The organism is Pyruvatibacter sp., assembly GCF_040219635.1.
GTDB lineage: Bacteria > Pseudomonadota > Alphaproteobacteria > CGMCC-115125 > CGMCC-115125 > Pyruvatibacter.
On sequence record NZ_JAVJSC010000003.1, the window covers coordinates 1 to 56,679 of the forward strand.

At 66.4% G+C, this 56,679-nt stretch carries 52 protein-coding genes, 1 other RNA gene and 1 pseudogene (1 of these 54 only partly in view); 19 read left to right on the forward strand and 35 right to left on the reverse strand.

Features of this window, described 5'->3' with window-relative positions:
- Window positions 1-404: 404 nt before the first annotated feature.
- The gene (locus tag RIB87_RS03420) at window positions 405-887 is read right to left on the reverse strand and encodes an NHL repeat-containing protein (RefSeq protein WP_350143543.1); all 483 of its coding nucleotides are present in this window, start codon (window positions 885-887) and stop codon (window positions 405-407) included.
- A 124-nt stretch (window positions 888-1,011) separates the two neighbouring features.
- Here RIB87_RS03420 and dprA point away from each other — a divergent pair, with 124 nt between their 5' ends.
- Together dprA and lexA are read left to right on the forward strand one after the other, a co-directional pair.
- Window positions 1,012-2,190 (forward strand): DNA-processing protein DprA, encoded by a 1,179-nt coding sequence (gene dprA, locus RIB87_RS03425; RefSeq protein ID WP_350143545.1) that lies wholly within the window; start codon window positions 1,012-1,014, stop codon window positions 2,188-2,190.
- A gap of 922 nt (window positions 2,191-3,112) precedes the next feature.
- Window positions 3,113-3,730: a transcriptional repressor LexA gene (gene lexA, locus RIB87_RS03430; RefSeq protein ID WP_350143547.1), complete on the forward strand. Its 618-nt coding sequence runs from the start codon at window positions 3,113-3,115 to the stop codon at window positions 3,728-3,730.
- Window positions 3,731-4,765: 1,035 nt separating this feature from the next.
- On the opposite strand, the gene RIB87_RS03435 is transcribed toward lexA, so the two are convergent.
- Window positions 4,766-7,570 (reverse strand): C39 family peptidase, encoded by a 2,805-nt coding sequence (locus tag RIB87_RS03435; protein ID WP_350143549.1) that lies wholly within the window; start codon window positions 7,568-7,570, stop codon window positions 4,766-4,768.
- A 166-nt stretch (window positions 7,571-7,736) separates the two neighbouring features.
- Between RIB87_RS03435 and RIB87_RS03440 the strand changes: the two genes are divergently transcribed.
- Together RIB87_RS03440 and RIB87_RS03445 are read left to right on the forward strand one after the other, a co-directional pair.
- Window positions 7,737-8,228: an ECF-type sigma factor gene (locus RIB87_RS03440; RefSeq protein WP_350143551.1), complete on the forward strand. Its 492-nt coding sequence runs from the start codon at window positions 7,737-7,739 to the stop codon at window positions 8,226-8,228.
- On the forward strand, window positions 8,228-10,459 hold the full coding sequence (locus tag RIB87_RS03445) for a serine/threonine-protein kinase (RefSeq protein ID WP_350143553.1): 2,232 nt from the start codon (window positions 8,228-8,230) through the stop codon (window positions 10,457-10,459). The genes RIB87_RS03440 and RIB87_RS03445 overlap by 1 nt, the downstream gene beginning before the upstream one ends.
- A 41-nt stretch (window positions 10,460-10,500) precedes the next feature.
- On the opposite strand, the gene RIB87_RS03450 is transcribed toward RIB87_RS03445, so the two are convergent.
- Window positions 10,501-10,857 carry a nuclear transport factor 2 family protein gene (locus tag RIB87_RS03450; protein ID WP_350143555.1) on the reverse strand — a complete coding sequence of 119 codons (357 nt, stop codon included), beginning with the start codon at window positions 10,855-10,857 and terminating at the stop codon, window positions 10,501-10,503.
- Entirely contained in the window at window positions 10,854-11,489 is a 636-nt protein-coding gene (locus tag RIB87_RS03455) for an SAM-dependent methyltransferase (protein ID WP_350143557.1), read from the reverse strand. The genes RIB87_RS03450 and RIB87_RS03455 overlap by 4 nt, the downstream gene beginning before the upstream one ends.
- 361 nt (window positions 11,490-11,850) lie before the next feature.
- On the opposite strand from RIB87_RS03455, the gene RIB87_RS03460 reads away from it, so the two are divergent.
- From RIB87_RS03460 to rnpB, 5 genes and pseudogenes are all read left to right on the forward strand, one after another.
- On the forward strand, window positions 11,851-13,284 hold the full coding sequence (locus tag RIB87_RS03460; protein ID WP_350143559.1) for an efflux RND transporter periplasmic adaptor subunit: 1,434 nt from the start codon (window positions 11,851-11,853) through the stop codon (window positions 13,282-13,284).
- Entirely contained in the window at window positions 13,281-14,060 is a 780-nt protein-coding gene (locus tag RIB87_RS03465) for an ABC transporter ATP-binding protein (RefSeq protein WP_350143561.1), read from the forward strand. Before RIB87_RS03460 ends, RIB87_RS03465 begins: the two co-directional genes overlap by 4 nt.
- Window positions 14,057-15,295, forward strand: a complete 1,239-nt coding sequence (locus RIB87_RS03470) for an ABC transporter permease (protein WP_350143563.1) — start codon at window positions 14,057-14,059, stop codon at window positions 15,293-15,295. Before RIB87_RS03465 ends, RIB87_RS03470 begins: the two co-directional genes overlap by 4 nt.
- Before the next feature lie 169 nt (window positions 15,296-15,464).
- Window positions 15,465-16,868, forward strand: a pseudogene (locus tag RIB87_RS03475) (TolC family protein); the annotation flags it as partial.
- 193 nt (window positions 16,869-17,061) lie between these two features.
- Window positions 17,062-17,454, forward strand: an RNA gene (gene rnpB / locus RIB87_RS03480) — RNase P RNA component class A.
- A gap of 17 nt (window positions 17,455-17,471) precedes the next feature.
- On the opposite strand, the gene RIB87_RS03485 is transcribed toward rnpB, so the two are convergent.
- The 6 genes from RIB87_RS03485 to RIB87_RS03510 all read right to left on the reverse strand — a co-directional run bounded on the left by RIB87_RS03485 (window position 17,472) and on the right by RIB87_RS03510 (window position 24,131).
- On the reverse strand, window positions 17,472-19,094 hold the full coding sequence (locus RIB87_RS03485) for an MASE1 domain-containing protein (protein WP_350143565.1): 1,623 nt from the start codon (window positions 19,092-19,094) through the stop codon (window positions 17,472-17,474).
- Window positions 19,095-19,344: 250 nt separating this feature from the next.
- Window positions 19,345-20,073 (reverse strand): HNH endonuclease, encoded by a 729-nt coding sequence (locus tag RIB87_RS03490; RefSeq protein ID WP_350143567.1) that lies wholly within the window; start codon window positions 20,071-20,073, stop codon window positions 19,345-19,347.
- A 137-nt stretch (window positions 20,074-20,210) separates the two neighbouring features.
- A complete protein-coding gene (gene lpxA, locus RIB87_RS03495) occupies window positions 20,211-21,077 on the reverse strand; it encodes an acyl-ACP--UDP-N-acetylglucosamine O-acyltransferase (RefSeq protein WP_350143569.1) in 867 nt (288 codons plus the stop codon).
- 87 nt (window positions 21,078-21,164) lie between these two features.
- Complete coding sequence (locus RIB87_RS03500) at window positions 21,165-22,541, reverse strand: PP2C family protein-serine/threonine phosphatase (RefSeq protein WP_350143571.1); 1,377 nt, start codon at window positions 22,539-22,541, stop codon at window positions 21,165-21,167.
- Window positions 22,542-22,623: 82 nt separating this feature from the next.
- Window positions 22,624-23,184, reverse strand: coding sequence for a DUF192 domain-containing protein (locus RIB87_RS03505; RefSeq protein WP_350143573.1), 561 nt, complete (start codon window positions 23,182-23,184; stop codon window positions 22,624-22,626).
- Window positions 23,181-24,131 carry a glutamate--tRNA ligase family protein gene (locus RIB87_RS03510; RefSeq protein ID WP_350143575.1) on the reverse strand — a complete coding sequence of 317 codons (951 nt, stop codon included), beginning with the start codon at window positions 24,129-24,131 and terminating at the stop codon, window positions 23,181-23,183. The genes RIB87_RS03505 and RIB87_RS03510 overlap by 4 nt, the downstream gene beginning before the upstream one ends.
- Before the next feature lie 115 nt (window positions 24,132-24,246).
- On the opposite strand from RIB87_RS03510, the gene RIB87_RS03515 reads away from it, so the two are divergent.
- Window positions 24,247-24,525, forward strand: coding sequence for a 4a-hydroxytetrahydrobiopterin dehydratase (locus RIB87_RS03515; protein WP_350143577.1), 279 nt, complete (start codon window positions 24,247-24,249; stop codon window positions 24,523-24,525).
- A gap of 9 nt (window positions 24,526-24,534) precedes the next feature.
- Here RIB87_RS03515 and purH read toward each other — a convergent pair whose 3' ends face one another.
- Window positions 24,535-26,115: a bifunctional phosphoribosylaminoimidazolecarboxamide formyltransferase/IMP cyclohydrolase gene (gene purH, locus RIB87_RS03520; protein WP_350143579.1), complete on the reverse strand. Its 1,581-nt coding sequence runs from the start codon at window positions 26,113-26,115 to the stop codon at window positions 24,535-24,537.
- On the reverse strand, window positions 26,112-27,248 hold the full coding sequence (locus tag RIB87_RS03525; RefSeq protein WP_350143581.1) for an outer membrane protein assembly factor BamB family protein: 1,137 nt from the start codon (window positions 27,246-27,248) through the stop codon (window positions 26,112-26,114). The genes purH and RIB87_RS03525 overlap by 4 nt, the downstream gene beginning before the upstream one ends.
- Before the next feature lie 176 nt (window positions 27,249-27,424).
- Here RIB87_RS03525 and RIB87_RS03530 point away from each other — a divergent pair, with 176 nt between their 5' ends.
- Window positions 27,425-28,030: a riboflavin synthase gene (locus tag RIB87_RS03530; protein ID WP_350143583.1), complete on the forward strand. Its 606-nt coding sequence runs from the start codon at window positions 27,425-27,427 to the stop codon at window positions 28,028-28,030.
- On the opposite strand, the gene RIB87_RS03535 is transcribed toward RIB87_RS03530, so the two are convergent.
- Genes RIB87_RS03535 through RIB87_RS03545 form a run of 3 tightly spaced genes read right to left on the reverse strand, consistent with a single transcriptional unit; the run spans window position 27,993 to window position 31,261 of the window.
- Window positions 27,993-28,922, reverse strand: a complete 930-nt coding sequence (locus RIB87_RS03535) for a hypothetical protein (RefSeq protein WP_350143585.1) — start codon at window positions 28,920-28,922, stop codon at window positions 27,993-27,995. The two genes, RIB87_RS03530 and RIB87_RS03535, sit on opposite strands and share 38 nt — an antisense overlap.
- The gene (locus RIB87_RS03540; RefSeq protein WP_350143587.1) at window positions 28,906-29,604 is read right to left on the reverse strand and encodes a hypothetical protein; all 699 of its coding nucleotides are present in this window, start codon (window positions 29,602-29,604) and stop codon (window positions 28,906-28,908) included. Before RIB87_RS03540 ends, RIB87_RS03535 begins: the two co-directional genes overlap by 17 nt.
- Window positions 29,605-29,635: 31 nt before the next feature.
- Entirely contained in the window at window positions 29,636-31,261 is a 1,626-nt protein-coding gene (locus RIB87_RS03545) for an NADH-quinone oxidoreductase subunit G (protein WP_350143589.1), read from the reverse strand.
- 212 nt (window positions 31,262-31,473) lie between these two features.
- On the opposite strand from RIB87_RS03545, the gene RIB87_RS03550 reads away from it, so the two are divergent.
- The 5 genes from RIB87_RS03550 (at window position 31,474) to RIB87_RS03570 (ending at window position 35,535) form a co-directional block, all read left to right on the forward strand.
- Window positions 31,474-33,222 (forward strand): right-handed parallel beta-helix repeat-containing protein, encoded by a 1,749-nt coding sequence (locus RIB87_RS03550; RefSeq protein ID WP_350143591.1) that lies wholly within the window; start codon window positions 31,474-31,476, stop codon window positions 33,220-33,222.
- Window positions 33,219-33,404 (forward strand): hypothetical protein, encoded by a 186-nt coding sequence (locus RIB87_RS03555; RefSeq protein WP_350143593.1) that lies wholly within the window; start codon window positions 33,219-33,221, stop codon window positions 33,402-33,404. The genes RIB87_RS03550 and RIB87_RS03555 overlap by 4 nt, the downstream gene beginning before the upstream one ends.
- Window positions 33,401-33,766: a hypothetical protein gene (locus RIB87_RS03560; RefSeq protein WP_350143595.1), complete on the forward strand. Its 366-nt coding sequence runs from the start codon at window positions 33,401-33,403 to the stop codon at window positions 33,764-33,766. Before RIB87_RS03555 ends, RIB87_RS03560 begins: the two co-directional genes overlap by 4 nt.
- A 158-nt stretch (window positions 33,767-33,924) precedes the next feature.
- The gene (locus tag RIB87_RS03565) at window positions 33,925-34,782 is read left to right on the forward strand and encodes a PP2C family protein-serine/threonine phosphatase (RefSeq protein WP_350143597.1); all 858 of its coding nucleotides are present in this window, start codon (window positions 33,925-33,927) and stop codon (window positions 34,780-34,782) included.
- A 30-nt stretch (window positions 34,783-34,812) separates the two neighbouring features.
- A complete protein-coding gene (locus RIB87_RS03570; protein WP_350143598.1) occupies window positions 34,813-35,535 on the forward strand; it encodes a protein kinase domain-containing protein in 723 nt (240 codons plus the stop codon).
- Between the two features lie 4 nt (window positions 35,536-35,539).
- On the opposite strand, the gene RIB87_RS03575 is transcribed toward RIB87_RS03570, so the two are convergent.
- The 3 genes from RIB87_RS03575 to RIB87_RS03590 are packed head-to-tail and all read right to left on the reverse strand — an operon-like array spanning window position 35,540 to window position 38,291.
- On the reverse strand, window positions 35,540-36,637 hold the full coding sequence (locus RIB87_RS03575) for a succinylglutamate desuccinylase/aspartoacylase family protein (RefSeq protein WP_350143599.1): 1,098 nt from the start codon (window positions 36,635-36,637) through the stop codon (window positions 35,540-35,542).
- A complete protein-coding gene (locus RIB87_RS03585) occupies window positions 36,634-37,839 on the reverse strand; it encodes a RimK family alpha-L-glutamate ligase (protein ID WP_502943203.1) in 1,206 nt (401 codons plus the stop codon). Before RIB87_RS03585 ends, RIB87_RS03575 begins: the two co-directional genes overlap by 4 nt.
- Window positions 37,836-38,291, reverse strand: coding sequence for an ATP-dependent zinc protease family protein (locus RIB87_RS03590; RefSeq protein WP_350143601.1), 456 nt, complete (start codon window positions 38,289-38,291; stop codon window positions 37,836-37,838). The genes RIB87_RS03585 and RIB87_RS03590 overlap by 4 nt, the downstream gene beginning before the upstream one ends.
- A 533-nt stretch (window positions 38,292-38,824) precedes the next feature.
- Here RIB87_RS03590 and fusA point away from each other — a divergent pair.
- On the forward strand, window positions 38,825-40,930 hold the full coding sequence (fusA, locus tag RIB87_RS03595) for an elongation factor G (protein ID WP_350143603.1): 2,106 nt from the start codon (window positions 38,825-38,827) through the stop codon (window positions 40,928-40,930).
- A 97-nt stretch (window positions 40,931-41,027) separates the two neighbouring features.
- Here fusA and RIB87_RS03600 read toward each other — a convergent pair whose 3' ends face one another.
- From RIB87_RS03600 to RIB87_RS03660, 13 genes are all read right to left on the reverse strand, one after another.
- Window positions 41,028-42,407, reverse strand: coding sequence for a tRNA modification GTPase (locus RIB87_RS03600; protein WP_350143605.1), 1,380 nt, complete (start codon window positions 42,405-42,407; stop codon window positions 41,028-41,030).
- 10 nt (window positions 42,408-42,417) lie between these two features.
- Window positions 42,418-43,188 carry an SDR family oxidoreductase gene (locus RIB87_RS03605; protein ID WP_350143607.1) on the reverse strand — a complete coding sequence of 257 codons (771 nt, stop codon included), beginning with the start codon at window positions 43,186-43,188 and terminating at the stop codon, window positions 42,418-42,420.
- A 31-nt stretch (window positions 43,189-43,219) separates the two neighbouring features.
- Entirely contained in the window at window positions 43,220-44,305 is a 1,086-nt protein-coding gene (locus RIB87_RS03610) for an oxidoreductase (protein ID WP_350143609.1), read from the reverse strand.
- 126 nt (window positions 44,306-44,431) lie between these two features.
- Window positions 44,432-45,190, reverse strand: coding sequence for a YqjF family protein (locus tag RIB87_RS03615; protein WP_350143611.1), 759 nt, complete (start codon window positions 45,188-45,190; stop codon window positions 44,432-44,434).
- A complete protein-coding gene (locus tag RIB87_RS03620) occupies window positions 45,183-45,344 on the reverse strand; it encodes an entericidin A/B family lipoprotein (protein ID WP_350143613.1) in 162 nt (53 codons plus the stop codon). Before RIB87_RS03620 ends, RIB87_RS03615 begins: the two co-directional genes overlap by 8 nt.
- Window positions 45,345-45,405: 61 nt before the next feature.
- Window positions 45,406-46,329 (reverse strand): hypothetical protein, encoded by a 924-nt coding sequence (locus RIB87_RS03625; RefSeq protein ID WP_350143615.1) that lies wholly within the window; start codon window positions 46,327-46,329, stop codon window positions 45,406-45,408.
- A gap of 37 nt (window positions 46,330-46,366) precedes the next feature.
- Window positions 46,367-46,711 carry a MazG nucleotide pyrophosphohydrolase domain-containing protein gene (locus RIB87_RS03630; RefSeq protein WP_350143617.1) on the reverse strand — a complete coding sequence of 115 codons (345 nt, stop codon included), beginning with the start codon at window positions 46,709-46,711 and terminating at the stop codon, window positions 46,367-46,369.
- Between the two features lie 14 nt (window positions 46,712-46,725).
- Window positions 46,726-47,271, reverse strand: coding sequence for a hypothetical protein (locus RIB87_RS03635; RefSeq protein ID WP_350143619.1), 546 nt, complete (start codon window positions 47,269-47,271; stop codon window positions 46,726-46,728).
- 71 nt (window positions 47,272-47,342) lie between these two features.
- The gene (locus RIB87_RS03640) at window positions 47,343-48,278 is read right to left on the reverse strand and encodes an aldo/keto reductase (RefSeq protein WP_350143621.1); all 936 of its coding nucleotides are present in this window, start codon (window positions 48,276-48,278) and stop codon (window positions 47,343-47,345) included.
- 17 nt (window positions 48,279-48,295) lie between these two features.
- The gene (locus RIB87_RS03645; RefSeq protein WP_350143623.1) at window positions 48,296-49,174 is read right to left on the reverse strand and encodes a LysR family transcriptional regulator; all 879 of its coding nucleotides are present in this window, start codon (window positions 49,172-49,174) and stop codon (window positions 48,296-48,298) included.
- Between the two features lie 145 nt (window positions 49,175-49,319).
- On the reverse strand, window positions 49,320-50,684 hold the full coding sequence (locus tag RIB87_RS03650; RefSeq protein ID WP_350143625.1) for a PDZ domain-containing protein: 1,365 nt from the start codon (window positions 50,682-50,684) through the stop codon (window positions 49,320-49,322).
- A 61-nt stretch (window positions 50,685-50,745) separates the two neighbouring features.
- Entirely contained in the window at window positions 50,746-51,459 is a 714-nt protein-coding gene (locus tag RIB87_RS03655; protein ID WP_350143627.1) for a hypothetical protein, read from the reverse strand.
- Window positions 51,456-52,034, reverse strand: a complete 579-nt coding sequence (locus RIB87_RS03660; protein ID WP_350143629.1) for an RNA polymerase sigma factor — start codon at window positions 52,032-52,034, stop codon at window positions 51,456-51,458. The genes RIB87_RS03655 and RIB87_RS03660 overlap by 4 nt, the downstream gene beginning before the upstream one ends.
- Window positions 52,035-52,234: 200 nt before the next feature.
- On the opposite strand from RIB87_RS03660, the gene tatC reads away from it, so the two are divergent.
- Both tatC and tadA read left to right on the forward strand, forming a co-directional pair.
- On the forward strand, window positions 52,235-53,161 hold the full coding sequence (tatC, locus tag RIB87_RS03665; RefSeq protein ID WP_350143631.1) for a twin-arginine translocase subunit TatC: 927 nt from the start codon (window positions 52,235-52,237) through the stop codon (window positions 53,159-53,161).
- Window positions 53,158-53,676 (forward strand): tRNA adenosine(34) deaminase TadA, encoded by a 519-nt coding sequence (gene tadA, locus RIB87_RS03670; RefSeq protein WP_350143633.1) that lies wholly within the window; start codon window positions 53,158-53,160, stop codon window positions 53,674-53,676. The genes tatC and tadA overlap by 4 nt, the downstream gene beginning before the upstream one ends.
- Here tadA and RIB87_RS03675 read toward each other — a convergent pair whose 3' ends face one another.
- From RIB87_RS03675 to RIB87_RS03690, 4 genes are all read right to left on the reverse strand, one after another.
- Entirely contained in the window at window positions 53,677-54,183 is a 507-nt protein-coding gene (locus RIB87_RS03675) for a GAF domain-containing protein (protein WP_350143636.1), read from the reverse strand. It lies immediately after the preceding gene.
- Between the two features lie 13 nt (window positions 54,184-54,196).
- Entirely contained in the window at window positions 54,197-54,436 is a 240-nt protein-coding gene (gene rpsR / locus RIB87_RS03680) for a 30S ribosomal protein S18 (RefSeq protein ID WP_350143638.1), read from the reverse strand.
- A gap of 134 nt (window positions 54,437-54,570) precedes the next feature.
- Window positions 54,571-55,563, reverse strand: a complete 993-nt coding sequence (locus RIB87_RS03685) for a polyprenyl synthetase family protein (RefSeq protein ID WP_350143640.1) — start codon at window positions 55,561-55,563, stop codon at window positions 54,571-54,573.
- 270 nt (window positions 55,564-55,833) lie between these two features.
- Window positions 55,834-56,679, reverse strand: partial view of a class I SAM-dependent methyltransferase gene (locus RIB87_RS03690; RefSeq protein ID WP_350143642.1) — the 3' portion only. It continues 6 nt past the right edge of the window; 846 of the gene's 852 nt are visible here — the last part of the coding sequence; the start codon falls outside the window, past its right edge — the gene reads right to left on this strand; the stop codon is at window positions 55,834-55,836.

Sequence of the window (56,679 nt, forward strand, 5' to 3'; positions counted from 1 at the left end):
AGCGCTGCATCGGATGGCTCAAATGGTGCCGACGTGTCGCGACCCGATACGAGAAACTCGCCGAGAGCTACCTCGCCATGCTCAAGCTCGCAATGATCCAACGCTGCAACCGCTTGCTTGAGCCGTCAGACAGAACCTAGAGCGGCGCTAGGTCAACTGGAGCGGCGCCGTCGCGCACGCCCGCCGGATTCACTCCGGCGCGGCCGTGCGCAAGCGAGTGTGCGGCCGGAAGGCCGCTACGGAGCGACTGAAACTGCTCTAGAGCGGCATCGCGTCCACGGAAACGCTCCGATCGCGCACGCACGACGGATGTACGCCCGCGCGGCCGTGCGCATGTGAGTGTGCGACTGAAAGCACGCGACTGAGCAATTGAGACCACTCACGAGCACGGACGACGCGGGAACTCAATGATCGATAAACCCGTCCCGCGGCACGCGCCCCACGATCGCCCCGTTGCGGTCGAACGCCGTCACCTGACCCGCCCACGGCTGACGCGTGTTGCCATCCTCCTTGTAGGACGCCAGTCGCGCCCGCAATTGACCCTCCGGCGAATACACCTGCACTTCACCGGACGCATTGATCTCCGCGCGGATCTCACCGCCACGGTCAAGCATCTGCGTCAGACCGCCGCCGGACCCGAGACCGAACGCGATCATCGGCCGCCCCCGCGCGTCGAAGATCGTCGCCGCCCCGCCGTGGTCCGTCTGCGTGAAGACCGCCATCACGCGATCGTGGTCATCGACGACCCGGAACTCCTTGGCCGCGACCGTTTCGAACTTCGTCACGTCCGTCGGCTTCGACGACTGAGCCGCCCCGCCGATCAGAAGCCCCGCCGCGAAGACGCCGCCCCCCACCGCCACGCCACGCCAGAAATCGCTCCTCTTCATGCCATCGCTCCTTTCAAGCGCAACACAGCCCGGCGCGGACGACCCGCGACCACGCCGTCAGACGCGCGGACGCCCGCGCAGGTTCCACCTCCCCTTCGCGCCCTGATCACGCTATGCTGACCGCATGAAGACTTCCGGGGAAACGACGGTCAATCTGCGCCTGCTCCAACTCACGCGCGCTCGCGGCGTCGGTCCCATCCTGGGCCGCCGACTCCTCGAGACGTTCGGGTCCGCCGATGCCGCGGTCGAGGCCTCCGAGGCGGCGCTTCGCGCCATTCGGGGCGTCGGACGTCGAAAAGCCGCGGACCTCAGACGCGCCCTCCACGACGCCGAAGCGGTCGCCCGAGCCGAGATCGACGCCGCGAGCGAGCGCGGCGTGCGATTCCTGACCGGCGACGACGAGGCGTACCCCGATCTCCTCGCCGAACTGCCCGACGCCCCGCTGATCCTCAGCGTACGAGGCCGATTGCGGCCGCACGACCAACCCGCGTGGCCCGTCGCGATCGTCGGATCGCGTCGGTGTACGCCCTACGGCGTCGAACAGGCCGAGCGATTCGCTGCGACGCTCGCGACCGCCGGACTCACGGTCGTCTCAGGCGGCGCGCGGGGCGTGGATACGGCGGCCCACCGGGCGTGCCTGCGGGCGGAGGGACACACCATCGCCGTCCTCGGCTGCGGCCTCGGACGCTGCTATCCGCCGGAGAATCGCGATCTCTTCGACGCCATCGTCGCCAACGGCGGCGCGATCGTCAGCGAATTGCCGCTGGAGACGACGCCCGCGCCGGAGAACTTTCCCGCGCGAAACCGAATCATCTCGGGGCTGAGCCTCGGGGTCCTCGTCGTCGAAGCGCCCAAGCGATCCGGCGCCCTGATCACGGCCCGGATCGCGCTGGAGGAGCACGGCCGGGACGTCGCGGCGATCCCCGGGCGGGTCTCCGATGTCGCCGCGGCCGGCGCGAACGGGCTCATCAAGTCCGGCGAGGCCGCCCTCGTCGAAACGGCCCGCGACGTCATCGACCTGCTGGAGACGCCCGCCCGTCATCGAATGATGGGCCGACACGACACACGCTACGCCCCGGCGCCCCTGCCTGCCGACCAACCGACCCCGCCCCGCCCCAGGGTGGATCCGTCAACCCTCTCGCCGGTGCAGCGGCAGATTCTCGATCTCCTGGAGTCGCCGCGTTCGCTGGATGAACTGGTCCGGCGCACGGACGCCCCCCCGTCGGAGTTGCTGCCGGCCCTCACAATGCTGGAAATGCGGCAGTTGGTTCGTCGGGCCGGCGGCGCCTTCGAGCGTCTGTGACCCCTGATCCGGGCATGGACGCCGATGCCGCACCCCACTGTGAGACCACAGGAAGGGGTCTCCCCAACCGCCCCCGAAAAACTTTTGCCAAACCCCTTGCCGTGCGGCCACTGATTGGGTATCGTACGCCAAACACTGCTTTGTCTGGATTTTGGCAACGCAACAGTCAGCAAACACCGAGGCCTGCGGACGGCCTCGGAGCGCGTCCGGAGGGACGTGCAGACCACGGAAGGCGGCGAACGATGGCTTCGGGATCACGACACCAACGCGGCGAGATGCGGGCGAAGGCTCTGCGGCGCGGCGTTCGGGCGTGGGCTGATCCGTCGATCGTTCATCCGACCGTGGCGACCAAGCAACACCTCGACGGGTCCACTGCGCGGCGGAGTCCGGCAGCACGAACTTCTCCGTCGGCGCGATGCGTCGGCGTGGCGGTCGTTGCTCGTCCTCTCGACTGCGAGGTTGGTCATGGGTGATCTGTCTCCGATTCTTCGACTCGGTCCCGGCGGCGACTTCCGTCGGGTCTGGGCGTCCGACGACGCCGGGCGTCTTCACGCCTGTGATGAGGCGTCCGATCGCGACGCGTCTTCCGGCGGCCGCTGGTTTGGTCGGCGGCGCTCGCGAGATCGCGTCGCCGCCGTCGCGACCGGCTCGGACGCGGTGGAGTTGTCGGCCCCGGCCATCGCGGCCGGCGCCTGGCTCGCCGCGTCCCGTGTGTTGGATATGCAAAGCGCCGCCAACGCGGCGACCGGGCGCCTTGTGCGTCAGTTGATGGAGCGAGCGAGCGTGCGTGGAGCGTCCGCGTCGTCGTCTCGCCTGTGTTTCGCGGGATCGACCGTCGCCTGCGAAGCGTCCTCCCGACCGGGCGCACGCTCGAGTTCGCGTCCTCTGAACACCTTCCCCCTCGACGGAATGGAGTGCTCCAATGAACCTCACGCCGAAGCAACTCAAGATTCTTCAGCTCATCCGCGACAGTCGGGTGCGTTGTGGCTATTCCCCGACCATGCAGGAACTCGCCGATCAGCTCGGCGTCAGCAAGGTCACGGTCTTCGAGCACGTCGAGGCGCTCATCAAGAAGGGCGCGCTCACGCGCGAGCCGAACAAGGCACGCTCTTTGTCCATTGCTGAAGGAGTCGCACTTCCCGACGAGGAGCAGCCGCTGCGCTTCCCGCTCGTCGGGAAGATAGCCGCGGGCTACCCCATCGAGAAGTTCGAGAACCGCGATCAGCTTGACCTCACCGACCTCTTCGGCCCGGCCATGGGACACGTCAACGCGACGTTCGCCCTGCGCGTGGACGGCGACTCGATGCGCGACGAAGGCATCTTCGACGGCGACTACGTGATCGTCGAGCGCAAGGAGTCCGCCCACAATGGCCAGCGCGTCGTCGCCCTGCTCCCCAACGGCGAGACGACCCTCAAGACCTACTACAAGGAAGACGACCACATCCGCCTCCAGCCCGCAAACCCTGATTTCGAGCCGATCCGCGTCAAGGACTGCAAGATCCAGGGCATCGTCGTGGGCGTGCTGCGCCGGTACGAATGAGACGGTCCGCTCCCGCCGCACTCCGAACGCGGCGGCGACCGGCCGAATCAGTGAATGCGACCGCCCCGAAGGGTGCGCCCGCGCGATGGCGTGGTTCATCGAGTGTAGTTCATCGGATGTGATTCTTCGGGCGTGGTTCGTCGAGTGTGGTTCTTCGGGCGTGGTTCGTCGAGTGTGGTTCGTCGGCGACAACATCCAACACAAGTCGCGCGGCGCAGGCCGCGGGCGGCGTGGGTGATGCGACTCGCCCGGGGCGCGGGACGCGCGGGAGTCGGGCGTGATGCGACTTGCCCGGGGACGCGTGCGTGTTTGCGATTCGCGCGGGGCGCGGGGCGCGGGGCGCGTGGGGTGATTGACGCAGGGTGCGGGCGCATGCTGTTTTGCGATTCGCGCGGTGCGGGGCGCGTGGGGCAATTGACGCAGGGTGCGGGCGCGTGCTGTTTTGCGATTCGCGCGGGGTGCGATTGACACGGGGTGCGGGCGCGTGCTGTTTTGCGATTCGCGCGGGGTGCGGGGCGCGTGGGGTGATTGACGCAGGGTGCGGGCGCATGCTGTTTTGCGATTCGCGCGGGGTGCGGGCGCAATAGGGCTCGCCCGGCGCGGGGTGCGACTGACGCGGGGTGCGGGCGCGTGCGTGTCTGCGATTCGCGCGGGGTGCGGGGCCAGAGATGCGATTGACGCGGGGTGCAGGTGATGGGGTTCGCGGGCGACGCGCGCACGATTGGCTCGGACGGCTCTTGAGCGCCGAAATGGCCCGGGTCGCCCCCCGGGGGGGGCGGGCGCGGGGGGGGCGGGGGGTGCGAGGGGAGCGGCGCATGGCGATGGTCGGCACGGTGACGCACGGAAGGCCGGGCCGCTCTCAAAGCGGAAGACGCCGTGTGCCGCGCAGGGCGCAGACCGCATCGCGAATGACCTGCCTCCCAAGGGCAGTCGCGCGCAAGCACGCCGGGCTTGCCGTCTGATGCAGGCCCCACCGCCCATGTGCGATGGGGCCTGACGGACCACGGGGCCGTCCGTCTCAAGCGCCCGGTCAGTTCACTCTGTGCCCGTGCACACGTTCCCCCAGTTGGCGAGCACGAGATTCAGGTCGTCGAAGTCCACGAAGCCGTCGCCGGTGACATCGCCGAATTGACCGGGCGGCACAAAGTTCGTCCAATGCGCCAGCACCAGATTCAGATCGTCGAAGTCAACAACGCCATTCCCGTCCGCGTCCCCCGGGCACGCCGGCGGCGCCTGCACAAAAATCTTCGCCCCCGTGCCGAAGGGCGTGTCCGGGATGAACGCCTGAATGAACTCGATGCCGGGCGCCAGCGGAACGAACTGGGCGATGGCCTGACCATTGATGTTCGTGATCAACGTCGTGTCCCCACCGCCCGGCGACACCTGACCATTCAGAAACTGGATGTTGCCGGACGGCGCGGTGAAGACAATCGGCACCTCCGGTTGCGGCAATCCGTTCGCACCTGTCTCAACAACCATCGTCACCACGTCACCCACATCCGGATCAAACGGCGTCACGGAAATCAGGTCGAGCCACTCCGGGGGATAGATGCAGAACCAGCACGTCTGCGGATCAATGCAGTCCGGGATCGACACCAGGTTGTCGTCGAGCACATCCACCGTCAGGTGGAAGATGCCCGCCTCCGGGCAGTTGTGCACGACCTGATCATTGGCGCCGCCGACGATGTCGGTGGTGAACGCGCCGGTGTGACCCAGCCCGTCGCCATCGGACCGGTTCGGACAGTCCGGACCCACCTCGTAGTTGTACGTCGAGACAAAGTGATACGTCCGTGTTGGCGGATCGATCAGCGTGACGTCGTCGCCCACGAAATACACCAGCCGGTCCACGCCGACGCTGATCTCCGAGTCCGTCGCATCGAACATGCACGTCTCGAACGGATCCGGGTTGTGGCCGTCGCCGTCCGTGTCCTCGCCGCCGTCGAAGTCCCCGTCGCCGCCGGTCATCATGTGCGTGTCGGAATCGCAGTCGCCTTCGGCCCGCAGCATGTCGCCGTCAATGTCGGGGAACATGAGCGCGTCGTTGTTGTGTCCCGCGTGGTAAGTGTCGTGAAAGACGTAGTTGCGGATGTCACTCTTGTCGGCGACCTGGTCGTCGTCCGAGTCTGTGTCATTGTGCACGCAGTCGAAGTTTCGCGGCATTTGCTCGTCGAAGTCCACGATCCCGTCGCCGTCGCCGTCGTTGGTGACGGCCGCTTCCTGGTTGCGCCCCATGATCGCGCCCGCCGGGAGCGTGAAGTACCCGCCGGCGCCCCACCCCGCGCCGTCCGGCTGCCACGTTCCGTGAGCGAACCATGATCGCGTCCCCGGCCACGGGTTGGCGATTTCGACGAGTTGCGCAACGACCGAGCCATCGGCGATGTTCGTCACCTCGGCGTAGCCGTGCAGCACGGTCGCGTGATTCCGTCCGTCGATGTACACCGGGCGGCCCGCGTCCACTTCCGTCTTGATCGTCGCGAACGTCGGCTTCCCGGCGGTGCGGGTGATGGCGCCCGCGCCGAGTTGCAGCGCCCACGCGTATGCCGCGGACCGCTGGTTGAGGAACGTGCCGCTGTTGTGCCCGAGGTCCCCCTCCGGCTCCGCGGTGCTGGCGTTGAACATGCGATAGGAAACGCGATCCTGCGACATGTCGCCGCCGTAGCGGTTGTTGACCATCGCGATGGAGGCCCGTGAGCAGTACCACGAGCAGTGCTCGCAATTCGGCACGTGCGCGACCGTCTGTGCGTGCGTGCCGTCCCACGGTCCGTTGGCGCCGACCGTCTCGGAGCAGCCCGGTCGGGCGTCGGTGTCGCCATTGCGCAGCGTGTTGTTCCAGACGCAGAGGATCTGCGTGTCCTTGTGCTGAATGAGGGGCGTGAATGAGGGCACGGATCCGGTGCTGATCATGAAGCCTCGGTCCTGGCCGTCGCCGCGGGTGATGGGCGCGTCCCACAGGCGGAGGAACGTCCATGCGGGTCCGCCGTCGCGCGGCTGTCCGGCGATGGTCGGCGTCACGCGCCAGTGCCAGACGCCGTCGGCGAGTCCGGCGACCGCCGCGCTGGTTGTGCCGGGCGTGTTCACGGATGCGTCCACGGAACCGAACGCGGGATCGTCATCGATCTCCAGCAGGTAGTTCGTGGCGCCGGGCACGGCGTTCCACTCGAGCGTGTCCTCACCGTCGAGCATCGCGGCGCCCTGCGGCGGCTCGAACTGGATCGGGTTCGACATGGACTGCAGGCTGCCGGTGGTCTGATACGCGCCCCAGTCGAGGCCGCGCCAATCGGTGGCGTCGTCGTTGTCGAGTCCGTCGATGTGGCGCGCGAGGAAGTTGAGCGCGGATCCGGCGAGCGTCACCGCGTCGTTGAGCGGCCAGATGCCGGCGATGTCCGCCTCGACGTGCGCGGCGCCGACGGGCGCGAGGCCGTCCGGCGACCACGCGACGTAGTCCGCGATGGCGGCGACCCCGGGATCGCCGGGGTAGTACGCGCAGCCGTCGCTGAGATCGAGGTCCGAGGGCGGCCCGGCGTGCCAGGTGCCCTCGCCATCGGTGAAGTCGAGGTCATCGACGCCGTTGTCGAAGACGACGAGCAGGTGGGAGTCGGGCGGCATGGTGACGACCCCGAAGCGTGCGATCTCGTTCTTGTCGGCGTCGGTGAGGGCGTGATCGAAGAGATCGGCCGGCCCCGCGGTCCCGTTGAAGAGTTCGACGGCGACGGGCAGTTCGCCCCCCTGCGGACTGACGCCGCCGGAGAGTTGAACTTCGTTGATGACGACCTGCGCAGAGGCGCCGGACGCGGCCGCGACGATCGCGACGACCACGGAAAGGTTCTCGGACATCCGCATGGCTGAACTCCCAGTTGTTGACGGCCCATCGAAGAGCCCTCATTGTGGGGGATCGGCGCGGCGGATCCAAGAACAAAGTTCTGAGCGCAGGTTGTGGGCCGTTCCGGAAGGGGTGGACGGTATAAATGCACCTATGGCGTCAGAGGGCCCGATTCCGGCATCGCTTGTGACCGACATCCGTCGGCAGCTGCACCACATTGCGGAGCAGCATTTTCGCGGCGAGCGGTCCGGTCACACGCTTCAACCGACGGCGATCGCCAACGAGGTCTGGATTCGGCTGCTGGCGCAGGATGAGCTTCATTTCGAGCATCCCGCGGCGTTCAAGGCGTGGGCGTCGATGGCGGTGCGGCACATTCTCGTGGATCACGCCCGGCGCAAGATGGCCAAGAAGCGTGGCGGCGATCGAACGCGCGTCGCCCTGACGGATCAGGCGGCGGCCGACGACATCGATGTGCTGGCGTTGAATGACGCGCTGGAGGCGTTGCAGGACGCACATGAGCGTTCCGCGCGTGTCGTGGAAATGCGCTTCTTCGGTGGCATGACTGATGCGGAGATTGCCGCGGAACTCGGCGTGTCGGATCGGACGGTCCGAAACGACTGGCGATTCGCCCGCGGCTGGCTCCGTGACGCGCTTGCGGAGGATCAGAAGGCGCCCTGATGAATCGTGTGCAGCAGATCCGCGCATTGTTCGGCACGGTGGTGGACCTGCCTACGGAGGCGCAGTCCGAGGCGCTTGACGTGCGCGCCAACGACGATCCCGAGTTGGTCGCTGAGGTTCGGCGGCTTCTGCGGGCGTCCGAGCAGGCGTCGGAGGAGGGATTCCTCGCCGAACCGCTGCTCGGCTCGGGGATCATCCCGGGCGACCGACCGGTGGCGGAAGCACGTCCGGACGTTCCCGGCTATGAACTGATCGATCGCCTGGGGTCGGGGAGTACGGGCGCCGTGTACCGGGGGCGGTCCATCTCGCCGCTTCAACGCGAACTTGCCGTGAAGGTGCTTCGACCGGGATTGAGCGAGCAGGCCCGCATCCGATTTGAACGTGAGCAGCAGATGCTCACGCAGATCAATCATCCCGGGGTCGCCCAGGTGTACGACGCCGGGATGACGGATGACGGTCGCCCGTTCGTGGCGGTCGAGTTGATTGATGGACAGCCGATCACCTCGCACGCATCGGCGCACGGTCTGACGGTGGAGGAGCGCCTTGCGGTCATGCAGGCCGTGTGTGAGGCGGTGCACCACATTCACTCGAAGGGCATTCTCCATCGGGATCTGAAACCCGAGAACATTCTTGTCGCGACGTCCGACGGCGAGCATGCGCCGAAGGTGATTGACTTCGGCGCCTCCATCGTGATCGACGACGACGCGGCGGCGCAGACGCTGGGGACGCGGATCGTCGGCACGGTCGCGTACATGGCGCCGGAGCAGCTCGAGTCGCACGGACGCGGCGACCTCAGGATGGACATCTTCTCGCTCGGCGTGATTCTCTTTGAGTTGGTCGCCGGGTCTCATCCGTTCGGCGGGCGCACTGAACCGCTCGGCGCGGTGGTTCGCGGCATTCAGGAGGCGCCGCTTCCCCGGCTCGACCGTCGCGTTCCACATGGCCGCGATTTGAACGCCGTGCTCGCCGCGGCGTGCGATAAGGATCCGAACCGGAGGTATCCCTCCGCGCAGCACCTTGCGGACGAGTTGCGCCGGATCCTTGCGGGTCGTCCGGTGGAGGCTTCGTCGCCGGGCGTGTTCAGTCATGTCTGCGCCGCTGGTCGTCGTCATCCCGGGCTGGCTGCCGCGAGCGTGCTGGTGCTTGTTCTGGTGGCGACATTGAGCGTCGGTCTCGTGTTGGCGAACCGGGAGAGCAATCGGCAGCGTGAAGCGATGCGTGAGACGGTCACGGTGCTTGTTGATCGCGTTCTCGAGGAGATCAATGAACTGTCCGGCGCGCATGATGCGCGTGAGCGTCTTGCGCGGCTGCTTCTCTCGCGACTTGACGCCATGTCGCCGGGAGCGGATCGAGACGAGTATTACCTTCAGCGTTCGCGCGTGCTCACCACGCTCAGTGCGATTCAGCTTGACCGGCGCGAGATCGACGCGGCGATCGAGAACCGACTGATCGCGCTGTCTGAATTCGAGAGTCATTTCGGCGCGGATCCGACCTCGCGCGTTGCGCGGGAGGAACGCATCCGCCTGACGATCCTGCTCGGTGATGCGTACAACGCCGACAAGCGCCGGGCGGAGGCGTTTGATGCGTACGAGGCGGCGCATGCGTCGATCATGGATGCGTTGGCCGCGTCGCCGGATGATGCGTCATGGCTCGATGGTCTGTGCTGGAGTTACGAGCGGCTCACGCCGTTCCTGGTGGATTCGGATCTTGATGCGGCGTTGCGCAATTGCCGCGAGCGTCTGCGCGTGGCCCGGTCGCTGCATGATGCGGCCCCGGAGAACAGGCTGCGTCTCTTCAGCGTCGGATGCGCGGAGACGTGGTTGGGGCGGGTTCACTTTCTTCGCGGCGATCACGACGCCGCCCTCGACATGAGCCGGCGAGCCGTGGAGACTCTGGGCGCGGCGGTGGACGCCGAGTACGACCGATTCGCGTTCCGGTCGCGCTGGATCATCGCGAAGACGCATCTGGCATTCACACTGCTCGCGATGCGCTCGCCGGACGCGTTCGCGGCTCTGGAGGATGCGCGCTGGTCGGCGGTCCGGCTGATGGACGAGAACCCGGATTCCTACATCGCGACGAGTCACCTCAGAGCAATTCTGAACGTCGGCGCCGTCGCGCCTCCCGACGTCGTTCCCGCGCATGCGGCCGAGGCGTATCGCGACGCATTGATTGCGATCGGATTCGATCCGCCGCCGCCATCCAAGGCGCCCGCGTGGCTGGTTGAGCCGTAGTCGCGGCGACTTCGCCGATCAATGCGACATAGCCGTCTCCGTCAGGACTCGTCCCGCACGGGCGTGCCCTGATTGAACGTCAGTCGCCATGCCCCGCCGCGGCGGGTCCAGATGGACGAGCGCAGGGAGCGGCTGGGGCCGTCGCTCACGGTGTAGGTGGCGAGTGCGATGTCGGGGCTCAGCAGGCGGGCGGCGAAGTCGCCGTGCATGGTGAAGCGGCGGCCGTCGTCCTTGGCCGCGGCGAGCCAGTCGATGACGTCGGCCTTGGTGTGGACGCGACCGGAGGCGCCGAATTCGACGAAGGCGTCGTCGAGCAGGGCGTTGAGCGCGTCGGCGTCGGCGCGGATCTCGGGGGAGAGGAGGCGTTCTTCGAGGGCGCGGATCTCGTCGGGGTTCATGCGTCGGCGTCCCTCGGTTTCGGCGTGTCGTCGTCGCGTCGATCGGGGTGGCGGTAGTAGTGGGCGATGACGTACATCTCGCGAGAGACGTCGCGGCTGGCCTTGGGCTTGAAGCCCTTGACTTTGCCGAAGTGTCGCTGGCAGCGTTTGAGGAGGCCGGGGTACTCGGCGCCTTCGAAGACCTTCATCACGAGGACGCCGTTGTGGCGGAGGAGGGTGGGGAGCGTTTCGAGGATGCGGTCGCAGAGCCGGACGGAGAGTTCGTGCTCGTTGAAGCCGGTGGTTTTGGGGGCCATGTCGGAGAGGACGGTCCCGAAGCCGCGGCCGGCGGCCTCGACGAGGTCTTCGGGTGGGTATTCGAAGACGTCTCCGACGAAGGTGCGCACGTTGTCGGGCATGGGGTGCCTGACGTCCTGGAGGTCGAGGCCGATGACGCGGCCGCGTGGGCCGACCAAGGGGGACGAGACCTGCAGCCACGCGCCGGGGGCGCATCCGAGGTCGAGGACGCGATCGCCCTTGCGGATGACGCTCTTGGCCTGTTGGATCTGGAGAAGTTTGTAGGCCGAGCGGGCGACGTACCCCTCCTGCTTGGCCTTTCGGAAGTATTCGTCGTGGAGAATTCTCTTTGCCATAAGGACGGTCAATCGTACCACTTGCGTCGGATTCGGAGTGCGGCGGCGAAATGGCGGGTGTGATTCCCCCAATATGACGGTCGGGGTGGCTGTCGGTCGCGTGTTTTGTCGCATGGAGGGCGTCCGGGGGTGTTCGGCGGCGAGGCGGCGTGTGAGAATGCGCTGATCGATGGGCTCTGCGGCACCGCCGGGAACGTCGTCGGCATCGGGGCCAAGGGGGACGGGGGGAGACGGGGGGGGGGGACGGGGCGACCGCGTCTGTTTTTGCGCGGATCGTGGTTCATGGATCGCGCCGATCCGGTCCGGTCGGCGCGCTCAGCGGTCGGTACCTCTGCGTCGGGAGATGCGTGTGCGTCGATTCATGCAGGTGATGAAGTGGATCCTCGGGATCGGAGTCGTCGTTCTGCTTGTCTGCGGCGGCGGTCTCGTCTTCCTCTTCCCGAAGATTCAGGATGCGATCGAAGCGCAGCGACTTGCGGGTATGAGTCCGCTGGTCGAGGTGCAGGAGGCGGAGAAGGGCGAGTTGATCCGGACGATCAGCGCGCCGGGCTCCGTGCGGCCGCGACGGGAGGTGAACATTTCGGCGCGTGTCTCGGCCAAGATTGACGAACTGCCATTTGAGGCGGGCGATCTTGTGCAGGCGGGGGATCTGGTCGTCCGGTTGGACGCGCGTGACCTCCAGGCGATTCTGGACGGAGCGAACGCGCGCAAGTTGGCTGACGAGGCGTCGCTGCTCGCGGCGGAGGCGTCGTTGATCGCGGAGCAGGCGTCGCTGAAGGGTCAGCGGTCCGGCCTCATCAATGCGGAGCAGGACTGGGAGCGCAACAAGCAACTCTTTGAGTCGGGCGACATCAGCGAATCGATCCTCGACGACTCGCGCACGGCGTGGGAGCAGGCTCAGGCGGCGTATGACGCACGGAAGGAGAGCCTGGAGGGGCTGCGGGCGAATGTCGCCGCGGCGGGCGCGCGGGTGAAGGTGGCCGAGGCGGAGGTCGAGCAGGCGAATGAGAATCTGAAGTATGCGACGATCTCGTCTCCGATCACGGGCTACATCACGGCATTGAACGCCGAGGTGGGCGAACTGGTCGTGACGGGCACGATGAACAACGCGGGGACGGTGATTCTGACGATCGCGGACCTGTCGGAGATGCTGGTCGAGGCGCGCCTGTCCGAGGTGGACGTGACGCGCGTAAAGCCGGGTCAGTCGGTGAAGGTGCAGGTCAACGGGTACGACGATGAATTCGACGGGACGTTGCGTCGGGTGGGCCTTCAGAGCCGGCCTTCGAATGACGGCACGACGTTCTTCGATGCGGAGGTCGTGCTTCACCTCGCAGACACGCAGCGGATGTTTGCGGGTCTGACGGCGAACATCGACATTGAGATTGAGCGATTGAACGAGATCCGGGTGCCGAGCCAGGCGGTGATGGACAAGCGTGTGGAGGAATTGCCGCAGGAGATCCGGGAGAATGAGTCACTGATCGATCCTGACGAGACGTTCGTGCAGGTGGTGTACGTCTATGACGGGGGCAAGGCGCAGGTTCGGCCTGTGGAGGTGGGCGGCGCGACGGTGACGGACACTGCGATCGTCGGCGGTCTGGAGTTGGGCGAGCAGGTGATCACGGGTCCGTTCAGCGTGCTTCAGACGTTGAGCCACGGCGATTCGGTTCGGACGGAGGACGCGGACGAGGGGGCGGACGACGCGGCGACGATCGCCGCGGATGATGAAACGCCTGATGAGCCTGCGGAGTCGGAATCCGACGTCGCGGCTGATTCGGGGGAGGAGGCGGCGACGTGACCATCGCCGTCCACGGGCTGACGAAGGTGTACAAGATGGGGACGGAGCGCGTTCACGCGCTGGCCGGGGTTGATTTCGAGGTCGGTGGGAACGAGTTTGTCGCGATCATGGGCGCGTCCGGATCGGGCAAGTCCACGTTGATGAACATTCTCGGCTGCCTCGACCGCGCCACCGCGGGTTCGTACGATCTCAACGGTCATCCGACGCACCGGATGTCGGCGGGTCAGTTGTCGCGGATCCGCAACGAGGAGATTGGTTTCGTCTTTCAGTCGTTCGAGTTATTGCCGCGGGCGACGGCGTTGAAGAACGTGCAGTTGCCGCTCCAGTATTCGCGTCGTTACTTCACGAGTTCGCGCAGTCGGGCGAAGATGGCGTTGGACCGCGTGGGTCTGGGCGATCGGATGGGTCACAAGCCGAACCAGATGTCGGGCGGTCAGCGTCAGCGTGTGGCGGTGGCTCGTGCGTTGGTGAATCGTCCGAGCATTCTGCTGGCGGACGAGCCGACGGGCAATCTTGACACGACGACGAGCGGTGAGATTCTCAATCTGTTTCACGAGTTGCACGACGAGGGTCAGACGATCGTGATGGTGACGCACGAGGAGGACATCGCGGGTCACGCGGACCGGATCGTTCGTCTTCGCGACGGGCGTGTGATGTCTGATTTGCCGCGGGGCGAGGATCCGATTCACCTGGCGTACATCCAGCGTGCGGCCGCGACGATGACGGATCGCGCCGAGCACGCCGGTCGCGTCGAGCACGGAGGCGCCGCGACATGATCGTGATCCGCATCATCTGGCAGACGCTCTTCTTCGCCCTGGCGCAGTTGCACGCGAACAAGATTCGTTCGTTGCTGACGATGCTGGGGATCATCATCGGCGTGTCGTCGATCACGCTGGTGATCGCGGCGGTGAATGGCCTGAATGACTGGGTGCTGAGTGAATTCGAGAGTTTCGGGGCGCGGAAGGTTGAGATCTGGGGCAGTCTGCCGGCGTCGCAGCGTGGCGTCATGAGTTGGGACACGGTGAAGCTCAAGCCGAGCGAAGCGGATCAGATGCGTGAGCACTGCGAGTTGATCGAGACGCTCGCGCTGTATGCGAACGTCCGTGCAAAGGTGCGGAGCGATCGCGAGCAGCTTGATTCCGTGACGGTCATCGGCGTGGAGCCTGAGTGGCTGGTGGTCAACGATCGGGAGGTGCTTCACGGTCGGCCGCTGAAGAAGCTGGACGATCTCGAGCAGTTGCAGGTGTGCATGATCAACGACACGGCGATCGATGAGTTGATGCTCGACGGCGTCGGCGTGGGCGAGTACATCTTCATTGACGAGCGTCGTTTTCTGATCGTCGGGGTTCTGGACACGGTTGAGTTCGGCGCGATGTTCGGCGCGGACACGGCGCGGTCGGAGGTGTACATTCCCTTCCGGACGACGTACAAGCTGCGCAACTGGCTGTGGCCCCAGATCACGGCGCGGATGAAGTCTTCGGACAACGTTGAGAACGCGAAGGCTGAGATCCGTTACGTGCTTCGTCGGATTCGCCAGCTCGGTCCGGAGGACGAGGACACGTTCGACATGTTCGTCTTCGAGCAGGTGCTTCAGCGGCTTCGGGGGATGGCGGCGGGATTGACGATGGTGGCGTCGGTGCTGGTGTCGATTTCGCTGCTGGTCGGCGGCGTAGGCATCATGAACATCATGCTGGTGTCGGTGAGTGAGCGGACGCGTGAGATTGGTCTACGCAAGGCGGTCGGCGCGCGTCCGGCGATCATTCTGATGCAGTTTCTGGTCGAGGCGATCGTGCTGTGCGTGGTCGGCGGGATCATCGGTCTCGTGCTGAGTCAGTCGATGCTGCTTGCCGCGTCCCAGATTCCCGACATGCCGATCACGAAGCTTGAGATTCCGACGTGGGCGATCGGCCTGTCGTTCTGTTTCTGCGCCGTGGTCGGCGTGGTCTTCGGCATGTGGCCGGCGATCAAGGCCGCGAGTCTGGACCCCATCGAGGCCCTTCGACATGAGTGAACCGATCCCATCCGGCGTACGTTCGATTTTCGTACGCACCGCGTTGCTTCTGACCGCTTCGGCGTCGCTCGGCGTTTTTGCGGGGTGTTCGAACCCGCTCTTCCCGTCGCGCGCGGATTACCCGGAGCCGACGCCGCGGGAGCGGTTGCGCGTGGTGCGCACGATGGACATGGAGCGCTACCAACGCGTCGAGCAGCCGGATCCGCAGGCGACGCTTGACCAGCAGATTGACGCGTATCGCGAGGCGGCGACGCCGCTGGCGGATCGCGATCGGGTGCCCTTGTCGCTGGAGCAGTGCCGCGCATGGACGCTGGAGAACAACCTTGATCTGGAGGTCGCGCTCGTCAATCCGACGATCGCCAACCAGTCGCTTTCGGAGGAGGAGGCGCGATTCGAGGCGTTGCTGTTCGTCAATGCGCGTCACAGCGAGGTGGACCAGGCGACGGACTCGCAGTTGAGCGGCAATCAGTTCCGCAGTTCGAGCATCACGCCGGGCATTCGCATTCCGCTGCGCACGGGCGGGACGGTTTCGTTCGAGGTTCCCGCTTCGCGCTCGGAAACGGACAACGTCTTCGCGACGCTGAATCCCTCTTACGTGGCGGATCTGCAGTTTTCGATCAGTCAGCCGCTGCTTCGCGGCGGCGGGCGTCGGGCCAACACGCACGCCATCCGCGTCGCCGCGTTGAACGTGGAAATCTCCGAAGCGGCGACAAAACTCGAGGTCATCCGTCAACTCGCCAACGCGGATCGCGCGTACTGGGCGCTGTACGCCATCCGGAAGGCGCTGGACGTCCGGCTTCAGCAGTACGACCTGGCGCGTGAGCAGTTGGATCGCGCGGAGCGTCGATTCCGACTGAAGGAGGCCGCGCGCATCGAAGTGACGCGGGCGCAGGCGGGCATCGCCGAGCGACTCGAAGCGATCATTCAGGCGGAGAACGCGTTGCTGCAGGCGCAGCGGAATCTCAAGCGTCTGATGAATGCGCCGGGGCTGGACGTCCGCAGCAACGCGCTGCTGGAACTGACGACGGAGCCTGCGCCGGTGCAGTACGAACTCGACGCCGGTGAGCTGGCGGACGCGGCGCTGGCCGAGCGCATGGAGATGCTGCAGCTTGAGTTGCAGCTTGCGCAGGACATGTCCACGATTGATCTGCTGAAGAATCAGGCGCTGCCGCTGTTCACGCTGGATTACTCGTACGCTTACAACGGTCTCGGGCAGTCCGTGTCGGGCGCCCTCGACCTTGCGACGGATCGACGATTCCACGACTGGTCGATCGGCGCCAGGTTTGAGACGCCCATCGGCAACGACGCGGCGGAGTCGCGGGTGCACCGGGCGATCCTCCAGCGTCTTCAACGTCTTTCGACGAAGGCCGCGCAGGCGCAGGCGATCACGCAGGAGGTCTTTGACACGGTGGACGCCATCGACACGGCGTGGCAGCGCATTCTGGCGGCGCGGATCAATGCGTTGCTTGCGGAGCGGACGTACGAGGCGGAGGTGAACCAGTTCAATCTCGGCCTGCGGACGAGCACGGACGTTCTCGACGCCGCGGCCCGGTTGGCGGAGGCGCAGTCCTCGGAGATCCGGGCGTTGGCGGACTACGAGATCAGCCAGGTGGACCTGGCGTTCGCGTCGGGTGCGATGCTGGGCGCGACGCGGACGCTCTGGACGCCGCGGGATCCGCGGGCGCCGTCTGATTTCGTCGGCGAGCGGCCGGAGAACAGCGTGCGTTCGATCTGGCCGTGGGATGACGAAGAGGCGTATGATGATGCGGCGTTGACAGGCGACCGCCTTCGCACTCCGGAAGGAGGCGCGACGGAGGAAAGTCCGAACACGACAGGAGACGATGGTGGGTAACGCCCACCCGTCCGCGCGGCCGCGGGCGAGGGCCAGTGCCACAGAAAACAGACCGCCCGCTTCGGCGGGTAAGGGTGAAAAGGTGCGGTAAGAGCGCACCGCCCGGGCGGCGACGTCCGGGGCACGGTAAACCCCATCGCGTGCAAGATCATGCAGTCCCCTTCGCGTCCTTCGGGTCGCGGACGGCTTCTCCGGCCGGGTGGGACGGGTGGATCGCTGCAGGATCCGGGCGGCAACGTCCGGGCGAGAGAAATGGTCGCCACCGCCTTCGGGCGGTACAGAATTCGGCTTACGTCGGCGTCGGCCGCATGAACGGGCCCCGGGTCAATCGATCCGGGGTCCGGCCTTTTTCGCGGCCGCGTTTGTCAACATGGGTCCGTTGGCCCGGAGTGGGAATCGGATGTCGCATTTCAGGCCGTCGTCCGTGGTTTGAATGTTGGCCTGGCCGCGCATTTCGAATTCGATGAAGCCGCGGATGAGGCGGCATCCCTGTCCTTCGACGAGTCCGACGGGCGGATCCGCCATCGTCTCGGACCAGTGCAGCGCCACGTTTCCGTCCTGCATGCCCCAACTGATTTCGAGATGACCGCCGGGATCCTTCATGGCCCCGTGACGCAGTGCGTTGGAGGCGAGTTCGTGCAGGGCCATGGCGAGGGACTGGCACTGTTCCGGCGGCAGCCGCACGGGTTCGCCGCTCATGACGACGCGGTCACTGCTCTCGACGACGAGCGGGAGGACGACGGCCGAGATCACGCCGCCGATGTCCGTCGGGCGCCATTGGGAGACTGAGAGTTGATCGTGCACGCGACTCATGGCGCGCAGGCGTCCGAGGAGCGTGGCGGGGTCGGAGTCCGCGGCCTCGACCATGCTGATGATGACGCCGAGGTTGTTCCGCACACGGTGATTGACTTCCTGCACGAGTCGTTCGACGTGCGCCTGCTGTTCGCGCCGGACCACAAGTTCCTGGTCGAGGCGTTCGCGCATGCGCATCCTTTCGCTGACGCCCGCGGCGAGCATCTGCATCGGCAGGAATGTCATGGCCATGAATCCCTGCATGATGAGGATTCGCTCCGTGGGGTTGTCTCCCATGGCCGTGAACGGCCCGCGATCCATGTCAACACCGAGTGCGATCAGGATGGATGCGCCGAAGATGAGCGAGCATGTCGCGGCCAGTCCCAGTCGGAATGCGGCCCACAGCAGCGGGATGGCGATCGCGAAGGGAAGCCGCCACAGGGCGTCGATCTCGTCCATCTCCGGGATGAAGATGAACGTCGCCACGGAGAATGTCACGACCGTGACGATGACGCCTTCGACGACCGTTGACGTGACAGGATGTCGGCCGACGCGCCGTCGCGCCGCCCACGCCAGCACGGCGGGCGTCACAACCATGACGCCCATGCCGTCGCCGAACCACCACGTCCGCCACGTCTCGGCGACCTGGTCGCTGACGCCGGTGATCCAGAGTCCCCATGCGCCGAGCGCGGCGTTGATCGCGGGACTGATCACCATCGCGATGCCGACGAAGCCGACGAGCCATTGAGGGGAGCAGCGCGGGACGCGCCGGGGCAGCAGTGTCCGGATGAGCGTCGCACTGAGGAGCGCCTCGAGGAGATTGCCCACGTTGGCGATCGGGTACCAGACGCGGCCGTCGGCGTACATGGTTTCGAACCCGCCGCCGGTGGCGAAGGCCGCGGTCAGTTCGGTGAAGAATCCGACGCCCGCAACCCACCACCAGCAGCGGGTCGGCGCGAGCAGCAGTGCGGCGAGAAAGACGCCGCTGGGCAGCCAGAGCGTCGAGACGGTGGAGGGGCCGTCGTAATGGAGACGGATGCCGACCAGGAATGCGATGACGTGCGCGACGACGAATGCTCCGGCGAAGAGCATGCGGGACCGCTTCGTATCGAGCGGGAACGCAATATCAGGTTGGACGTCATGGGCGTCATCCATGCGGTCCGCCCTTTATGTGTGCACCGGCGACGCATCAAAGGCTACGTCAGTGCGCGTCCTCGCCGCAAGCGCGGCGTCACTTTCGTGGCGGACATTCCGCCAAGGGGTCGGGGGCGATGAGGTCCACCCGGCGGTCGCAGTCCTCGGGTCTGAGGTGAAGGTGGTCATCGACGAAGCGGACGCGATCGGGACGGGTTTCGGGCGCTGCCGGTGAAGAGGACGGCGCCCTGGAGCGGCGGGTTCGTTCGCCTCAGCGCAGTTCGACGGACCAGTACGCGTTGTCGAGGAAGGTCTTCCACGACTGGTACTTTTCGTTTCCGAGCCTGAGGGAGATGAGCGGATTGCGTTTGGGGCAGACGGGTTTCTTGCGCAGTTTCATGCGGGCCTGGTCCGGCGTGCGTCCGCCCTTGCGTGCGTTGCAGCGGACGCATGAGCAGACGAGGTTCTCCCAGGTGTCGCGTCCGCCCTGCGATCTCGGGATGACGTGATCGATGGAGAGTTCGCTCGTCGGGAAGTGGTTGCCGCAGTACTGGCAGCGGTTTCGGTCGCGCGCGAACAGATTGCGTCGATTGAGTTTGACGCGTTGCGCGGGGAGTCGGTCGTAGGAGACGAGTCGGATGACCTTGGGGACGGCGAGGTCGAGTCGCACGGTGCGTACCCAGTCGTGTCGTTCGGGTTCGAACGTGCGTTGCAGTTCGCTGATCTCGGTCCACGAGTTGAAGTCGTAGCTGAGATACTGTCCCTGATCGACGTGAATGACTTCCGCCTGATCGCGGATCAGCATGCAGAAGGCTCGTCGTGCGGAGACGATGCGAACGGCCATGTAGAGTTTGTTGAGGACGAGGACTTTGGCGTCGAGGCCGGACATGACGGCCGCGGCCGCCTCGACGCCGCTCGCTGGCTCGGCGATGTCGGCGATATCCCCCGGCAGTTCACCCGCCGCTGAAACACGCTTTCTTCTGTCTTGCCGCGAGGCCATGGTCATCTCCGCCGCGCCGACGGCGCGTTTCGAGGACTTCGCGAACACCATACGCACAAAGCGGGCCCAAGGCAATGATTTGCACTCTGTTGAGCGCGTTTCTAACCGCGGGTCTCGGCTTTATCGGATGACCGAGATCAGTCCCGATGTCGATGGCGTCGCACCCCGCCGCAGATGCCCCGATCACGCGGCGCCTCCGCGTCGATCTCCCGTTCGATGAAGGAGACGAACGCCTCGGCCCCCGGCGCCAGATTCTTTTCTCGAACGATGCGGAGTGCGGCGCCGATGGGTTGGCCGCTGGGTCGGCGGTAGATCGCGCGGAAGGCGTCCTTGATTCCGGCGCGGTCCTCGTCGGTCAGCGTGGGGTGTCGGCGCAGGCCGACCTTGTTGAGGGCGACGATCGTGTTCTCGCTCGCGACCATGACGAATGGAGGCACGTGCATGCTCACGCCGGAGTGGCCCTGGAACATGACGGCGTCGCCGACGGTCGTGAATTGATGCACGGTGACGTACGCCGACAGCACGCAGCGATCGCCGACATGGGCGTGTCCGGCGAGGGAAGCGCCGTTGGCCATGATGACGCCGTCGCCGAGGCGTGCATTGTGCCCGACGTGCGCGTTGGTCATGAGGAAGCAGCGTGAGCCGACTCGGGTGGCGGGGCCGTTGTGGGTGGATCGATTGAGCGTGACATGCTCGCGGAAGACGTTGCCATCGCCGATCTCGAGGCTGCCGCGCATGTCCTGGCGGAAGGCGAGGTCCTGCGGATCGCCGCCGATGACGGCGTAGGGGTGGACGTCGTTGTTGCGTCCCATTGTCGTATGCTCGACGACAATGCTGCGGTCTCGGAGTCGCGTGCCTGGTCCGATGACGCATTCGGGTCCGACGATCACGTCCATACCGATGATCGCGTTTTCGCCGATGCTCGACGACGGATCGATGCGTGCGGTCGGATGAATCCGCGCCGTGGGATGGATGCCTGGCGTCGCGGTCGTGGAGGTGGACATGGCTCGCTCCGTCGATGCGAATCGTCCGGACCCACTCGGTCCGAAACAGCACAACGAAGCGAAGTATACCGGCGACGCGCCTTGCGCTCACGCGGTTCGGACTTTGCCGGGCGCGGGAAGGGTGCGCTCCGGCGCCGCGGGACGCGTGCGGCCCTCGAAGAGTGCGTCCACCGCCCTTTCCGCCGACGGCGCCACGACGAGCGCGGTGAGATCGTCGATCTGATGCAGCGAGCCCGCCTGAGCGTTCAATGACTGCATGAACTGTTTCATGGCGGCGCGAAGTCCGGACGCGGCGCCGCCACGCGGATTGCCGCGTTCATCCCTCTCGACGGACTCCCGCCACGTCGATCCCAGTTCGCTGAAGTGCGTCTCGTAGTGCCGGGTCGGCAGGCGACGGTCGTACTTGTCCACGTCGGCGCCGGGGAACGCGGTCTCGAATCCGTCCGAGTACAGCACGAGCATTTCGTCGCCGGCGAGCGTGAACGTCTCCTCATCGAACTCATCCGTCGGAAAGACGCCGAGCAGCGGGCCGACGGAGGCGATCTGTCGCACGCCGGAGGGACTGAGGACGAATGCGGGAGGGTGCCCCGCGCCGGCGATGGAGACCTCGCGCGTGCGGCAGTCGATGACGCCGCACATGGCGGTGGCGAAGCGCGAGGAGTGACTCTGATGTTCGAGCATCGCATCGTTGAGGTTGCGCAGGACCTCGGCGGGGCGGATCAGGTCGTACCGTCCGCCGGCGACCTGTTTCATCACGATGCTGCGGCTGATGATCATCGTCATGAGCGCGGCGGGCACGCCGTGGCCGACGGCGTCGGCGATGAAGAAGCCGACATGATGCTCGTCGAGGCGCTGGACATCGTAGATGTCGCCGCTGACGTAGCCGCAGGGGCGGAAGAGCACCTGGAAATCCACATTCGGCATTGACGGCATGGATTCGGGAAGGAGTTCCGTCTGCACGGCCGCGGCGAGGCGCAGTTCCTCGTTGAGCCGATCCATCTCCCCGCACATGCCGCCCTGGAAGCGTCGGACGTAGCGGAGTTCGGTGGTCAGCGTGTCGATCTGATGCTGCCGGAAGGCGAGCGCGCCGAGCGTCGAAGCGAGACCGGCGGGATCGAAGTCCTCTTCGAGCACGATGACGCCCTCCATGCGACGACCCGGCGTGCGCCCCCCGCGGGGGTGCAGAATGATCACGGGCCGGTTCATCTCGACCAGATCGTTGAGCAGGCAGGTGAGCCGAGTGGTTTCGGCGGGGTTGTTGAGGACGATGAGCACGACGTCGCCGCAGGACGCGGCCGCGTCGAACGCGGCGTCGATGGGCCGCGCATCGAGCATCGGACGCGGCGCGAAGTCGGGCCAGCGATCGACAACCGGTCGCCAGACCCGCGCCTGTTCGTATTCCGGCTGACCAGAGGTCAGCATCGTGATGATCAGTCTGTCGCCCCGACCGCGATGTGAGAACACACTCGACCCCTCTCCGTTATCGGCGGCGCGTTGCGCATTCGTCCTGACGCGCACGACGCCGCCTCACCGGGAGGGCATCGACTCACTTCGCCATCGCCTTGAGCCGCTCCAGATCGACATCGACCTTGTCCCCCTCGCGCAACCCGGACTCTCGGAGTTCCCGGAGTTGTCCGGGCGCCAGTTCGATGGCGATACGGACCGGAAACCCGCTGGTGTACCGTTTGAGTCGGTTCTCGTAGGCGCGTTCTGACTCATCCTCTCCCCGGGGGGGTTCGGCCTTCATTTCGTGCCACTTCACGATGCGGCCGCTGTCGTCGATGAAAAGGATGTCCATGTCGGTCAGGCAGCCCTTCATCCAGAAGTACTGCACCTGTTTCTCATTCTCGGGATGGGTGAAGAGCATGCCGCCCTTTTCGTCGATGGACGTGCGCCCGGCGAGTCCGACCTCCCGCTTCTCCAGGGTGTCGGCGACCTCCAACTCGTAGGTGCGATCGTGGATGCCGACCTCGATCACCAGGTAATCGAACTGCCGCTCGCCTCCGGCGGGCACGACCGTCTCGCCGCCGGCGCCGCTGTCGCAAGCGCCGACCAATGCGACGACCGCGAAGAGACAGGCGCCGATCAGGCGATGGGTGTTGGTCATTCTCGAAGCCATGCGTCCGCCTCCGCGTCGAAGACAATGGGATCCCGCGGCATCTTATCGTCGTTGAACCCCTCCACGAATTCCGCGAGCGAGATTTCATCGGGCGACGCCATCATGCCGCACCAGCACGCCAGCAGCCCGAGCACCCGCTCTGCGCGGACGCCCGCCTCGCGATACGTCGCCAGACGCGTGTCGCCGTGCCGCTTGGCCAGCCGACGCCCGTCCTCCCCCACGACGAGCGGAAGATGCCGCCATGTCGGCCCCGAACCGAGTTCCAGGGCCTCGTACAGCAGCATCTGGCGTGCGGCCGAGTCGAGCAGATCGTCGCCGCGGACGACCTGCGTCACGCCCTGCCGATGGTCGTCGATCACGACGGCGAGTTGGTAGGCCGGCTGGCCGTGGCGCGTCCAGACGACGAAATCGCCTGTCGTCCGACCGGGATTCCACGATTGCGGGCCTGCGAAGGCGTCTTCGAACGCGACATCGCGATCGGGGGTCACATAGCGCCAGTTGGCGTCGCCGGCGTCGTCGAAATCCCGTGCGTGCAGCGGCGGGCGCAGCGCGGGGTCGTACCAGTTCTCGCGTGAGGCCTCACCCGGATGGGGCGCCGAACGGGCTTCCTCGATCTCGCGGCGCGTCAATTCGCACGGATACGCGGCCCCTGTCGCGGCGAGCCGGTGCATGGCCTCGCGATACGGCTGCATGTCCGCCGATTGCGTGAGCGGTCCTTCATCCCAGTCGAGGCCGAGCCATGTGAGGATGTCGTAGCAGGCATTGACGGCCCAGGTCTTCACGCGGGGTCCGTCGAGGTCCTCCATGCGCATGACGATGCGCCACCCCCGCTGCCGCGCCATGATCCAGTTCACGACGAACGTGCGGGCGTTTCCGAGGTGCAGCGCGCCGGTGGGCGAGGGGGCGAGGCGGGTTGTCGGGATACGATCGGGCATCGCTGTGGATTCGGGCAATTTGGATCGCGCTTCGACGCCGTTGGCGTCGCGACGTCGAATGCCCGGTAGGATACGGCCTTGCATTGACGACACGACCGCATGCCGCGGAGGACTCATGGAAAAGCTCACGGAAGATCAGGTCGCCGAGCGACTCAAGGCCCACGCCCAGTGGTCCGAGATGAACGGCGCGATCCAGCGCACATTCCAGCACAAGGACTTCGTCGCGGCCATGGCGTTCGTCAACAAGATCGCGGAGATGGCCGAAGAGAAGCAGCATCACCCGGACATCCTGATCCGCTACAACAAGGTGACGCTGACCCTGTCCACGCACGACGCCGGCGGCATCACGGACAAGGATTTCGACTTCGCCGACGCCGCCGACGGCGTCCGCTGATCTCACTATTCAATGCCGGAAGTGCCGCACGCCCGTCGTGAGGCAGGTCACGCCCCGCCTTTGGCAGAGGGCGAAGGTGTCCTCGTCGCGCTTCGATCCGCCGGGATGGACGAGGCACATGACGCCCGCATCGATGAGCAGCTCGGGCCCGTCGGCGAAGGGGAAGAATGCGTCCCCCGCCGCGATCGCGCCCTGGGCGAGGTCGCCCGCCTTGTCGATCGCCAGTCGGCATGACGCGACGCGGTCCATCTGACCCGCGCCGGCGCCGAAGAGGCGCACGCCGTCGGGCGAGGCGGGATCGACGCCGCCGATGGCGACGGCGTTGCTTGTGAGGCTGCGGGCGCACGTCCACACCACCGAGGCCGCGGCGATCATGTCCGGCGTGGGCGCCGGGCCTGCCGCGTGCGTCCACGATGTCGGATCCGTCGCGATGACGTCCGCCTCCTGGACCAGCGCGCCGCCGGGGATCGTGCGGACGACCGGGGCGTCGTCCGCCTCATCGAAGACGTCCGCTTCGAGCAGGCGCACGTTCTTCCAGCGGTCCTGCAGCATGGCGAGGGCGTCCGGCTCGTATTCGGGCGCGACGATCACTTCGAAGAAACGGTCGGGCGCGGCGACGGCGCGGGCGTCGTCGAGGGTGAGCGTGCGGTTGATCGCGAGGATGCCGCCGTACGCGGCGAGCGGATCGCCTGCGATCGCCTGTGACGCGGCGTTCTCACCGATTGCGGCGCCGCATGGGTTGGTGTGCTTGATCACGCAGGCGCCGGCGCGATCGGGTGCGATGCGGCGCAGGTCCGCAGCGAGTCGCACGGCCGCGGCCGCGTCGTTGAGATTGTTGTAGCTCAGCGCCTTGCCGTGCAGTTGCCTGGCGCCGACGAGGCCGGGCGGACGCGCCGCATCGCGATAGACGGCGGCGCGCTGGTGGGGATTCTCGCCGTAGCGCAGCGTCGCAACGCGTGAGAGGGAGGACGTGCGCTGGGCGGGGAATGCGCAGTCGTCGGCGAGGTGTGTGGCGATTGCGGCGTCGTAGGCGGCAGTCCGCGCGAACGCCGCGGCCGCGAGTTCGGCGCGGGTCTCGAAGGTCGTCGCCCCGTTGTTGGCGTCCATGTCCTCGATGACGCGTTCATACTGTGCGGCGTCGGTGACGATGGTGACGAAGTCATGATTCTTCGCCGCGGCCCGGACGAGGCAGGGGCCGCCGATGTCGATCTGCTCCACCGCCTCATCGTGCGTCACGCCTTCGCGCGCCACGGTCTTCTCGAAGGGGTAGAGATTGACGCAGACGAGATCAATGGGCTCGATGCCGTGCATCCTGAGTGCGGCGAGGTGATCGTCGCTGTCGCGTCGCGCGAGGATGCCGCCATGGACGGACGGGTGAAGCGTCTTGACGCGACCGTCCATCATTTCGGGGAAGCCGGTGACGTCTTTGACGGAGAGGACGCGGAGTCCTGCATCGCGAAGCATGCGTGCGGTGCCGCCGGTGGAGACGATCGTGACGCCGCGCGCGGCGAGTTGTTCGGCGAATCGCGCGACGCCGGTCTTGTCGCTCACCGAGATGAGCGCGCGTCGGATGGGCGGCGCGTCGTTCACCGAGGCACGTATCGGGCGATGGCGCCGTCCGGCTGAACCGCGTAAAGGGCGCCATCGACGAGTTTGTCGGTCGTCAGGAAGGCGAGGTGGCCGAGTTCGATCCGATCGACGACCGAGCCGCGACGGCCGTCGAGAATCGTTGCGACCTTACCGTTCCACACGACGAGGTTGTCGTCGTGCACGGCGAGCAGATCGCCGTCAACGTCGGGGGCGACCCAGTCGCGCAGTCCGGAGCGGGTATCGACGGCGGTGAATCCCTCGCCGGGGATGGCGACGAAGAGGCGGCCGTCGTGGAGCACGGGCTGGCCGGTGATGGGCGCCTGCGTGCGGATGCGCCACTGGAGGGCGTCGCGTCCGTAGGAATCGAAGCACCAGATCGACTGGTCGCGCGACGCGATGTAGAGATAGCGACCGTCGGTGACGGGGTTGTTGTCCACGCCGCCGTAGATCTTCGCCCCGCCCCGAGCGGAGCCGGAACGGACATCGATGAAGATCACGTCGCCCTTGTCGCTGACGACGCCGACGAGATCATCCTGGATGAGCACGGGGCTGGCGGTGACCGCGCCGCTGACGCCGTACGCCCACATGCCGTAACCGGCGAGCACATTGTGCGCGGCGACGCGACCGGTGGGCGTGCCGAAGATTGCGATGCCGTTGGAGTTGACGACCGGACGCGTGTTCACGATCGAGGAATACTTCTGGCGGTCGCGCAGGTCGCCGGTCTTGGGGTCCAGCAGGAAGAGTTCGCTCTGACTCGCAGAGACCACGCGCTCGCGATAGCGGCCGAGGCCGACGAATCGCGTCAGGTCGCCCGCGAGGTCGGTGGACCAGCGGACGGCGCCTGTGTCGGTCGCGAGGAACGAGAGGACGTTGCCGCTGTCCTGGGCGAGCAGCGCGTCGTCGAAGGCGCGGAAGTGCGTCACCGTGTTGCCGCGACCGACGACGATGTAGCTCTTCCAGTCGAGGCGGTAACCGAGGTCGCGATAGCGGTCGTACGACGACTGATCGCCGCTCGCTGTCGCGACGTCGCCGCCTGTCGCGGCGTCGTCCGACGCCGAAGTGGACGTCGCGTTCTTCGAGGCGCAGCCGCCGAACAGCGCGAGGCATGCCGCGAGAGCGAGAACGCCGTACATAACCGGGCGTCCGCCGGCACGATCTGAGCGAGCACATTCCATGATCGTCTGTGTCTCCACCTGTGGACTGGAAAGGATCCGGAGTATGAATGGCCCGGCGCGGCCGGTCAAGCATGCGCGCCCCGCGGGCGCCCCCGCACACCTCCCGTCCGTGCGGTTGCGGCTATGCTTCCCCCATGTTCACGGGCATCATTCAGAGCACCGGACGCGTCGCATCCACCGACTCCACCGAGGGCGGTCGCCGCCTCGTCATCGAAGCCCCGGACTGGGCGCACGCGCCGAAGCCGGGCGACTCCATCGCCGTCAGCGGCTGCTGCCTCACCTCCATCGACGGCCGCCTTGCCTTCGACGTCATCAGCGAGACCCTCAACAAGACCACGCTGGGCGACCTCGCCCCGGGCGATCGCGTCAACCTCGAACACGCCTGCCGCCCCGACTCCTTCCTCGACGGGCACATCGTCCAGGGCCACGTGGACGGCGTCGGCGAAGTCGCCGCCGTGCAGGACGACCCCGCCGACTGGCGCGTCCGCATCCGCCCCCCCGCCGGTCTGATGGAATTCGTCTCGCCCAAGGGGTCCGTCACCGTGGACGGCGTCTCGCTGACCGTCGCCGACCTCGATCCCGAGACCTTCGAGATCGCGCTCATTCCGACCACCCTCGACCTGACCACGCTGCGCGACCTGACGCCCGGCGCGCGTGTGAATCTGGAGATGGACGTCATCAGCAAGACGGTCGTCCACTGGCTCAGGACGTGGGGCCCCGGGAATGCGCCGTCCCGATGATCCAGCCTTCGACGCCCCGGATCGTCTCATCCGGCGGCGGCTCGACGTCGGCGGACTGAATCGCATCGACGAGCAGCAAGGCGCCGAGCAGCGCGTCGAAGTCGTGGTCGGCGGCGAAGCCCCCGTCGATCACGGCCGCGGCCGCGGCGTCGGGCGTCACGCGCAGTCGGGCCATCGCATCGCGGATGTCGGCGCACACCGCGCGGCGATCCTCGCGCCGTCGCTTGCTCATGCCGCGGGTCATGCCGACGCCGAGTCGCGCATACGCCGCGGCCGGATAGATCTCCGCGATCGTCACGCCCGGCGCCGACGCGAGGTCGCGCAACGGGCCGTCAAACGGCCACAGGCGGACACGATCGAGACGCGGCAGGAGAACCGTCCGCCATGCGTGTCCGGCCGCCCGACCGACCTGCGCCCCGCCGCAGGTGAAGAAGAGGCACTCCGCCTTCCGCCGTCCTCCACCGCCGCGATCGCAGGCGCGCAGGAGGTCGTCCGTGTGTGAGACCCCCAAAGCCGCGGCAAGGGTCGCGCGCGAGTGACGGCCGCGTTCGCGGGAGTGCGGCGGGTAGAAGGGCTGATCGAGCGACGGCGCTTCGGTGACGTCGAAGAAATTCGGACGGGCGCCCGCGTCGAGCTCGTCGAGGAACGCGCGGAAGGATGCGATCCCGGCCGCGGCCGCGTAGCGACGAGGGAGGCCGATGGGCAGGTCCAACCCGAGAAGCGTCGAGCGCGCGCCGGCCGCGACGCGTTCGACGAGCGTCTCCGGGTCGCCGACGGGTTCCGGCGCATGGAGGTGGAAACGGTCGCCGTCGCGTTCGACGCGGCACATCCAGCGGCCGCGTGCGTTGACCGACCAATCCGCGGCGAAGATGCGGTCAGGCCCGCTGGACATCGGTCAACCAGTCGAGGAATGCATCGAAATTCACGGCGAGCACTTCCTCCTGCGCCAACTCGACGTCGAATTCGCTGCGGCAGTCGTCCGTCTCCATCGTCCGGATCGGCGCCAGCGCCTCCCCGAGGCAGAAGACGCCGATGGGCAGGTCGCCCTCGAGCGTGCTGACGATCTCGAACTCAGCGTTGGGCCAGCACTCGTCGCACTCGTCCAGTTCATATTCCTGGCCGCGGAGGACGAGGACGCGTCCGTCGGCGAGATCGAAGATGCAGCAGGCGCCTTCGTCGTCAATTGGTTCGACGACGGCGACGCGATGGGCGAGGACGCGCCGCGCCCGGACCATGCCGAGATCGCGCGTGCGTTTCCAGATGTCGCGCGTCACCGTCTCGACCTCACGCCGCATGCCCCGATCTTCGCGATAGATGTTCACAGCCGCGAGAATGCCATAGGCGCTGGTGAGGACGACCGGCCCGAAGACGATGGACATGAGAATGGAGACGACGATGTTGAACTGCGTCCCGAATCCGAGGCCCAGGATGCCGATGGTGAGGCCGGCGCTCCAAAGAGCGACCCACATCGCCGTCGATTTGAATGTGGCGTAGCCATGCAGCGGCGCGTCGATGATCCGCTGGATCGCGACGCGTTCGCGCTCGTTCATCGGGCGGACCTGTTCGTCGTACACCGGGGTCGCCCCCCAATCATCGTCGATGCGGTCAGAGTTCGACCATCTCGACGTCCGGCTCCTGCTTCGCATCGACGGACGGGTAATGCACGTCCGTCTCGAAGATGTGCAGAGCGTCGAACTCGTTGGCCATTTCGCGTCGGACGTTCGCGGCGTTCATTGCCTCGGGGCGTTCGATGCCCTCGGCGCGTGCGGCGAGGTCGAGGGCGACCTGTCCTTCCTGACGCGCGCCGTAGACGACGGGGATCGCCTGTTCGAAGGCCTGAAGTCGGTTGTCCACGTTCTCGAAGACGCCCGCCTTCTCCGTCCAGGTGGCGCCGGGGATGAGCACGTCGGCGCGTTCGCTCAACTTCGTCGGCAGCGTGTCGATGAGCACGACGAACTTGCCTTCGCAGGCGCCGAGCATTTCGTCGGTCACCCATTCGCTGGGGTAGTTGCCGGTGATGAGCAGGCCGCCGAACTCGCCGGCGCGTCCGAGGAACTCCTCGTAGGACATCACGCCGCCGCCCATCGCCTCGAGCACGCGACGCACGCCGCGGGCGTTGGGCGCCTTCTCGGCGCGGATCGTGTAGCCGCCGGGGAATTCCTTGTCGTCGCCCTGACGCGGGACGGGGCCGACGACGAACGAGGCGTTCTGATCGACCTGACGCACCGCCTTGGCGAACAGATAGGCCTCCTCGCACGTCAGCATGGGGCTGACGATGAGGGCGACGCGCTTGTCGCGCAGGCCGTCCACCGCGTCCTCGTATGCCGCGGCGTACTCGCACTCGACGCGCCGGTCGTACCGCATGGTCTTTGGCTTGACGATGCGATCCTCTCGATGAGCGAACTTCCACGAATAGCGGATCTCGTCGGAGATCCACCACTTGTTGACGTCCATGTTGTCGCGCGGACGGAAGCGATAGATGCGGCCTTCGTTGTGCTCGATCCAGACGTTGTCGCCCGCCGCCGTGGTTCCGTCGATCGACGGCGTCGTCTTGAGGAACCAGACGCGCTGGGTGAAGAGGAAGTCCTTGTCCAGCAGGGCGCCGACGGGGCAGAGGTCGATGACGTTGGCCGAGAGTTCGTTGTCGAGGGCGACGCCGGGGAAGACGTCGATCTGCTCCTGATTGCCGCGACCCTCGACCATGAGCTCGGCCGTGCCCGACACCTCGCGCGTGAAGCGCACGCAGCGGGAGCACATGATGCAGCGATCGGAGTAGAGGTAGACGTGCGGGCCGAGATCCTTCTTGGGCTGCTTGACCTTGATCTCTTCAAACCGGCTCACGCCGCGGCCGTATTCGTAGGAGTAGTCCTGCAACTCGCACTCGCCCGCCTGGTCGCACACCGGGCAGTCGAGCGGATGGTTGATGAGCAGGTACTCCATGACGGCCTTCTGGTTGGCGATGGCCTTGGGGGAGTCGGTGTAGACGACCTGCCCCTCCGCGGCCGTGGTCTGGCACGTCGGCAGGAGCTTCGGGATCGGCTCCAGCTTGTTGTCGTTGCGGGGATTGGGCGCCCAGACCTCGGCGAGGCAGATGCGACAACTGGCCACGATGGAGAGCCCGTCGTGGTAGCAATACTGGGGGATCTTCACGCCGTTGGCGTTGGCGATCTGGAGGATCGTCTGTCCCGGCTCGAAATCGCATTCGCGACCGTCGATGTTGATCGTCGGCATGGATGACACGTCCTTCTCAGGGGGTGAGGAGGGCATGATAGCGGCCCCGACCGACGCGCGGCCAATCGACGCCTCATCAGCCCGCCGACGACCGGAAATCTCTGCCCAATCGCCCGAATTCGGGAACCGCAAGTCCCGTATCCGGTCATAGTTAAATGTGCGTGACCTTCACCGTGAGGGTCTGACTCCGGGACCTGACGAGGGGACGCCAGTTGCGAACTCGAACGACCGTCGCGCGTGTCGCTGCATTGATCGTGATAAACGGGATTTGTTCTGCCGCGACAACCACCATCGGACCGGCCGACTCACTGCAGGACGCCATCGACGCGGCGTCGGACGGTGACACGATCCTGCTCGAACCAGGGGCCTACATGGGAGACCTGCACTTCGACGGGATCGACCTGACCGTCCGCTCAGAGAATCCCCAGATGCCGGCGATGCTCAGTGGGTCCGGACTGCGCATCGAGGGCGGGCACGTCGCGATGGAAACGCTGACGCTCGAATTCCAGTCCGCCGAGGTGCTCGACATGAGCGTCGCGGCACTCGACGGCTGCGAGGCGACCAGCCAGTGGTTCATCGACGACGCCGACGTGATCCTGAACGCGACGGCCTTCTCCGGTCTGACCCTCGGATCGAACGGCGCGGCGATCGATGCGACCGACTGCCAACTCTCCGATGCCCAAATCGACGCCGACGCCATCGTGCTCGACGGCGTCACAGCGATGAATGTCGAGATGTCCGCGCGACTGCTGACGATGACGGACGTCACCTGGTCGGCCAGTTTCATCGCGGTGACCTCGATCTTCGCGAGCGAGTCGCTCACGATGGCCGACTGTGCATTCATCAATTCCGCCAATCCGGGCCAGTCGGCGCTGATCGGGACCGGCTTCAACGCCATCGTGTCGATGACGAACTGCCATTTCGAGAACAACGACCTCGCCGACGGCGTGCTCATCAATATCACCAACCTCGCGGCCGCGGACGCGACGATTGCGTCATGCGACTTCCTCGCGAACGACTGCGGCGCCTGCGTGGCCGGTCAGGGGGCGACGATCGAGGACTGCCGCTTCGAGGACAACACCGGCGCCGCGATCAGCCTCGCTGAAGGCCTGATTGACCGGGCGCAGGTCCGCGGCAACGGCGCCGCGGTCCGGATCGGGGTCGGCGACGTCCGCCGCTCGCGGATCACGGGCAACGCGAATGCGGGCGTCGAGGCAAGCATCGGCGCGCAGGGCCCCATCACAATCGCCAACTGCCTCATCGCCGACAACACGACCGGTTGGGTCGGCGGTGGCGTTCGCCTCTTCCCGGTGAGCACCGGCGCCGTGATGACGATCGTCAACTCCACGATCGTCGGCAACACCGCGCAGTCGGCGACAACCGCGGGCGCCGGCGGCGTCTTCGCTCAGTTCGGCACGCTTCACGTGCGCAATTGCATCCTCACCGGCAATCAGGGTGGCGGCGCCGATGCGACCGACCAACTCTTCATCAATGCGTCGGCCGTGCCCATCACGCTCGACCTCGCCGACTGCCTGATCGACGGCGCGGACTCCGTGCCGCCGCCGAGCGAAGGCGGATGGACGGGCGTTGATCTCATCGACGCCGACCCCCGGTTCGTCGATCCCGGCAGCGACGACTACCGACTCCTCCCCGCCTCGCCCGCCATCGACGCCGGCGATTCACTCGCGGCCACGGGCATCCCCACCGACATCGACGGACGCAGCCGCATCCTCGGCGCCGCCGTGGACATCGGGGCCTTTGAACGCTGCCCGGCGGACGTCAACTTCGACGACGACGTGACATTCGACGACCTCAACATCCTCCTCGACGCATGGGCCGCGGCCGATCCACTCGCCGATCTCGACGGCTCCGGGGTCGTTGACTTCACCGACCTGAACATGCTTCTCGACGCATGGGCCGACTCGTGCATCGCGATCATTGATGAAGGAGGCGCCCAATGAACATGGCGCAACGTCTTGGCGCGATGACCATCGCACTGTGGGCCGCGAACGCGATCAGCGCGACGTTCACCGTCGGGCAAGGCGAGTCCATCCAGGCGGCGATCGACGCCTCAGCGCCGGGTGACGTCATCGAACTGACGCCGCGAGATCGATCGTCGGAAACGTCTCGGAGTCGGAGGTGATCATCAGCGGCGGCGGAATCACGGTCGGAGTCGGTGCGCTGGAGGTCGTCAACTCGATCATCCACGGCAACGCAGCGCCCACCAGCGACGCCACCGCCCAGCAGATCCACGTGCGCGAGACCTGCCCCACCGACGTCTCGTTCGACCAGAGCCTCATCGAAGGCGGCTGGATGGGCCAGGGCGCCGGCAACATCGACGCCGATCCCCGATTCGTCGATCCCGGCAGCGACGCCGGCGATTCACTCGCGGCCGCGGCCGATCCACTCGCCGATCTCGACGCCTCCGGCGCCGTTGATTTCACCGACCTGAACCTGCTTCTCGACGCGTGGGGCGACTCGTGCATCGCGGCGGGCGCTCGTTGACGCGGGGCGCCGGAGTTTGCGCGATGGCCGCGTGATCGGGAGATTTCCGGCATTCGTTCCCACTTTTCCGGCCCCCCGGTGGTGACGGAACGCCCTTCCGCGCCGATGATTGTGACTCGGAAGAGTCCTTTCACCCCCTGACCCGAGGGAGCGGCCGCGTGCCTCGCGCCTCGCATCTGACCATCGACCAGGAAGCGCCCGAGCAGCGCATCGAACGCCGGCTGGCGTCGGGGGTCGTGCGCCTGCGGTCCACCCCCAGCCCCCTGCGGCCGCGAAACGAGGACTGCGCGGGGGTCGTCGAGGTGGATGATCGCCGGGCCGTCCTCATGGTCTGCGACGGGCTTGGCGGGCACGCCGGCGGCGCCGAAGCGAGCCGACTTGTGGTGGAGACGATCACCGAGGCCGTCGAAGCCGCGGCCAATGACGGCCTCGGCGGGGAGGAGTCCATGCGCCCCGCCATTCTCAACGGTATCGAACGCGCCAACGCCCTGCTCCTCGAACTCGGCATCGGGTCGGCATCCACGCTCGGGCTCATCGAACTCGACGGCATGCTCGCCCGCCCCTACCACGTCGGTGACACCAGCATCCTCATCGTCGGCCAGCGCGGCCGCGTGAAACTGAAGACGGTGGACCACGCCCCGGTCGCCTACGCCCATGCCGCGGGCCAATTGAGCGAGTACGAGGCGATTCACCACCACCACCGCCACATCGTGGACAACGTCGTCGGCTCGCGCGACATGCGCATCGAGATCGGCGCGCCCGTCAGACTTTCCGCCCGCGACACGCTGCTCATCGCCTCCGACGGCCTCTTCGACAATCTCTTCCCCGGCGAGATCAACCGTCGCATCCGGACGGGTCCGCTGGAGACGGCGCTGGGCTCCGTCTGTGACCTGGCCGCGGGCCGGATGCGACGCATCGCCGAACCCGGCGTCGAAGCCCCCATGCCGTCGAAGCCGGACGACCTCACCGTCGTGATGTACCGTCCGACGGCGCACGTGGACGATCACGTCGATTGACCGCGCCCGCGCCGTATACTCCGGGGACGCATGACACAGCCGTCCCGCATCACGTCATTCGATCTGCCCCCCGGCCGCCTCATCGCCTCGAAATACGAGGTCATCGAAAAACTCGGCGCCGGCTGGGAGGGCGAGGTGTACAAGGTCATCGAACGACGCACCGGGGTCCGACGCGCCGCGAAACTCTTCTATCCCCATCGCAACCTCAAGGACCGGGCCGTCCTCTACTACGCCCAGAAACTCGATCGCCTGCGCGACTGCTCCATCCTGATCCAGTATCACAACTCCGAGACCTTCCGCCATCGCGGCTCGCCCATCACCTGCCTCATCAGTGACTACGTCGAAGGCGAGATCCTCGCCGACATGCTCGCGCGACAGCCGCGCGGACGCATGCACCACTTCGAGGCGATGCACCTGCTGCACACGCTGGCGTCGGGCGTCGAGCAGATCCACCGGCAGCGCGAGTACCACGGCGATCTGCACGACGGGAACGTCATGGTCGCCCGTCGGGGCGTCTTCTTCGACGTCAAACTCGTGGACTTCTACCACTGGGGCCGCCCGAGCGCGGCGAACATCCGGCACGACGTCGTCTGCCTCGTCCGCATCCTCTACGACGCCGTCGGCGGCCGCGACGCGTACGCGAAGCAGCCCCAGGAGATCAAGGACATCTGCAAAGGCATGCGCCGGGACCTCATCGAGAAGGCGTTCCCCACGGCGGGTCGCCTGCGTGAGCATCTCGAAGGCGCGCGCTGATCGATCAGATCGCCGGCTCGCGATCCGGGTCGGGGCCCGCTTCGCGCAGGTAGTAACTGCGGGCGAGATCCTCGCGGATGCGCTCGTACAGGTGGGCGTCGTCCAGCCGTTCCACCGCACGCTCCATCCGGTGCAGCGGCCCGCTCTTGACGAACGCGAGGTGGCACACCGGGTCGCCCGGCGCCACCGACGGGAGCGTCGTCATGCCGAGCACGATGCCGTTCCGCGCCGCACGAATCACCTCCTGCTCCTCGCCCGTCAGACTCGCGTTCGTCGCGATCGCGTCCCCCTGCTCGACGATCGCGCCCGGCGCCACGTGAAAGCGCAGAAAACCACCGTTCATGGCGCGGATCCACGTGGTCCCGTCCGTCTCAACGAGGTACGGCGGCTTCTCCGCCCGCCCACGCACCATCCCGAGGCGGATCAGGCAGTTGCGGATCCCCCGCACCGCGTACTCGACGACGCCCGATTCAACCTTCCACACTTCTCCCGCTTCGAGAATGATCGTCGCGCAGCCCGACGCGCACGCCGCGCGTCGCAGCGAACCCCGCGGCCCGCGTCCGTGCACGATCAGTTCCGCCCCGAAGGCGCGCGCCAGATCCGCGACGCGATCGTCCTTCATGTCCGCGCGCACATTGGGGAAGTTCGTGCGCCGCAATGCGGCCGTGTGCAGGTCGATGCCGTACTCGCACCGCGCGACGACGCCCGTGAAGAAGGCGTCCGCCATGCGACTCGTGAGGCTGCCCGACGTGGTGCCGGGAAACGACCGGTTGAGGTCGCGACGGTCGGGCATGTAGCGCGAGTGACGCTCGAAGCCGAGAATGTTGACGACCGGACACAGCAGCAGCGTCCCCCGATCAATCTCGAAGGGACGGTCAACAATGATCGAGCGAATGGCGCCGGTGCCGTTGATCTCGTCGCCATGCACGGCGCCGGAGACGAAGACGGTCGGCCCCTCCTCGCGGCCGCGCCAGACGTACACGGGAATGCGCACATCCACGCCCGAGTAACTTTCGGAGACCGTGATCCGGACTTCCCTCGCTTCGCCGGGGCCAACCTCCACCCCGCCCCAACGCCCCGGATCGCCTCTTGATTCGTTCATCCGCCGGCCTCCATGCCGGTCGCGGCAGCGTCCGCCAATCGCCTCACCTTGCGCCGGCGACGACGCCGCTTGACCGGCACCAGGTCGCGCATCGCTTCGAGCCGACCGTAGCAGAGCAGCCGGTCGTTGGCCTCGAGTTCGCGCGAGCCCTTCGGATTCGAGATCACCTTGGCGCCGCGATTGAGGGTGAGAACCGCGATGTCCCGTTCGAACAGACCCGACTCCGCAAGCGTCCGCCCGACGAACCAATTGGATTCGTGAATGTGGATTTCCGCCACGCCGTACCCCTTGCTGACGGTCAGGCGCTGCCGCACGTCCACCTCCGGGAAGGCGACGCGATCGGCGATGAAGTCCACGACGGCGCCGGCGACGTCCAGGCCGGTGGCGCCCTCGATGCCTTCGAGGCCGGGCGAGGAGTTGACCTCCATGATCTGCGGCCCCTCGTTGGACTCGAGCATGTCCACGCCGGCGACGCGCAGACCCATGATCTGCGCGGCGCGTACGGCCGTCTCCTCGTACGTCTCGTCCAGCGTCACCGCCTCGGCGATCCCGCCGCGATGCACGTTGCTGCGGAACTCGCTGCCCTGGGCCACGCGGCGCATCGCGGCAACGACGCGATCGCCGACGACGAACGCCCGGATGTCGCGGCCGCGACTCTCGGCGACGAACTTCTGCACCAGCACGTTCTGACGCGCCGACTGAAGCGTCTCGATGATCGCCTCGGCGACCTTCGGAGAGTCGGCGAGAATGACGCCGACGCCCTGCGTGCCTTCGAGAATCTTGATGATCACCGGGGCGCCGCCGACGCGCTCGATCGCGGGCAGCACGTCCGCCCGGTCGCGGACGAAGGTCGTGTGCGGGATGCCGACGTCGTGGCGGCTGAGGATCTGCATCGAGCGGAGCTTGTCGCGCGAATTGGAAATGCCGTTGGCCGTGTTGGGCGTATAGGTGTCCATCTGCTCGAATTGCCGGACGACCGCCGTGCCGAAATAGGTCACGGAATGGCCGATGCGCGGGATGATCGCGTCGTAGTCCGAGAGCGATCGCCCCCGGTACAGCAGCCCCGGTTCGCCGTGTTCGAGTTCAAGGGCGAAGCGGAGGGTGTCGAGCACCTTCACCTTGTGCCCCCGTTCGGTCGCGGCCTGGCGCAGGCGGCGCGAGCTATAGCATCGCGGCGCACGCGAGAGAATGCCAAGTTTCATGCGGTCCTTCCTCCGCCCTTGCGGGCGGCGCTGACAAGGTAGGTCTGGGAAGCGTCCACGAGGTAGCGGCCGGCGAGGGCCGTGCGGCCGACGAGCATGCGACAGAGCATTTCGCGGCGACAGACGAGGCTCAATTCGATCTCGGCGGCGACGCCTCCGAGACTCAGGGTCGTGAGCACCACCGGGCGACGCTGACGAACGCCGCTGCTGGGCTTGACGACGCTCTCGCGGACAAGGGGGGCCGTCACCCACCGAAGGCGGACCGACGGACGCTGACGCACGACGACCGCGAACCGAAGATGGCCGTCCTCGACCTCCTCGATGTGGTCAACGTGGACGGCGCTGGTCCGGGCGCCGGTGTCGATCTTGGCGCGAATGCCCCGGACCCGCCAATCGGGCAGGTCCACGCGTTCGCGCCACCCGACCGTGATCTGGGTGTCGGTTGGCTCCATGCGGGACATTCTACGGGCCCCGACCGGATCGACGCGGCTGACGGTCGGATCACGGCCTCACGACGGTTTTCTTCCGAATTCATCAAATGTTGAGAGCGTTGGTTGATCCCGCGCATCATTTTGTTAGCATCTCGGCGGTGATCCGGGGTCCGACGCGGTCGGATACCAATGATCAATCTTTCGTTCGGAACTTAGTAGGGTTCAAGTGAATCCGAAGGGGTTCGGACGCTCAGCTTCGGAGCGTCGCCGATGGAGCAGGATGACAACGACGACATGGCCGGCGTGTGTTGAGACCCACGAGGTCCTGACACCCGCCGGGCGTCAGACGACACACGCGGGAGGCCGGTCAATCTGCACCGCCGCTCGCTGAGACGAGATTTTCACGCACACAAATCGAGATCTTTCACCCGATGCAGCCGACAAGGCGGTCGGGGGAGAGTCAACAGTCGTTCACAAGGGACCCGGTCGCGGATTCGCCGCTCCGGAACACAGCAGCCACGAACCACCTGTCATGGGGTGACCGAGGAATCACCATGGACCTCAGCCACATTCGCAACATCGGAATCTGCGCCCACATCGACGCCGGCAAGACCACGGTCACCGAGCGTGTTCTGTTTTACACGGGCAAGAACTACAAGCTCGGCGAGGTCCACGAGGGCACCGCCACCATGGACTTCCTCCAGGAGGAGCAGGATCGCGGCATCACGATCCAGTCCGCGGCGACCACCTGCCCCTGGACCCACAACGGCCAGGACTACAAGATCAACATCATCGACACCCCCGGCCACGTGGACTTCACCATCGAGGTCGAACGCTCAATGCGCGTCCTCGACGGCGCGGTCGCCGTCTTCGACGGCAAAGAGGGCGTCGAAGCCCAGTCCGAAACCGTCTGGCGCCAGGCCGAACGGTACGGCGTCCCCCGCATCTGCTTCATCAACAAGATGGACAAGACGGGCGCCGACTGGGAATTCAGCTTCAACTCGATCCGCGAACGCCTCGGCGCCAACCCCATCGCCGTCCAGATCCCCATCGGACACGGCGATCAGCTCGAAGGCATCGTCGATCTCATCAAGATGAAGGCCTACTACTTCGACGCCTCCGAACTCGGCGCCAAGGTCGAGGAACGGGAGATCCCCGATTCCGTCGCCGACCTTGCCGCACTGCATCGCGGCGACATGATGGAGGCCGCCTGCAACTACGACGACAACCTCATGGAAAAGATCCTTGAGGAGCAGGAGCCCACCGAGCAGGAAATCAAGGACGCCATCCGCAAGGGCGTCATCTCCCGCCAGTGCACCGCCGTCTTCACCGGCTCCGCCCTGAAGAACATCGGCGTGCAGCGCCTGCTCGACGGCGTCATCGATTACCTCCCGGCGCCCACCGAAGTCGAAGCCACCGAAGGCACCGACCCCAGAGACGCCGAAGAGAAGCTCTCCCGCCCCAACAGGGTGGATGCCCCCTTCTCCGCACTCGTCTTCAAGGTCGTCTCCGACGCACACGGCGATCTCACCTACATGCGCGTCTACTCCGGCAAAATCGCCAAGGGCGAACGCGTCCTCAACGCCGGCAACGGCAAGCGCGAGATCATCTCCCGCATGTTCGAAATGCACGCCAAGGAACGCATCGCGCTCGAAGAGGCGTACGCAGGACAGATCGTCGCCGTCATCGGTCTCAAGGATTCCATGACCGGCGACACCCTCTGCGACATGAACGACCCGATCCTGCTCGAACGCATGACGTTCCCCGATCCGGTGATCTCCATGTCCATCGAGCCCAAGACCTCCGAGGACAAGCGCAAACTCGGCGACGCACTCGTCACCATCCGTCGGGAAGATCCCTCGTTCCGCAGCCAGTACGACGATGAGACCGGACAGACCATCATCGCCGGCATGGGCGAACTCCACCTCGAGATCATCAAGAACAAGCTCGTTCGCGATATGAAGATCAACGTCGAGGTCGGAAAGCCACGCGTCTCCTACCGCGAAACCATCACCGGTTCCGCCAACGAGGTCCGCGGCAAGTTCGTCAAGCAGACCGGCGGTCGAGGCCAGTTCGGCGACTGCATCATCAACATCGAGCCCTTCACCGCCGAGCAGGCCGAAGAGGCCGAACTCAAGTTCAAGGACAACGTCGCCTTCGAGAACAAGATCGTCGGCGGCTCGATCCCCAAGGAGTTCATCCCCTCCGTCGAAGTCGGCATCCGCAACACCGCCGTCTCCGGCGTCATGGCGGGCTACCCCCTCATCAACATCAAGTGCACCCTCATTGACGGCTCATACCACCCGGTTGACTCCTCGCAGGTCGCATTCGAACAGGCCGGTCGCCTCGCGCTCATCGACGCATGCCACAAGGCCGGACTCACGCTGCTCGAACCCGTCATGAAGGTCGTCATCACAACCCCCGACGAATACATCGGCTCCGTCACCGGAGACGTGTCCAGCCGTCGCGGCATGATCGTCGGCACCGAGGAACGCGGCAACACCCGACTCATCACCGCTGAGGTTCCCCTCTCCGAAATGTTCGGCTACACCACCGTCCTCCGCTCACTCACGCAGGGACGCGCAACATCCTCCATGGAACCCCTCGAGTACCGCCCGCTTCCCCCCAGCATGGTCAAGGAAGTCACCTCCGCCGGCTGAGCCGACGAATCACCACACCGAATACGGACCACGACGTCCGACACGCACGCATCACACGAACCCAGGGACTCGAGTCCCTGGGTTTTTTTCGCGCCCGTCACTTGCCCACGCAGAACGTCGCGAAGATGCGGCCAATCACGTCGTCCGGACTCACACGACCCGAGATCTCGCCCAACGCGTCCAACGCATCACGCATCGACGCGCCGATCAACTCCGGATGACCCAGACGCGACGTCGCCGGCGTCATCGCCAACGCCTCCTCCAGACCGCGACGGGCGCGCAGCAACGCACCCCGATGCCGCGGCAGGACGGCGAGGTCGTCCGTCGCGCGCGCCGAGGTCAACGCATCCAACACCGCACGACGCAGCGCATCCACGTTCCACCCGTCCAACGCGCACACCGAAAGAAACGAGCCGTCCGACGCGCCAGGCAGATCCGCCTTCGTTCGCACCCGCAGCAGCCGCGCGCCCGCGACCCCCGCCGGCTCGTCCGCAAATCGACCCGTCGGATCGCACCAGATGACCACGTCCGCACGCGCCAACGCATCCATCGCCGCCGCCTGAGCCGCGGCATCCACGACGGACCGCTCCGCCAACGCCGCGTCCAGCCCCGCCAGATCCGCGAGCGTCACGCCGTCGAAGGCGCAGGACGACGGCAGCACCGCACGCCACGCCGGAGCGTCCGCCAACCCGACCCGCTCCCGGATCACGTCACGCGTCACGCCGGGCTCGTCCGCCACCACCGAACGCTCCCGACCCAGCAACCGGTTGAAGAGCGTCGATTTGCCTGCGTTGGGCGGGCCCGCCAGTGCAACGACCGGTTCATGCTCCGCCGCTGCGATCGACTCAGGACCAGCCAGCGCGGCGACCGACGCAATCAACGCCTCCAGCCGCGATCGCAACGCGTCCGGTGCAATCGCGACGACGTCCTCCTGATCGGTGAAGTCAATCCCCGCCTCCACGAGCGCAAGCAGCGTTCCCGCCTCGTCCGCCAGGGCGCGGTAGCGCTCGCCCGCCTCGCCCGACAGCAACCGCCTCGCGGCATCGAGCTCCGCGTCCGACCGCGCCGCGATCAGCGACTGCACGCCCTCCGCCTGCTCAATCGTCAGCCGACCGTTGAGATACGCCCGCGCCGTGAACTCACCCGGCTCGGCCGGACGCACGCCATCCGCGGACGTCAGCGCATCCATCAGCGCGTCGAGCACGAACGGATTCGCGACGAGGTGAATCTCCGCGCCGTCCTCCCCGGTGTACGACCCGGGCGCGACGAACGTCAGCAGCCGACACGGAACCGTCACGTCCTCACCGGACACCCGACATTGCACGCGGTTGAGCGTCGCGCCGCGCCGACGTTCCGCCGCGATCGCGAGCGTGCGCGCCAGCGCGTCAAACGTCTGCGGCCCGGAGAGGCGCACAATGCCCGTCATCCCGCGTCCCGGCGCGCCTGCGACGGCGGCGATCGTGTCCCGCGCGAGCATCAGCGGCGGCTCACGGATAGTCCTGGCGCGTCGGCCGGATCATGATGTCGTTGAGGTTGACGTGCGCCGGGCGCGACGCCGCGAACGCGATGAGATCGGCGATGTCCTCGGGCTGCAGCACCGGCCCGATGGACTCCATGAACGATCCGAACTGGGCCGCGTCGTACCCCGCGACGCCCTGGAACTCGCTCTCGACGACCGCCGGATGAATCGCCGTGACGCGCACTCCCTTGGGCCCGATCTCGCGCCGCATCGCCTCGGCGATGGACGTGATCGCGAACTTCGTGGCGCCGTACATCGAGGAAAACGGCGAGACATTCCTGCCGACGCTGGATGAAATCACAACAAGATCGCGCGGCGTGCGGGTCCAGTCGTCGGTTTCGAGCGACTCGAGCATCGCCCCCGCCGCGGCCCGGCAGAAGCGCATCGCGCCGAGGAAGTTCGTGCGGATGACCTCCTCCCACTGGCCCTCGTCGGACGTCAAGGGCGATCCCGAGAGGCCGCGACCCGCGTTGGCGACGGCGAGGTCCACCGGGGCGCCCCATGTCGCCTTCGCGGCATCCAGCATCGACGCGATCGTCTCGTTCGACGCGGCGTCGCCCGAGACCGCGACGGCCGCGCCGCCATCGGAGACGATCTCGCCCACGAGCGCATCCAGCCGATCGGCGCGACGGGCGTTGACGACGACACGCGCGCCCTCGGACGCGAACCGACGAGCCATCGCCCGCCCGATTCCCGCCGACGCGCCCGTCACGACAGCAATTCGATCCTTGAGCATCATGCGGGGATTGTACCCGCCGACGCCTCACGCCTTACGCAAGCGTCTCCAGCATCTCGACGCGATACGGCGCCAGCGCATGCCAGTCGCCCCGCTCGACGATCGCGCACCAGTCGGGATTGGCAATGAGCGAACGGCCGACGCCGATGAGGTCCGCTTCTCCGTTGGCGACCAGGGCCGCGGCCGAAGCGGGGTCCGTCGTGCGCACATCGCCCGGTTCGCCCATCGAAGCCGATGTCGCGACGCGCCCGACGGCGATGACGGGGAGATCAGAGAGGCGACGCGTCCAGCCGGCGAGGGTCGTCTGATCCGGCGGGAATGCGGCTTCGGTCGCGTCGCGCGTCGAGGCGTGCAGGATGTCCGCGCCCGCTTCGCGCAGGGCGGTCACCCACGCGCCCAGCGCGTCCGGATTCGGGTAGTTCAGCGCGTCGTAATTCTCGACCTTCCACTGGCTGAAGCGATAGATGATGGGATAGCCGTCCCCCACCGCCTCGCGCACGGCGCTGACGACCTCCAGCGGGAAACGCATCCGGTTGGCGAACGTTCCGCCGTAATCGTCCTCTCGCTGATTCGCGACGCCGGAGACGAACGAGTCGAGCAGGTATCCGTGGGCGCCGTGCAGTTCGATGGCGTCGAAACCGGCCCGCTGCGCAAGCGTCGCGCTGCGGCAGAAGGCGTCGCGCACCTGCGCCAGGTCCGTCAACGTCATCGCGCGCGGCGTCGCCTTGGGCGTGCCGTCGCCGCGAACGACAGGAATCGCCGACGGTCCGATCGGTTCCGCAGCGTGCCGACCCGTGTGCCACAACTGAGCCGCGATCTTCCCGCCCGCCTCGTGCACGGCCTCGACGACCTCCGCCCACCCGTCCGCCTGCGCCGCGGTGTGCAGACCGGGGACATCGTCCGTGTCCCACGCGTTGCGGTTGTCGATGTGCACGCCCTCGGTGATGATCAGTCCGCACGACGCCCGACGCGCGTAATACGACGCGATCTCATCGCCCGGAACGTTCGGACGCGGACACTTCCGACGCGTCATCGGCGCCATGACCACGCGATTGCTGAGTTCGAGTCCGCCGGCGGCGAACGGTTGAAAGAGCGGGCGATACAGCGCTGGATCCGGCATGCGTTTCCCCGTTGAAGAAAAAGAATCGTCCAGTGTATCCCGGGCGTTCGGTCAAGGCTCCTCGACTCGGGCTGGACGCGTCACGACGCGCCCGCCTGACCCATCGAGGCGGCCCAGGCGCCGGCGTCACCCGTTGACGGGGGGCGCCGGCGTCGCCTTTGCGGCCATCGACAGGGGCATGACGCGCGTCTCCGAGCCTTCGGCCAACACCGTCGAATACGGCTCGACATCCTGCATCACGCGCCACTGCGGACCATACAGCGCCGCCCAATCCACGTCGATCGTGACCGATTCGATCGGATAGACGCGCCACTGCGGATGTTCAACGCGATACGTCAGCCGCTCGCCCCGACGACTCACGCCGTACCCCCACTCGTGCTCCTTGAAGAAGTGCTCGGCCGAGTCCGCCTCCGGCATCCACGCCTCATCACGCGCGACCGCCCCCATGCGATGCTCGCGACCGCCGCGACGTATGCCGTACATGGCTTCGAGGCGCCCGCCCTCGCGCGTGACGCGCGCGGTCATCGCCGCCGCGAGGTACGGCTCGTTGTAAAGCAGCCGCGCCGTCACGGCGATCGCGCGTCGCGGCACGTACTCGCGCACGAACATCACGCCCCGCCGGTCGCCGTCCCGCACATAGAAACGCAGGTTCAATTCCGGGAAGTTCACGTGACCGGGAATGCGACAGCCCTTGACGCGCGTGTCGAGAAACTGGAACGCCACCAGCGAGACGAACGCCTTGCCGTCCAGCGAATCCAGTTCAAGACCCGGCGCCAGGAGCGGCGCCAGCAACTCCCGCGGCGTCTCGAACGAGAACAGGCACAGATTGACCCAACGAGCCGTCAGAAACGGCCGCGAACCGGATCGGTCGCCGGGATCAGTCATCGCCGTCGGCCGCGTCCTCAAGGGCGCCGCCCGCAGCCTTGACGTCCTTGCCCACGCCCTCGACCGTGTTGCAGCCGGTCAATGCCGCGGACATGAGCGTCAGCGCGAAGATGGAGATGCACCCAAGAACGATATGACGAGACCAACGCTGCATCGGGGAGCCCTCAATCGATGATTCGAATCATTCGGAACGACCGCGGAAATCATAGCCGAAGTCAGTCCGCGGCCCCACGTCTCGCGGCGAGAAGTTCCACCAGCGCCCACTTGTCAGGACGCGATGGATTCCGCGCCTCGACCCGCACGATCCCCGCGCCGACGTGCAGCGGCGACCGCGCCGGCGTAACGTCCAGCAGGCAATCAAGCGCCACCTCCCCGTTCACCCGGACGATCAACGGCACCCGATACGCCGGCGCCGGACTCCGATCCGACGCCCCGCGCCAGTTCGACGGGATCGCGTCCCGGAATCGCGGCTCAACGGTGATCGACACCCCGCCGAGCAGACCCAGCAGCGACGGACGCTTCACGATTCGCATCATCAACGGAAACAGTGACGAATTGCCCTGGATCGAATCCATGATCGCCCCGAGCGTGACCAACCCGCGTCCGAGCCCGTCGAGTTGCTCGTCGGTGAGTTCCTCGACCTTGCGGGTCGTCACCCCCTCCATGGCCGCGGCGGGGCGCCACAGACCCATCGCCGCGAGTTCCTTCGCCAGCGCGCCCCCCTTGGTCTCCATCAACCGCCCGTCAGCGTCGTGGATGCGCACCTCGATCGGACGCTCGCGGTACGAGTAGGCGAGCTGCCGGCCGTCCCCCCACTGGATCAGCCGCATGCTGAAGATGTCCGACTCCGACTCCGGTCGCGGCACGTCATCCAGCACGCGCACCATCGCGAAGCGCACCTCGCGCTGATCACCGTCCGCCACGAGAATGCCGTACAGCGCCGCGTCGCCCGTACGCCACTCGACATTCGACGCCTGCTCATCGAATCCCTCGAGAATCGACAAGCCCGGCGCGAAGTCGGGATGGAATCGATCGACCGGCTGTGCGGGGGAGGGCGACGGCGTCACCGAGACGTCGTGCGACGCACACCCGGCGCACCAGATGGCCCCCGCCAGCGCCAGAACGAGCCGTCGCGACATGCCTGAAGTATACGCCCCGGCCACGCAGATCCAAGGATCAATCCTTGACGCCCTTGACCCGCTCGTAGTCGGTGTACTTCGTCAACGCCCGCGTGAGATCGACGTCGTTGATGTTCGCCAGCGTCGTCAGCCACGCGAAGACGTCGGCGAACTCCTCTTCGAGGTTGTGGCGCTGCTCCGGCGTCGGCGTCTTGCCCGGGGCGCACTCGTGCAGGGAGGTCGCCAGTTCGCCGATCTCCTCGATGAGCCACATGAACGTTCCCGGCGTCCCGCGTGCGGCGTCGGTGTCGGAATACCGCTCGCGGATGATCGCCTGAAGGCGTTCGAACGTCAGTGATTGGGCGTCTTCGGACATGCCCGCATGATACGGGATCGGCGCCACGTCGCGGCGGCTGCTCAGACGGGTTCGGCTGCGTCCCAGCCGCCCGGCTCGTCGATCGCTTCCTGCTTCTTGAATTCCGCCCAGTCCACGCTCTCGATGAGACGGTTGCGGACGTACGTCTCAAGTCTGGCTGAGGGGGCGCCCGCCGCCGGACGGCCCATCTCCCTGATGTTCTGGACGATGAAGATCGGCGTCAGGATGACGCCAAGCGGAAGGCTCCACCAACCCGCAAGCGACGTCGCCGCCATCCCGTACAACTTGCGCTTCATGCCGCATCGCCGGCAGCACAGAAACTGCTGCGATCTTCGACGACTCACAATGAGAAATGACCAGACGAAGTGCGCCGCATGCAGGTCGATCGGGCCCGGCCGGCCGCATGTCGGACACTCCGATTCATACAACTGCAACAACTCATGCGCCACGATCTCCGGCGGAAGTTCCCGGGCGTTGAGCGCGGCGGGCTCGTGCTTGTGGGCGCAACGACTGTTGCAGTAGCGGTGGCCGTTCTGACGCTTTCCGCCGAAGACAATCTGCTTGTTGCATGCGGGGCATCGGGCCATGGCGACGACTCCGGAAGACCAATCGGATGGTCATCAGCCTACAGCGTCGCCGTCTCGACTTCAATCATGAATCACGTCAGCCCCGGCCAGTCGTCCCCGCCGCGGGCGCGGCTGAAGGCGTTGCGGATGAGCGCGACGGCCCGCTCCGGCAGCGGTCCCTTCGCCGCCGCGGCCGCGTTCTGATCGATGTGCCCGGGCTTCGTCGTCCCGATGATCGCTGTCGAGACGCCGTCGTGACTGAGCGTGAAACGCAGCGCGGCCTCGGGCCACGTCAATGTCTCGCCGGCCGCGGCCGAGACATCGTCGATCGACAGCCCCATCTTTGCGAAGCGATCGTGGTACGAGCTGTAGTAGTTGCGATATCGCTCGTACTGTTCGTCCTGGCTCTTCCATGCCGCGTTGGCGATGGGACGCTTGACCATGATGCCGACGCCGTGCTCGCGCGCCGCAGGCAGCAGGCCTTCGATATTGACCTGGTCGCACATGTTGATGGACGTCTGGATGACCTCAATGTCCGGCTGTGCCGCGGCCCATGTTGCGAGTTCGTTGTCGCCGGAGAATCCCGCGTGCCGCACCTTGCCCGCCTCCCGCGCCTTGACGACCGCGCCCAGCGCGTCGCCCTGCTTGAGGATCGACTCGCTCGGCGTATGCAGCAGCATCACGTCCACGACGTCGGTGCGCAGCTCCTTCAGGCTGTTGTCGATGTCCTGCGTGATCTTCTCCGGCGTCCAGCGATCGGGGTTGTCCGCCTCGCCCGCGAGCCCGCACTTGGTGACGATCACAAACTCGTCGCGCCTGTGGCTGATGCACTGTCCGATCATCGCCTGCGAACCGTAGTACATCGTCGCCGTGTCGAAGACGTTGACGCCTCGATCGAGCAGGCCGTTGAGCAGTTGCGATGAGACGCCTTCATCCGTCTCCAGCAGCCCGATCGGCGCGCCGCCGAAACCGAGGCAGGAGACTTCGAGGCCGGTCTTTCCGAATGGTCTGCGGGGGATGTCAGTCATGCAGGCAGTCTAGGCGCTCACGACCTGTACCGCTGTCGCAGCGCCGCCTCGAACTCCGCGGGTCCCGGCGCCGGGACGCGGTCCGCGCGGCGGACGATCGCCAGTTGCCGCACGACCCGCTCGTCGCGGCCGCGCAGCCCCTCCTTCGCCTTCAACGCGAACCGACTCACGAACCCGATGCCGATGCCCGCACGCACCATCTGCTTGATGCTGTCGATCGAGCGCAGTTCCATCACGATGTTCACCGACACGCCGCGAGACGCCATCGCCCGATCGATCACCTCACGCACCGCGGACCCCGCCTCGAATCCGACCATCGACTCGCCCGCCAGGTCGTCCCACCGGAAACTGCGACGCGTCGCCAGCCGATGCTTCGGCGGCACGATCAGGCGCAATTCATCCTCGACCAGCGGAATCGTCATGAGGTCGTCCGAGCCGGGCATGCGGATGGGAAGCGTCACGATGCCGAGATCGAGTTCGCCCGACAGCACGGAGGAAGAGACCGATCGGGAACCCGCTTCGCGCACGAAGAAGTGCAGCCCGGCGTGCGTCGCGCGGAACGCGGAGATGACGTCCGGCAGCAGGTACGTCGTCGCCGTCGCCCCGCCGCCGACGCGAATGGAGCCGCGTTGAAGTCCGACGAGTTCACGCACCGCGCCCACGGCGCCGTCGGCGGCCCGCAGCGCCTCTTCCGCGTGCTCGAGAAAGACGCGACCCGCTTCCGTCAGCGTCACGCCGCGGCCCGTGCGATGGAGCAGTTCGGCGCCCACCTCGGCCTCCAACTTCTTGAGCATCGTGGACAGCGCCGGCTGCGACACGCCCAGGCTTGACGCGGCCCGAGTCATGTGGCCGACACGGGCGATCTCCTGAAAGTAGCGCAGCGGCGTCAGTTCCATGCGCTTCAGCAGAACATCACCGGGCCGCGGCTTCAAGTCGGACCGACGCGCTGCGTCAAAACGAAAATGGTCGGACGCCCTGCGAGGAAGGCGTCCGACCGGCGCGATTCGCTCAATCTTGCGGGATGTTTCGCGAATGCGGGCCTCAGTGTGAGTCGTCGCCGCGCTCGTGCAGCAGGCGCTCGAGCATGGATTCGATGCGGTCAAGACGCGCGTCGATGGCGTCCATCCGCTCCGTCAGCACGGACGTCCCCGACTCCGCACGCCAATGCCCGGGCAGACCGGGCGGATTGGGCGTGCGGGGAATCGTGATCGCACGCGCCTCGCCGTCTTCGCCGGGGATGAAGACCTGGAAGTCCTCCCCGCTGAAGACTTCGCCTTCAGGGAAGATCGAAATGGCGCCGGCGCCCTTCTGCTGAAGACCGGGGATCTCCACGTCAAACGTGAAGCGACCGGGTTCCTGCTCGAACTGAACCTCGATATCCTCCAGCAGGCGCGACAACTCGCCGAAGTACGCGTCGAATTCGTCGGAGTCGAACTGCTGCTCAAACGACTCCTGCATCTTGCGCAGGTACTGCTCGACCTCGAGGATGGGCGCCTTGGGCGCGACCTCTTCGCCCGAAGGGAACGAACGGTCCTCGCCCCAGCGGCGAACGACGTTCGGGGCGATTCCCAACGCCTCCGGGTTGAACGCCTCCAACTTCAGCGTGATGTCGCGCTCGCGACCGGAACGAAGCACGCGGAACTTCAACTCATCGCCCGGCTTGAGATCGCGCAGCCGCTTGCGGATGTCCGCGGGGGAGGCGCCGTCGATCCCGCTGACGCCGACGATGACGTCATGCATCCGAAGCCCCGCCTTCTGCGCCGGCAACCCATCGAGGACGCCTGTCAGGAGCGTGGCGCCGACGGCGTCGAGGTCGAGTTGCGCGGCGAGCGACTCGGGAAGTTCCTCCATCGTCACGCCCATCATGACCTTCGGCTCGTGGGCGATCTCCGCGATCACGCGAACCTCGTCGTCATCGCCGGGCTGTAGACGCAGCGCGGTCAGAGCGCGCTCGCGACCCTCCAGACCGCTCAGGGAGCGCCGGAGTTCACGGGCCGCACGCTCGCGGACTTCACGCTCGTCTCCGGCGAAGCGCACGTTGTACGCGGCGTCGCCCGTCCGGCGCAGCACCGCCACCGCCTCGCCGTCCTTCTCAATCGACATCACGCGCGGCGCGTCGGAGAAGTCGCCGGAACGCACCTTCTCGCCGTCAACCCAGATGGTGTATTCGCCGTCCTCGAGAACGACCTTCACTTCGCGACCGTCGTCGTCGGTGAGAACGGTGACGGAGCGGTTGACGGCGTCCTGTGCGCTCGCGTCCATCGCCACCATCGGCGCCGCGGCCGGCTGCGGCGGTCCGGGTGGGGCCGAGGGCGCCGCGAGCGCCGGCGGACTCAGGAACGACGCTCCGGCCAGCCCGCCCAGGATCGCGGCCGTCAGTGGAATGTGTGTGATTGATGCTTTCATGGCTGTGCCTCTTGGTTGAAACAGACTCGAAGTTGGTTGTGCTTGTTCGTCACGGAACGCGTCACATCGGACCCGCACCGCTCCCCGTACGCCGCGGCTGGAGGCGCGGAATGCCGTTCTCATCCGACTGCCACTCGAATTTCTCCAGCGCGTCCACCTCCCGACGCTCCACGATCCGACGCACCACGATCACCTGCTGGCGACCCGACGCCGTCGGCTGCACCTCGATCATCTCCATCGGCATCACGCCGAGGATCTGACCGCTCTTGACGCCCGAGCGCAGGTACCCGTCGAAGACGACGTCCGGATCGTACTGCTCGAAGTTCACGGGCTGCACGACCCCCGCGCGTCCCGACGACCCGTTGCGGACGACCGCCGGGTTCGACCCGCTCGTGACCGGACCGTTCACGTTCGAACCGTTGGAGGGCCCCGGGCCCGCATACCACATGACCCCGAGCGTCGCCGCGACCGCCCAGCCGCCGATCATGCCGACGCGCTGCATCGTGCGACCGAAGCGCGACCACGAGGACGTCGCCGCACGCAGCGCCCGCGCCTCGACGAGCTCCGCGATCGCGATCCGATCCTCCACGGCGCGCTCAAGTTCAGCATGAACGCGCTGCGCCTCGGCGAGACGCTGGAGCACGGCCGGGTCCGTCTCCGCCATCGATTCGAGTTCGCGCCAGTCCGTCGAGGAGGCCTCGCCGTCCGTCACGCGCCCGATGAGGATCTCCTCCCGGGTCAGTCCGTCCTGGTATCGTTCGTCGCTGTCGTTCATGACTGCTCCTGCGCGTTCGACGCGCCGTCGGGAGCCGCGTCGGCCATGGCGTCGCGCAACATGCGCCGCGCCCGGGCCAGACGCGTCTCGACCGTCGTGATCGGCAATTCGAGCGCATCGGCGATCTGCCGATAGCTCAATCCACGCACCGCCCGCAACATCAGCGGCTCACGGTACGCCTCCGGAAGATCGCGCGCCAGTTCCAACAGGCGGCGGCCATCCTCCTGTGCGTCCGGTCGATCGTCCGCGTCCACGCCCTGTTCGAGGGCGCGCTCGTCGGACGTCGTCCGCACGACCGACCGCACCTTGCGTCGCCGACCCGCCGTGCGGGCCGCATTCACCGCGACCGCACGCAGCCACGGACGAAGCGACGCCGGATCCTTCAGACGGTGGAGATCCCGGACCATCTTCATCGCCACTTCCTGCAGCAGGTCCTCAAGTTCGACGCCCCGCGGCTTGTGCGCCAGCAGAATCGCCGCGACCCAGCGCCGGTGAGCGCGCCACAGGGCGTCGATCGCCTCATGGTCGCCCCGCGACGCCTCCTGCGTGAATCGTGCTTCCTCAAGAATCCGCATACGTTCACTCCAGACGCGCCGGGGCCCCGCTTCCGTCGCCGTGCGGCCGAGGAATCGAAAAAAAGCCCGGCGACGGCCCGCTGGCGACTCGACGACCCCGTCCGATCCCTATTATCGTCCGACCATCAGCATCGCGGCCGCGATCCGTGACGGTCCCCCCGAGAGTCCTACCGCCCATGCCCCTATCCGATCCACTCGTCATGTCGTTCGGAGACCACCTCGACGAATTGCGCCGACGCATCATCCATGCGCTCCTCGGCATCCTCCCCATCTTCATCCTCGGACTCGTCTTCGGCGGACGCATCCTCGAAGTCCTCACCATCCCCCTGCTCGACGCCCTCCGCGCCGCCGATCAGCCCGCCGGACTCCTCGCCACCAGCCCTCTCGAAACCTTCGGCGCCTACATTAAGGTCTCGCTGATCATCTCCCTGCTCGTCTCCTTCCCCTGGCTCCTCTACCAACTCTGGCTCTTCATCTCCCCCGGCCTCTACCACCACGAACGCCGCTTCGTCTACTTCCTCATCCCCTTCTCCGCCGTGCTCACGGCCGCGTCCGCGGCATTCCTCTACTTCGCACTCCTGCCCATCTCCCTCTTCTTCCTCATCTCATTCGGAACCGCCGTCGTCCAGCCGAACGTGAACATCGAACCGCTGCCCCCCGAAATCGCGCTCGCCGAGATCCCCATGATCAACGTCGATCCCGCGGACGCCCCCGTCGGAACCATGTGGTACAACACGCGCCTCAACGAACTGCGCATCCAGACCGCCGACGACATCGTCATGGGCTTCCGAGGCCAACGCGGCGGCGCCATCGCACAGCAGTACCGCATCGGCGAATACGTCTCCCTCATCTTCTGGCTCGGGCTGGTCTTCGCCATCGCGTTCCAACTCCCCATCGTGCTCATGCTGCTCGGATGGTCCGGAATCCTCCGACCCGAAGACCTTCGCAAGGTGCGACGGTACGTCATCTTCGGCTGCGCCATCGCCGGCGCCGTGCTCACACCGCAGGACCCATTCTCCATGCTCATGCTCGGGGGCGCCCTCTACTTCCTCTTCGAACTCGGCGTCCTGCTCATGCGCTTCGTCCCGCCCAGCCGCATCGCAGGTGAGATCGAGCAGAAACGATGAACGCACCGCTGCGACGATTCGTCAGACGACGCCCGACACCCCAACACGACGTCACCGACGTCGATCGCACAATGATGGAACGCGCGCTCGAACTCGCCGCCCAGGCCGCGGCCGAGGGCGAAGTCCCCGTCGGCGCCGTCGTCTACGAAACCGAAAACGCCCACATCCTCGGCGAAGGCGCCAATCGACGAGAAACCGACGACGACCCCACCGCACACGCCGAAATGATCGCCATCCGGGCCGCGGCCAGGGCGGTCGGCGACTGGCGACTCAACCACTGCACCCTCGTCGTCACACTCGAACCATGCTGCATGTGCGCCGGCGCGATCGTCAACGCGCGCATCGGACGCCTCGTCTGCGGCGCCGACGACCCCAAGGCCGGCGCTGCCGGCTCGCTCTACCGCATCACAGAAGACCCACGCCTCAATCACCGCGTCGCACCGATCCGGGGCGTCCTCGCCGAACGCGCGGCCGAACTGCTCCGAAACTTCTTCCGCGCCCGAAGAAAACGCTGACTACAGCGTCAACACACGCTCGAACGCCGACGCACGCGTCAGCCCATGCTCGACCAACGCGGCGTTGATGCGCTCCACGTCGCCACGACTGAACCGATCCTTCTCAAAACTGTCCGCATCAAAGACACCCCACGACGCATCGCCGGAGACGCCAAAGAGCGGAATCACCATCTCAGAGAGATTGCGCGGATCGCACACGATGTGCGCGTCCCCGTGGGCATGCACGTCCGGAATCAGCAAGCCGACACGCTCACGCCAGGATCGACCGCACATCCCCGTCAACGCGATCGGCGAACACGCCGGACGGTCGCGGCAGGGACCGAGAGTCATCTCATCACCCGCCGGAGCAATCTCGTAAAAACCGATCCACGACCAGCCGAGACGCTCCGCCTCCGGCCAGAGCCCATCCACGAAACGCTGCATCAATTCAATGCGATCAGCCATGACGCCAGCATAGCGCGCGACAGAAGCGCCGGGAGGGTGAATCCCGCGCTCCGCGTCGATCATGATCAGAGAGCGATCAGAGCGTCGCCGACGTGAACGGCAGAAGACCCATGTAGCGGGAACGCTTGATCGCACGGGCGATCATGCGCTGCTCGCGGGCAGTCGTGCCGAGACGCTTGCGACCGTAAATCTTGCCGTTGGGGCTGAGCATCCGGCGAAGCGACTCAACATCCTTGTAATCGACGTACTTGACGCCGTTGGCGGATTCCTTGATCACGGTCGGCTTGTTCCCGGAGAATCGGCTGAACTGGCTCATATTGCTGCTTTCCTCGTCATGGACTTGGGCGGCCCGGCGACTCACGCCGGGCGACGGGCGTTCAAAACGCGAGCCGAGCAGTATAACAACTCAGACGCCAATCGCCACCAATCAGACATCACCCGAACGACGCGTCACCGACGACGCGTCACCACCGCCTCGGCGAGCCCAAGCAGACAGTCACGCGCCGCCGACGCCGGCTGGGACGTCATGAGGTCGATCGCGTCCTGCACATACGAACGCGCCAGGCCCGCGGCATAGCCGACCGACTCCGTCCGCTGAAGCAGAGACGCCACGCCGGACGAATCCCCAGACCGAATCACCGTCAGCGACGCATCACGGTCCGCCGGATCCACCGTCGCGAGATGATGAATCAGCGGCAACGTCAACTTGCCCTTCTCGAGATCCTTCCCCAACGACTTCCCGACAACCGAAGCCTCGCCCAACAGGTCAAGCAGGTCGTCCTGAATCTGGAACGCAAGACCGATGCGACGACCATACTCGCCAAACGCCATACACCGGGCTTCGTCGCACCCGCCGCTCGCGGCCCCCAACTCGCATGCCGCGGCAATCAGCGACGCCGTCTTCCGCTCAATGATCTCGAAGTACGTTTCCTCGTCGAGATCCCAGTCGCCCCGGTGATGCAACTGAAGCAATTCGCCCTCGCAGACGACGCTCGTCACCGCGCCGACGCGCAGAGCGATGCGCTGATCGTCAATCTGACTGCACAGGTGAAACGATCGCGCAATCAGGTAGTCGCCGAGAATGACCGCCGCCTCGTTGCCGCGAAGCGCGTTCACGGTGCGCCCGCCACGTCGCATGTCCGCCTCGTCGAGCACGTCATCGTGCACGAGCGTGGCCATGTGGACCATCTCCATGACGGCGCCGACGGTTACGGCGTCGTCCGACAACGCCCCCCCATCGCTCGCGGCAAGGCCGCTCAGCATCACCAGCGTCGGACGCAGCATCTTGCCACGATACGACTCAACATGCCGACACAGGTCCGCAACCGGAGGCAGCCGCGAGTCGAGCTGGTCGCTGAACCGACGCTCCACGCGATGAAGACCCGCCTCGATGGAGGCGACGATCCGTTCATCCCGGGCGTCGATGGGCAAAAGGGCAGGCATTGCGGAGAAGTCTACATCGCGGTGAGTGGGCAATCAATCATTTCAATAATAATTGAAAACAACAATTTCGGAGTGTCGCGGCGGGTTCCGGGCGTGCGATCGACGCGGCATGAGAGCGGACCGCGTTGTGAACCACAGCCCCGCCCGAATCAGGCGCCGCAGAGCACCCAACGATCCGAGACGCGTCCGGATGCGCTGTTCCGGGGGGACATTTCTGAGGCCGCGACGAATGTGCGGCTGGCAGGCTGCGCCGAAGCGACTGGAACCGCGCTAGCGTTCGGCGACGATGTAGGCGACCCATGACGGGTCGTTCTCGGTCCGATCGACGGGTTCGAAGACGCCGTTGCCCTCCTCCGAGTCCTCTTCGGCGCCCTCCCAGTAGACGGTCGAGCGTGAGAAGCCGGCTTCGGCGAGGAGTTCACGGATCTCCGGGAGCGACCACATCCGCCACTCGTAGGAGAAGGCCCGCTTCATCTTGGAGCCGTCCTTGAAGTTGAAGTGGATGTAGCAGCGGAGGGTGTTGCTGATCGGATCGAAATCGTCCTGCTCCCAGACGTACTTGAACTTCCGGTCGATCTTGCGTTCCTCGACGATGTCCTGGCACGCCTCGTACCCGCCGTAGCAGTCCATGAAGAGGATGCCGTCGTCGATGAGGGAGTCACGCACGCCCTTGAAGTAGGCGCGGAGCTGATCGCGCGTCTTGAAGCAGAAGTACGAGAAGTTCATCGCCAGCACCGCATCGACGGGATCGGTGCGGACGGTCAGGACGTCGTCCTGCACGACCGTCAGACGATTCTGCGCGGCTTCCGGGAGGATGGAGATGTTGTTCTTGCGCCCCCACTCCAGCACTTCCGCGTCGAAATCGACGCAGATCGCGCGATTGGTCGGGCGTCGCCGGGTCCATTCGCAGGAGGTGTTGCACGTGCCGCAGAAGTCCTCACGGATGAGTTCCGCGTGCCGCCCGCGCAGGTCCTTGAACGTCTCGTCCACGAAGTCGATCTCCGCCTCGACGCACTGAACGGACTCCTGGTAAAGGACGTGCCGGTCGTGCTTCGCGGCCATGGAGACCTTCGCCTTGCGATCCTTCTTGTCCTGCTTCTTGCTCATGATGGCCGT

What these genes read in the sequence shown, in the direction of transcription:
- RIB87_RS03525 (WP_350143581.1), bottom strand. Translation starts at nt 27,248, where the DNA reads ATGTACGGCGTTCTCGCTCTCGCGGCATGCCTCGCGCTGTTCGGCGGC.
- RIB87_RS03650 (WP_350143625.1), bottom strand. Translation starts at nt 50,684, where the DNA reads ATGAAAGCATCAATCACACACATTCCACTGACGGCCGCGATCCTGGGC.
- RIB87_RS03655 (WP_350143627.1), bottom strand. Translation starts at nt 51,459, where the DNA reads ATGAACGACAGCGACGAACGATACCAGGACGGACTGACCCGGGAGGAG.
- RIB87_RS03470 (WP_350143563.1), top strand. Translation starts at nt 14,057, where the DNA reads ATGATCGTGATCCGCATCATCTGGCAGACGCTCTTCTTCGCCCTGGCG.
- RIB87_RS03435 (WP_350143549.1), bottom strand. Translation starts at nt 7,570, where the DNA reads ATGCGGATGTCCGAGAACCTTTCCGTGGTCGTCGCGATCGTCGCGGCC.
- rpsR (WP_350143638.1), bottom strand. Translation starts at nt 54,436, where the DNA reads ATGAGCCAGTTCAGCCGATTCTCCGGGAACAAGCCGACCGTGATCAAG.
- tatC (WP_350143631.1), top strand. Translation starts at nt 52,235, where the DNA reads ATGTCGTTCGGAGACCACCTCGACGAATTGCGCCGACGCATCATCCAT.
- lpxA (WP_350143569.1), bottom strand. Translation starts at nt 21,077, where the DNA reads ATGTCCACCTCCACGACCGCGACGCCAGGCATCCATCCCACGGCGCGG.
- dprA (WP_350143545.1), top strand. Translation starts at nt 1,012, where the DNA reads ATGAAGACTTCCGGGGAAACGACGGTCAATCTGCGCCTGCTCCAACTC.
- RIB87_RS03545 (WP_350143589.1), bottom strand. Translation starts at nt 31,261, where the DNA reads ATGCCGACGATCAACATCGACGGTCGCGAATGCGATTTCGAGCCGGGA.
- RIB87_RS03510 (WP_350143575.1), bottom strand. Translation starts at nt 24,131, where the DNA reads ATGCCCGATCGTATCCCGACAACCCGCCTCGCCCCCTCGCCCACCGGC.
- RIB87_RS03610 (WP_350143609.1), bottom strand. Translation starts at nt 44,305, where the DNA reads ATGCCGGATCCAGCGCTGTATCGCCCGCTCTTTCAACCGTTCGCCGCC.
- RIB87_RS03585 (WP_502943203.1), bottom strand. Translation starts at nt 37,839, where the DNA reads ATGAAACTTGGCATTCTCTCGCGTGCGCCGCGATGCTATAGCTCGCGC.
- RIB87_RS03645 (WP_350143623.1), bottom strand. Translation starts at nt 49,174, where the DNA reads ATGGAACTGACGCCGCTGCGCTACTTTCAGGAGATCGCCCGTGTCGGC.
- RIB87_RS03575 (WP_350143599.1), bottom strand. Translation starts at nt 36,637, where the DNA reads ATGAACGAATCAAGAGGCGATCCGGGGCGTTGGGGCGGGGTGGAGGTT.
- RIB87_RS03420 (WP_350143543.1), bottom strand. Translation starts at nt 887, where the DNA reads ATGAAGAGGAGCGATTTCTGGCGTGGCGTGGCGGTGGGGGGCGGCGTC.
- RIB87_RS03535 (WP_350143585.1), bottom strand. Translation starts at nt 28,922, where the DNA reads ATGTCCAGCGGGCCTGACCGCATCTTCGCCGCGGATTGGTCGGTCAAC.
- RIB87_RS03555 (WP_350143593.1), top strand. Translation starts at nt 33,219, where the DNA reads ATGAACATGGCGCAACGTCTTGGCGCGATGACCATCGCACTGTGGGCC.
- RIB87_RS03640 (WP_350143621.1), bottom strand. Translation starts at nt 48,278, where the DNA reads ATGACTGACATCCCCCGCAGACCATTCGGAAAGACCGGCCTCGAAGTC.
- tadA (WP_350143633.1), top strand. Translation starts at nt 53,158, where the DNA reads ATGAACGCACCGCTGCGACGATTCGTCAGACGACGCCCGACACCCCAA.
- RIB87_RS03450 (WP_350143555.1), bottom strand. Translation starts at nt 10,857, where the DNA reads ATGAACCCCGACGAGATCCGCGCCCTCGAAGAACGCCTCCTCTCCCCC.
- RIB87_RS03620 (WP_350143613.1), bottom strand. Translation starts at nt 45,344, where the DNA reads ATGCAGCGTTGGTCTCGTCATATCGTTCTTGGGTGCATCTCCATCTTC.
- RIB87_RS03515 (WP_350143577.1), top strand. Translation starts at nt 24,247, where the DNA reads ATGGAAAAGCTCACGGAAGATCAGGTCGCCGAGCGACTCAAGGCCCAC.
- fusA (WP_350143603.1), top strand. Translation starts at nt 38,825, where the DNA reads ATGGACCTCAGCCACATTCGCAACATCGGAATCTGCGCCCACATCGAC.
- RIB87_RS03460 (WP_350143559.1), top strand. Translation starts at nt 11,851, where the DNA reads ATGCAGGTGATGAAGTGGATCCTCGGGATCGGAGTCGTCGTTCTGCTT.
- RIB87_RS03505 (WP_350143573.1), bottom strand. Translation starts at nt 23,184, where the DNA reads ATGACCAACACCCATCGCCTGATCGGCGCCTGTCTCTTCGCGGTCGTC.
- RIB87_RS03605 (WP_350143607.1), bottom strand. Translation starts at nt 43,188, where the DNA reads ATGATGCTCAAGGATCGAATTGCTGTCGTGACGGGCGCGTCGGCGGGA.
- RIB87_RS03625 (WP_350143615.1), bottom strand. Translation starts at nt 46,329, where the DNA reads ATGTCGCGACGGCTCGTTCTGGCGCTGGCGGGGGCCATCTGGTGCGCC.
- lexA (WP_350143547.1), top strand. Translation starts at nt 3,113, where the DNA reads ATGAACCTCACGCCGAAGCAACTCAAGATTCTTCAGCTCATCCGCGAC.
- RIB87_RS03455 (WP_350143557.1), bottom strand. Translation starts at nt 11,489, where the DNA reads ATGGCAAAGAGAATTCTCCACGACGAATACTTCCGAAAGGCCAAGCAG.
- RIB87_RS03600 (WP_350143605.1), bottom strand. Translation starts at nt 42,407, where the DNA reads ATGCTCGCGCGGGACACGATCGCCGCCGTCGCAGGCGCGCCGGGACGC.
- RIB87_RS03570 (WP_350143598.1), top strand. Translation starts at nt 34,813, where the DNA reads ATGACACAGCCGTCCCGCATCACGTCATTCGATCTGCCCCCCGGCCGC.
- RIB87_RS03590 (WP_350143601.1), bottom strand. Translation starts at nt 38,291, where the DNA reads ATGGAGCCAACCGACACCCAGATCACGGTCGGGTGGCGCGAACGCGTG.
- RIB87_RS03635 (WP_350143619.1), bottom strand. Translation starts at nt 47,271, where the DNA reads ATGGCCCGATGCCCCGCATGCAACAAGCAGATTGTCTTCGGCGGAAAG.
- RIB87_RS03490 (WP_350143567.1), bottom strand. Translation starts at nt 20,073, where the DNA reads ATGGCCTCGCGGCAAGACAGAAGAAAGCGTGTTTCAGCGGCGGGTGAA.
- RIB87_RS03615 (WP_350143611.1), bottom strand. Translation starts at nt 45,190, where the DNA reads ATGACTGATCCCGGCGACCGATCCGGTTCGCGGCCGTTTCTGACGGCT.
- RIB87_RS03660 (WP_350143629.1), bottom strand. Translation starts at nt 52,034, where the DNA reads ATGCGGATTCTTGAGGAAGCACGATTCACGCAGGAGGCGTCGCGGGGC.
- RIB87_RS03530 (WP_350143583.1), top strand. Translation starts at nt 27,425, where the DNA reads ATGTTCACGGGCATCATTCAGAGCACCGGACGCGTCGCATCCACCGAC.
- RIB87_RS03485 (WP_350143565.1), bottom strand. Translation starts at nt 19,094, where the DNA reads ATGGATGACGCCCATGACGTCCAACCTGATATTGCGTTCCCGCTCGAT.
- RIB87_RS03675 (WP_350143636.1), bottom strand. Translation starts at nt 54,183, where the DNA reads ATGATCGACGCGGAGCGCGGGATTCACCCTCCCGGCGCTTCTGTCGCG.
- RIB87_RS03685 (WP_350143640.1), bottom strand. Translation starts at nt 55,563, where the DNA reads ATGCCTGCCCTTTTGCCCATCGACGCCCGGGATGAACGGATCGTCGCC.
- RIB87_RS03445 (WP_350143553.1), top strand. Translation starts at nt 8,228, where the DNA reads ATGAATCGTGTGCAGCAGATCCGCGCATTGTTCGGCACGGTGGTGGAC.